Genomic DNA, 53,687 nt, shown 5'->3' on the forward strand with positions numbered 1-53,687 from the left:
CCGGAACCGCCGTCGCCGGTGGCGCGGTCCGGGCGGGCGGACTTGGCGGGGTGCCACAGCATCGACAGCGCGGCCTCCCGCACCTGGACGTCGAAGCCGTAGCGCTTGGCGCCGGTCTGCTTGTCCTCCCACTCCGACTGCTTCAACTCACCGACGACCATCAGCCGGTCACCCTTGCGGCAGTCGGCGACGTTCTCGGCCTGGCGGCGCCACACGGTGCAGCGCAGGAACGTCGCCCCGGCGTCGCGCCACTCCCCGGCGTCCTTGTCGAACCGGCGATCGTTGGCGACCAGGGTGAACGAACACACCCCCGCCCCGGAGGGGGTGAACCGCATCTCCGGGTCACCGGTCAGGGTCCCGGCCATCGTGATCTCGGGAAGTCCAGCCATCACAAATCACTCCATTCGTTGGGCAGGCACGAACGCGCCCCGGCCGGGTGGCCGGGGCGGGATGCGTTCGCACGGGTTGGTGTGCGCGGTCTGCGGTTGTGGTGGTGCGGCGGTGTCGGCCGGGGTCAGCAGTGGTTGAGCACGGCGGTGATGGCGGCGCGCTCGCGCTTGTCGACGGTCATGCGGTAGGTGTGCTTGACCGCGGTCCAGCGGGCGACGTAGCCGCACCGGTCGAGCGCAGGCAGCCAGCGGGCGGGGTCCTGGTCGCCCTTGGCGCGGTTGGACGTCGCCGTGACCGCGATCAGGACGGCCGGGTCGTTGGCGTAGCGCTCCCGCTCGGCCCGCGACCAGCTGCGGGTGCCGGAGCGGGCGGCCTCGGCCAGCGGCACCATATGGTCGATGTCCAGCGGGCCGGGAGTGGTGACCGTGACCCCGTCATACGGGGACACCCACGTGCCGCTGGTGATCCGGCAGCCCGCGCCGGTGGTCACGCCACGGCCTTGGGTGCGCAGCGCATTCTCCCGGGCGTCGCACTCCCCGGCCACGCGGTCCCAGTGCGGCCAGTCGTCGCGCCGGTAGTGGTTGCCGGTGTCCTCCGCTGCGACGGGCAGTGCGGCCAGCTGGCCGCGCACGGCCGCGACGTCGATCCGGGCGGTGGCCGGGGTGCCGCCGCCGTCGGCGGCAGGTCCCCCGCTGCCGATCCTCGGGTGTTGGCATCCGGCCGGGGTGGTCGCCACAGCGGCGGCCAGCGCGAGGGCGGTGAGCGTGCCGCGGTTCATCGGCGGCTCCGTTCGGCGCGGCGGTGGGCGACCCAGGCGTCGTTGACGGCTTCCTGTCCACGTTGGACGGCGTCGTGGGTGCCACCGGGCCGGGCCATGTCGGCGTTGTCGCGGTTGCGGCCCTGGGGCGGGTCGGCCGGGGTGCTCACGCGGCCACCCCCATCACGGCCAGGGCGCGGGCGGCGTCGCGGGTGGCGCGGGCGCGGGCCTGGTCGGCGGCCCGCCAGATCACCACCGGGAACGCGCCGTCCTCGCCCGGGGCGGCCGGGCGGAGCACGGGATCACCGGGCTGGCCGGGGTGGGTGTAGGCGAACCAGCGCAGCCGGAAAGTCTGCGCGTCGGCCCGGTCCGGGACCGGCAGCTCCAGCCCCGGCGCGGCGGCGCGGATCATCGACGCCGCGACCGCCGGGCGGGTCACGCCGACGGCGAAGATCGCACCGGTGGGATCGGTGAGCACGGTCGGGGTGTGCACGCGCAGGCACGCGTACACATCGGTGATGGACAGATCCGGGGCAGGCAGGAACATCGCGTCTCCTCGACATGGGGTGGGTGTCGCCGGACCGGCAGGGCATGACAAGGCCGGCCGCCGGTCCGGCGACGTCTGCGGGGGTGGGGGCGGGTGCCCGCCGGAAACCCGGGCGGGCGAAGAGGGCTAGCTGAAGTAGCTGGCGGGCAGCTCGCCGGTGCGCAGCAACTGGCGGGTGCAGCATGACTGTGTGTGATGACGGGTGGGCGTGACAGGGCTGCGGAGAGCCGGGAAACCGGGATTACGGAGCGGATTACGCCCCCGAGGGCGGATTACATCGGTAATTCGGGCCGATCCGGGGCCGTAATCCGGGCTGATCAGCGGAAATGACGGAAATTACGGGCTAGCCTGTGGCCGTGGCCGGGTCGCCGAACCCCGCGAATCCGGGGTTCGGCGACCCGGCGGCGGTCGTAATTCAGACCTGGTCGTAGCCCTGTTCCAGCAGGGCGGTGCGGCCCACGTGGAGTTGACGCACAGTGATCGGGTCGACGGGGTAGAGGTTGTCCGTCGACGGGATTTTCAGCCCGTACTCCTCGCGCAGCAGCGCCACCAGCTTCGTCTTGGTGAGCGCCTTGTACGGCTTGTAGCCCGGGGCGAGGTTGCGCAGCGCCCCGACCAGGTCCCCGGCGTTGACCGCGTCGTCACCGGTCATGACCGTGGCCAGGTCGGCGATGATGTCGCGTTCCACCGGCCCAGCCGGGGTGGCCGGCGTGGTGGCCCCACCGCGCATTTCGGCCCCACGCTGGGCAATCGCCCCGAGCTGGTCACCGTTGAGGTAGAACGACCGCACCACCCCGGGGCTGTCCATGAACCCCACGGTGACCAGGGTGCCCGCATCGTTGAGGGCGTCCTTCGTCTTGGGCTTCAACCCGAGGGCGGAGATGCCGTTCTCGTGGGCCTTGTCCCCGAGCACGACGTTGTTGCGGGTCTTGTCCCCGATCGCCCCGCAGGCTTTGTTGCTGGTCACCGACACCAAATCCCGCGGCAGCGACTTGTCCGACGGGACCGGGGTGGCGAACACCAGCACCACCCCGTACTTGCGGGCCGCGGAGTAGAACCGGACCACCCAGTCGATCAGGTCAGCCCGCTCCTTGGGCTCGCCCTGACGGAAGAAGCTCTGGCACTCGTCGATGACCACGATCCGCGGCCGGAGCCCCGGTTCCTTCGCCGCGACCTCCCGGTTGACCTCCTTCACCCCGTGCTTGACCAACAGGTCACCGCGTTTGGCCAGGTCAGCGTGCAGATTCTTGATGTGGTCCAGGCACGCTTCGACGTTCTCGGGGGTGTCGCCCTTGACGTAGGTGGACAGCACCGGCTCCAGCGGGGTGAAGTCGTTGTTGTCGGCGAAGACGAACACGTCGATGTCCACCAGCGGATCCAGCGCCGCGCCCGCGAGCAGGGCGAGGATCATCGTGGTCTTGCCCGATCCCATGGTTCCGGAGAACACGAAGTTCCGTTCGTTCACCGTGGTCTCCACCACCGACCCGCGCGGGGACATCCCGACCGGGAACCCGGCGAAGAAGTCCGTCGAACCGTCGGTGAGCAGCGGATACGCCTCCACCGGCTCGCGCAGGACCCCCGGTTCCAGCCGGAACAGGTCCATCACCGTCGGGTCGTCCGGGTCAGCGTCGATGAACAGCTCCTGAGGCAGGCACCCGAGGTTGTGGGCCAGCAGCTCGTTCGCCCGGCGGATGTCGGCCACCGATGCGCCCATCGGCAGGCGCAGCTTGGCCGAGTAGCCCCGGCCGCCCTCGGCCAGCATCGGCGGGCGCACCCACGGGTGGTCGGTGTCCCGGTTGGGCCAGCCGGCCTTGATGTGGCCGTTGAGCTTGGCGTTGCCCAGGTTGGCCAGGGCCGTGATCAGCGCGTTCTCCGTCAGCTCCAGGTAGGCGACCCGGGCGGAGGTGCTGGTGCGCAGGTTCTCCGGCAGCACGTGCTCCCCGAGGGCTTTGCCGTCCTTCCAGCGGCGGAACGCCCACACCCCCGCGGTGGCCAGCCCGAACAGCCAGATGTGCAGCACGCTCCAGGTCACGACCGCGGCGCCGGTGGTGAAGATGGTGCCGATGGTGCGCAGCACATCGGTGAGGTTCCAGTTCCCGAACCACCCACCGAAGCCGTTGACGATCCCGGCCACCATGCTGATGCCGAGCAGGATCACCAGAACCAGCGCGGTCTTCTGGGTGACTGCCCAGCCGAGTTCGAACCGCAGCTTCGCCGCCTCCGCGGCGATCTTGCGCTGCTCGGTGATCTGCTTGTTCAGCTCCGCCACCCGGTCGAGTTCGTTCTTCTCCAGGGCGGCCCGCCGGGCGGCGCGGGCGTCGGTCTGGCCCTTCTCGGCCTTGCGGCGCTGCCGCTCGGCCTCCGCGCCCTTGGCGATGATCGCCACGTGCCGGTGGGCGAACCGCACCGCGGGTCCGCCCTTGGACCTGGCCAGTCCGGTGCCGCCCTTGGCGACGGTCACCGTCTTGCGCGCCGCCGCGGTCAGGTCCGCCTTGTACCCGGCGTAGCGGGCGTCCCGGCGGGCCTTCTGGTCGGTCAGCAGCGCCCATTCCTCATCGGTGACGATCTCCCCCTCGATCACCTCGCGGGCGGACTCGACCGCGCTGCCGGGGCTGGACTGGTGCTGGTCGGAGCGGCCGGGCAGGTGGTGGACGGTGGCCAGGTCCCCCGCCGACCCGGCGGACTCGCAGACGGGTCCGGTCGTGGACTCGGTGACGGGTTGAGTGGTGGACTCGGGGTGGTCGTCGTGGTCGGTGGGGTTCATGGCGGTGGTGGGCCTTTCGTGCGTGGACTGGTGCACCACGCGGGGCAGGACCGAACCCACCGGTACCCCGGTCTCCGGGGCAGGGTGGGTCCGACCCTGCCCCGCGAGTGCGGTGGGTCTAGTCGCTCCCGCCCGTCGGGCGGTCGGCGATGAACTGGTTGCGCAACTTCGTGGCCGGGGCCTTGCCGCACTTGAGCGTCCGGCGGATGGACTCCGCGTTCGTCGGGTCGAACCCCGCGGGCGGAGCCTTGACCGCCGCGTCGAACTCGGCGGTCAGCTCCTCGAACGTCCGCCGCTTCGGCTCGGGAATCGTGGCGCGCGCCGACCGGCGGCCGGCGGACTTGCGCCGCGCCGGAACCGCCCGCCCAAACCCGGACTCGCCGGACCCGTCGGTGTCACCCTCATCGGCGATGGCCGTCGACCCGTCCGGCTGCGTAGGGTCGAGAGTGGCGACCCCGCCCGGCCCCTCCCCCTCGCCGGACGGGGTCGTCTGCTGCCCCGACCCGTCCGCGGCGCTGTCGGTGAGGCGACGGAAGTGCAGCCCCGCGAGGTAGGCGGCGGCCTCATCCGCCAGCGTGCTGCCGATCTCGCCATCCGGGGCGGGGGCGACCGGCAGGCCGGCCACCGCGGCCGGGTGCAGCTTCCCGCGCCGCAACCGGTAGCGGCCCGGTGCGAACACCAGCCGGGCGGTGCCGTCGGTGTCGATCTCGGCCACCGCGTGCGCGATCGCCGCGCGGCGGGCCTTGTCGACGCGGGCGGCGGCGACCTTGCGGGTGGCCAGCTCCGCGCGCTGCTCGGCCAGTTCCTGCCGCGCCAGCTTGCGCATGGCCTGCTCGGCCGGGCTCCGCCGGGGCGCCGCCGACACCAGCTGGTGCGCGGCAACCCCGGCGATCGAGACCAGGCCCATCACGAACCCGAGGTCCCAGCCGCCGCCCTCGGGCGTGGTGGCGCCGCGGAGGACGGCGATGACGAACCCGATGGCGGCGAACACCCACGTCCCGGTCTGCAACGCCCACACCGGACGCTCCGGTGTGCGGACCCGGGAGACGTGCACCGCGATCGAGAACGCGACCATGCCCCACTCGGACAGGATCGGCAGCAACGCGCCGGTCTCCCCGAGGTGAGCCGCGCCCCAGTGCGCCGCCGACGGAACCGCGATCGCGGCCGAGAACACCATCAGCGGGTAGATCAGCAGGTCCACGATGTGCGCGCCCGCCCACGTCCGCACGGCCTTGAACCGGGCGCCCCAGCGCTCCCGCGTTTCCTTCCTGTCCGCCTTGGCGTCGGCCTTGTCCTGGCGGGTGTTGTCCAGCTGGAGCCGGGCCAGCTCCAGTTGCTGTTCGAACCGCTGCTCCCGGTCCTCCCGCGCCCGGCGGGCCTCGCTTTCCTTGTCCAGTCGGGCGATCTCGGCTTTCTCGCTGCGGTAGCTCATCGGGTCACCTCCCGTCGGTTCCGCGCCACCGCCTCATCCGCGGGGGCGGGTTCGGTCCCGGCCGGGGCGGCCGGGGTCGTCGTGTCGGTGTCGGGTGTGCCGTCGGTGAGGCGGGCGACCGGGATGGTGCCCAGCACCGTGGCGCGCGCCTTGCGGGCGGCGGCAGTGCGGCGGTGCACCAGCACCTCGTGCCGCACCCACAGCGCCGCCACGACGGCGGAGAGCAGGTCCAGCCACGGCGTGAACACCACTCCGCCGATCAGCGGCACCCCCACCCCGGCCAGCTCGATCACGTGCGAGCCGCACCAGGCCACCGCCGTCTCCTGCCGGGTCCGGCAGGACCGGTCGCGCTGGGGCGTGTCTCGGGTCATCCTCACCACCCCTCCCGGGGATCGATGCTCGCGAGGAAGCGGGCCAGCGCGGCGGTTTCCTCGGCCTGCTCGACCGCCATGGCGAGTTCGTCGCGGAACCGCAGCGCCGCCCGGACCAGGAACACCACGTGCCACAGCCCCCGCAGGCCCAGCACGATCGCCAGCACCACCGCGAGCGTGTTCAGCCAGGCGACGGTGCCGGTGAACCAGGCCAGCACCGTGAACGCGCCGGTGCCCAGCAGAATCCCGGGCAGCACGCTGGCGCTCTCGTCGATCAGCGCGGCCAGCTCGGCCGGATGCACGAACGCCTCGGGCGTTGCGGCGGCGCCGTTGTGGTTGTCGTTGAGTTCACGCATGTGCTGCCTCCCAATGCATCCGCGCTCCCGGCGGGCCGTGGCCGGCCGCGGGGGCGGTGTGCTCGAAGTAGTGCGGGTCGTAGTCGGTGGCGTTGTGGCCGTCGAAGTAGTGGTTGACCCGCCCCGTCGGCGGGGTCAGCACCTGCGTGCTGGCGTAGCGGTCGGCGCGGGCCATCACCCCGGTCAGCAGCCGCACGATCAGCACCAGCACGGCGCGGGTCAGGTGCAGCCCCAGCCACACCACGACCGCGGCGAAAACCTTGCACAGCACCCACGTGCCGTTGCGCTCCACCAACCGGCGCAGCAGCAGCACCGTGGCCGCCGCGTCGTGGGCTGCGGCGGTGTCTGCCGTGGACATCACCGCGGCCCCCGCGAGACCTTGTGCCACGCCTCGAAGGCGACGTCGTTCATCTGCTCGGCGCCGGAGTCGGCGGTGGCCGCCGCCAGCGCCAGCGTGGCGTGCACCTGCGCCGCGGCGAGCTTGCCCGCGGTCTCGGGAAGGACGTAGCCGTTGCCGTACTTCGCCAGCAGACGCTCAGCTTCCATGTAGTGCTCGGGTCCAGTCATCGGCCGACCGCCTCCCGGGCGCACGGCGTGCACGACGATCCGCCGTTGGGCAGAACGGTCCCGCAGAAGATGCACTTGCTCTTGCCGTTGGGCACGATCACGACCGGCTGGCTACCGCTGCTGCGGCCCGCGTTGCTGCTGGCGGTGTGGTTCCTGCGACTCATGGTCAGCACTCCTCGGTGATCGGGTCGGTGTCGTCGTCGGGGTAGATGTGGGCGGTGATCCCGACCGGCCGGCCGAGCCGGTACCCGCGTTCGGGCACCTCCCCGAACGCGGTCAGGTGCATCCCGTCGCTGCTGGTGTGCTCGCGGCGGTTGGACAGGTCGAGGAAGTCGGCCCAGGCGGTGTAGATGTCGCGGACTTCCTGCCCGGTCAGGCCGGTCGTGGCGACCTCGCCGAGGAGCTGACCGGTGCCGACCCGCCACACCAGCGGCACCAGCCCGGCCCGGTTCGCGTTGTGCAGCACCGTGGCCAGGACCGCGTGAGCGCGGATCTGCCAGCGGCGGCGGTCGACATCGGTGATCGGGCCGAACAGGCCCGATCCGCTGTGGTCGGTCATGACAGTCTCCCGGCTTCTCGGGGCGGGCTACTTGTGACGGTTGCCGTTGGAGTTCCAGCAGCTGTCGTTGAAGCAGTTGCCGTTGGCGTTGGTCGGCCACCCGCAGCCGATGCACGGCGGGTTGCCCTTCGCGCACGGCCGGGCACCAGCAAGCGCGGCGGGGATGGTGTTTTCGGGCATGACGGATCACGCGTCCTTTCCGGACTCGAATTCAGGGCGTTGGCGCTTCTGTTGCGCGGCGGCCGTTTCCGCCGCCTGTGGTGTGATCAGCGGGCCGTACGAGGTGGCTCCGGAGGAGTCAGGCGGCGGGGTCGTCGGCGAGGCGTGCCCACTCGCGGTCCCAGTCGATGCCCTCGGCCTCACAGCCGGCCGGGACCAGGGCGTAGGAGGCTTCCAGCAGCGACCGCACGGTGTCGCGGGCCACCGGCAGCCGCGCCACCCCCGACGGCGACTCCAGCCACACCACCAGCAGCATCGGATTGCCGCCGGTGTCAGGCATGACCTGCACATCCCCGTCCCCGGCGGGTTCGGCGAGCCCGGCGCGCAGCAGCTCCCGGGCGAACATCCACCGTTGCCCGTCCAGGTGCAGCACGATCGCCCACGGGTCGGCGGTGTTGTACTCCCAGAAACCCTCGATCGTCGTCCGTCCGTAGAACCGGACGGAGAAGGGAAACCGAATCTGCGTCACGACTCCTCCCCCCGGCCCAGGTGCGTGCGCAGCGTCCGAGGCAGGTTGAACGCGGTGATCGCCGCGGCGAGGATGCGGTCGTGGTCGAACGCGAACCCGCCTGCCCGGGCCACCTTGACCGCCACCCGCACCGGCATCCATTCCGCCGCCATGGCGTCGTCGGCCGCGACCGGATCCGGTGCCTCATCCGGCAGCACCACGGCGTAGGCGACCGACACGTAGCGGCCCCGGGCGTCGCGGCCGGGAGCGTCGAACACTCCGACCTGGTGCACGAACGCGGACTCCGGCACCGTGACGCCGGTTTCCTCGGCCAGCTCCCGCACCGCCGCCTCCCGCGAGGTTTCTCCCGCATCGACGTGACCGCCGGGGAGGGCGAGCTTGCCCTTGTGCGGGTTCCAGCCCCGCTGGATCACCAGCACGTGCCAGACCCCGCCCCGCAGGGTGAACGTGACCATGTCCGCGGCGTAGAACACCGGGGCGCGGTCATCGAAGCGGGCGGCGACCTTCGCGGCGAGCGAACCAATCAACGACATATCCACTGTCCTTTCAGGAAAGAGAGCTGGCAGAGAGGCGATCAGGGGGTTGGGTGGATCAGGCGGCGCGCAGCTGGCGAACCGGCGAGCCAGCCAGCAGGCCGGTGACGTAGGAGACGAACGAGCGCTCCGCACACGGGTGCACCGCGTCGGTCTGCGGGTCCCGCAGCGTGGTGCGCAGCCACAGCGTCAGCCGCGCCACCGACCAGCCCTGACCGCGGCGCTTGGCGATCGCGGCCACCAAGGCCTCCAGGAACTCCGGCCGCACCCGCGGTGCCCGCACGGCAGCCTTCGCCGCGACCGGGCACGGCCCGGCGAGGTTGGACAGCGGCGGCCGGCTGGTGTGCGGCCGGGACGCCACCGCGACCTCCCGCTCGGCCTCGGCCAGCAACCGGACCTGCGCCGCGACGTCGCGGTAGACCCCGGCGCGGCGGTGCATCACCGCGTCACGGGTGCCGCGGGTCAGGACCCGAGCGTTGGCGGCCAGCAGCCCTGCCAGCCTCTCGAACCGGCGCGCCACCACAGCCGTGCCGTCCTCGCGAACCAGCACCAGCGGGTTCCCCTCGGCCGCCGCGGGCTCGGCCTCGGCCAGCAACCGCAGCTGCGCCGCGACATCGCCGTAGACCGTCGCCCGGACACCCGTCACGATCTCCGGCAGCCCGGCGGTGCTCAGCAGCGCGGCGTTGCGGGTCAGGGTGTCGGCCAGGTCGCGGAACCGGGCCGCAACCGGGGTGGTCAGCGTGCGAGACATGAGCGGTCCTTTCGTGCGGGACGGAGCCGGGAGCAGGCATGGCGGTGCCCCGGGACGAATGCGGAAATCAGGAATCGGTGCGCGGAAACTGCGCGGGAAACGCGGGTGGTGCTGGTCAGGCCGCGAGGGCCGGGGCGCTGTTCTTGATCTCTTCGCGGGTGGCGTCCAGCGCCGTCAGGAAAACCCGGGCCAGGCGCATCGCCTCCATGCCGTGCGGGCCGTCGAACTCGCTCCGCACGGTGCTGTACGCGACGTCCAGCCAGTGCTCCCGCTCCCACGGCGTCGCCGACGCAGGCGGCATCGTGGCCAGCACGTGCGCGAACACCGCCGGAACAAACAGGCGATCAGTCATGACTGCCTCCCGCAACGCAGTGCGATCCAGGTGGTGACCAGCGACGCGGCCACCCCGATGGCGCGGTGCGCGGCCTGGTCCAGCTCAGTCAGCGCGGTCCCCGGCCCGGCGACATCCACCACACCGTCGCGGCGCTGCACCGTCGCGTGCTCGACGTAGCCCTGCTTCCCCGCCAGCCGCGCCAGCGCCATCAGCGGCTCCCGGCGATCGATCACGTAGTGCGTGACCGCGTTGACCGCCGCACCCGCAGCCAGCGCCCGCAGCGGCACCCGGAACCCCAGCACCCGCGTCACCACCACCGCCGCACCCACCTGCCCCGCCGTGTAGCTCGCGACGTGCCGGGCGCAGTGCTTCGCACCCTCCCGTCCCGGCAGCCCCTTCCCGGCCGCGTCCTCGTTGGACTGCAACCACTGGTCACACAGCGGGTGGATGTCGGCGAACGTCGCCTGCAACGCCGCGAACAGCGCCAGCCCTCGAACCGTCGAGATCGCCATCTCAGGCCACCTCCCCCAGGTCCATCGCGCGGGTTCCAGCGATTTCGCTCAATCGGAGCTTGATCACCCGGGCCATCTCCTCGGCCCCCGACGCCTCACGCACCTCGTGCTCCAGCAGCTCCGCCTCGATCAGCTCCAGCTCGGCCACCACCGCGTCGATCTCCGCGATCTCCGCGAACAGCTCGGCCACCCCGCCGAAGTCCTCCCCCGCGAGCCCGTCACCAGCCAGGCCGGTCGTGTCGGCGAAGTAATCGAAGTCCAGGCCAACCGCGGCCATCTCGACCTGGCGGCGGCTCGGGTGTGCATTCCTCATCGGGTTGATCCCTTCGTCGTTGTGTGAATAGTCCACCATGTGCCGACCTAGGTCACCATCGGCCATTCGAGTGAACTAGGTCGGCATAGACCGACCGTGGCTAGACTTGAGTCATGAAGACTGACCCTGCGCAGATGGCTCCTTTTGAGTCCATCGCGGATCAACTTCGAAAGCGGATTGTCAATGGAGACCTCGCCAAGGGCGCGAAGTTGCCATCAAGTCGCGAGCTTGCGAGCACCTACAACGTTGCGATCATGACCGCACAAAAAGCTGTGCGCCTGCTCGTTGAACAGGGCTGGGCCGTGTCGCGCAGTTCACTGGGAACCTATGTCAGCAGTGCCTGGGACGAAGTCGAACGCACTCCCACATTGCGTGAGTTGGCAACACGCGTCCAAGAGCTTGAGGCCCAGGTCGCAGCACTACAGAAGTCCGTGGGGCGGTCGGAGGCCGGCCAGTCCTAGCCATGTCCCAGGCCGCGGAAGAACTCGACCACGCTGTCGATCACACCGTCTCCTTGATCTTTGGCCGTGTTCACCATGCCAGCCGCGTCGTGGGGATGCTTGATCACCAGGGCGAGAACCGCCAGGACGATCACCGCGCCGACCACCTTTTTCAGGATTCCGCCGCCGGTCTTCAGGTTGAACGGGTTCTTGGACATCGCGTCTCCTAAGCGCCTTGGCCGTCCGGCCTGGTTGATGTTGATGACTCCATGAAACAGCCCCCTGAGCTGCCCGAACAGGGCACACTAGGGGGCACACTCGTACAGTGGGGCACAGTCGAAGGTGGAGGTCAGCGGGTGGGCAACGACCGGCTAGAGGCTCTAATGCTGGAGGCTGGCTACCTTCGCGAGGACGGGAGTGTGGGCCTGAAGGTCTTCGCTCGCGCTGTCGGCGACCAGGCTGGCAAGACGTACACCCACACGTACGTTCGCCGGTGGCTCGACGGGATGGTGCCGCGCGATGCCAAGACCCGAACTGCCATAGCCAGCGCACTTGGACATCGACTTGGCCGCCGCATTGGCGTGGATGAGATCGGCTTTGGCAAGGCACAGAAACTCCGACCTGACATCGGACTCGACTATCCGGATCAGCTTGCAGATAGCGTCAGGTCTGTCGCGCGGTTATGGCAGGCCGATATCGACGGCATGTCGAATTTGCTTGATGCACCAGCGAATGCTGCCGCTTGGAACGAAGCAGCCTTGTCGTGGCTCGTTACTACGCGCGATGACGTCCTGAGCGATACAGGCAAGCGCAAAGTAGGTGAAGCTGACATCAGGGGCATCAAGAAAACGACCGAGATGTTCGACGCGCTCGACGGCGAACACGGCGGCGGTCACGCCAGGAGTGCCCTAATTGAATTCTTAAGAACTGACCTTGTCGGACTCCTCGCAGGCCATACGCAAAACGACTCTCTTCGAAATGAGTTGTTCAAAGCAGCAACGCAGGCCGCCCTCCTCGGAGCTTGGATGTCCTATGACGCCGGTATACACGGGCTGGCGCAACGATACTTCATTCAAGCATTGAGGATTTCAGAGAGCGCCAATGATCGCCTTTTGGGCGCCAGCGTACTTGACGCCATGAGCCATCAGGCCACTTTTCTCGGCCGCTACAAGGAAGCAGCCAATCTGGCAAGGACGGCCCGCATGGGAACTACTCTTTCGGGATCCGCCAGCGCCGCCGCCCATTTCCATGCAATGGAAGCGAGGGCACTCGCGAGACTCGGCGACTCGGCCGGGTGCGACCGGGCAATGGCAGCGGCTGTCAAGGAGTTCGAGAGGCGCGACCCTGAAAACGACCCAGCCGACTGGTTCTCATATTTCAACGAGGCAGAACTGGCCGCCGAGCTTGGACACTGCAACCGGGACCTCGGTCGCTCAAGCGACGGCGTCACTTATGCCGCACAATCCCTGGGGCCAACGCCAAGCGGCTACGTGCGAAGCGACTTTTTCGCCACAATGGTTCTTGCTGACTCCCACCTCGACGGGGGCGACGTGACGCAGGCTTGCGATGTCGCGCTAAAAGCCATCGAGATCGGCGAGTCGTTGAAGTCTGCTCGGTGCAGCGCGTACGTCAACGAATTCCGTACGCGCCTCACCAAAGTCGGCAAAAGTTCCGAGTCCAAGGAATTTCTAGAGAGGGTGACCTCAGCCCGACTGTGGACACCGCAGGACGCTAAAAGGGCGCCCAGTCGCGCCGGTCTCCACCTGTCCTGATCGCAGCAACACGTTTCCGGACCTCTTGCGCAGCCTTGCCTGTCGTCTTCCCAGCGAGCCAAAGAGTCATCGCGATCTCTCGATAGCTTGCTAACGTTTCGTAGCCACTCCAGTTCATGATGTCGAAACCGTACACGTCCACAAACTTTCGATACTCTTCGGCCGAATGCCATCCAAACCGTTCATAAAAAAGAGCGGTCTGCACTAAATCCCACTCACGTGGACCGACACAGAAGCTGTCCAGGTCTATCAGACAGGGTTTGCCATCTCTCGAAAGAATGACGTTGCCCACGTTCGCATCGCCATGGATTACACCCTGGGGCAATGAAAAAGCCAACTCGTCGTAGCTGTCCTTTAATTCCGCAAGTCGCCGCCGCAAGAATTCTGCGTCATCTCGACCAAGGCTGCGAGAACTGTCCAATCGATCTTCGATCTCGACGAACGGCTGTTTCAGCCTCAAGCCAAGACTCTCGGGAGCATGCAAGCGATGAAGATCGCGAATGAGTTCAGCCACCTGCACAATCGAGGCGTACTCTTCCTTTTCGGACACCGACTTCCAGAACGTGGCAGGATAGCCAGACGCGTCGACTGGCTGAGGAATGTCGACCGCCCGATTCGCGGGATAGTTTTCGGTTGCCAGCCAGCGCGCCACGTCGACCTGTTGACGGGCGTCCTCAAAGCCACGCTGTTCGCGTCCAATGCGAAGAATGATGTGACCCCGGAGCCGGAACACCGCGTTGGAGCCAATCCGGATCAGCTCGGCATCTCGCCCGTCAACACCAGCCTTTTTACAGGCAGCGTCGGCGACCTCGCGTGCCGACTCTTCGGTCAAACCCTCAGCCTGACTCATGTGTCGCCTCCTTGCGGTTCGAGAGCGGTCACAACACTATCGAGATTCAAGGTGCCTGCACGGCGGCTCCCGTCGATAGCCGCCGGCCACGTCGTCGGCAAGGGCGAGCCAGAAACCGCGCGAGTCCGACAAGTGCCCCCCAAGCGTGTGCCAGGACAGCCCAGGATGCTCTCTGCGCAACTCCTCAAGCGCTGCTCGCGCTAGCCCTCGTCGCTGGTACTCCGGGGTCGTGAAGGGTTGCTCAACCCAGCCCAGACCGCAGTCAGCACAGACGACGTAGTCGACGGCGAAGACAGGCTCCCCATGGATGGTGGCCGCCCTCTCCCGCCAACCGGATCGTTCAGACGAAGGGCCATCGCGCCACGAGGCACCGGAGCCTGTCGGGTCTGGCCGCCTGCGTACGCGCCCAGCAAGCACCGACCACCATGTCCGGCGTTCGCCTTCTCGCCGCACCTCAGCGGTAGTCGCCACGAGACGAGCCACTGTCTCCGCAGCGTTTTCTTGAGCCTCCTCGGATCCCATACGACGAGCATATGGCCCGTCAATCAACCCTCGCTTGGCGGGGAATCCAATTGAGATTGACCATTGTTCTTCCCAGCTTCAATTTCTTTCGGCTTCTCAACCTTTTTTAGAGATTCAAGGCCAATGCGAGCGGCCGCTCCTGAGGCTAATCCAGTTTCCAGACTCCGAGACGCAATGCCAGTCGCTACTCCCACAAAGGGAGGCACAGCAATAAGTTCAATCTTGCGGATAATCTCGTGAAGCGCCCCCAGCCATCCGAGCACACTTTTCGTTGCCGATCTCTCAGCAATTGTCCGCTCCGCGACGATCTCAACTTGAATCGCGGCATTCTGCACCACGCTGACCAATGACGAGAACCCTCGTAGGCGAACATAGGTAATTCTCTCAAGAATTACCATTAGCTGCTGGGTGATCCGAACGCGGGCAACCTCGGGAATATCTGGAGCATTCGCAACCTCTAATTTTAGGCGCCCTAACATATCATAGACCTCGTCGAGAGTCGCAACGATGTCTGCTTCCCTGCGCGGACCATGTTCCGGAACCGCAAGTTTAAGGATTGACGAGAGCGCTGACAGAGAGTCGAGCGCAGCCTCGGAAATGAACACTTCGGACGTGTACGGATGGGAATCGTTCACGCCAAACCCGAAGATCGGCTTTGCCCATTCATCACGCCTCCGCAGCAACGCCTGCTGATTGTGACGCTTATGTGACAGCGAGTAGACGTTGCGTTCAACATCGCCGAGTAATGCAGCCACTTCAGCACGCACCGACACTGCGTCCCCGCCGGTCGCAACATGCCCGGCGATGACCCCCCACCAGGAGCCAAGAGTATTTTGTCCATCCAAACCATGGAACAACGACAGCACTGCATACAGGCGCCCAGCTGGCTCATCAGCAACATCTTCAAGAGGCAGCAACATCAAGCTCAGCCCTCTCCCTCAGCCACGGCAATGCCGGGACCACCGTCGAACAGGTTGTCCCAGCGTAGCCGCATCGTTGACGTCAATCACTCGCCTTCAAGGCGCTGGTGCAGTTGTGACACCGATTTCCCATGCTGAAGTTCTCGAAGATCAGTTCGGCGAACGGGTGTAGACCCTCGATTGAGCGCCCGCAGGCGGTGCGGTTGGCTCCTTGCTCCGAGGCGTGCGAAACGCCAGCGGGCGCACGCCTGGGGAGATGTCCGCCCTTACTGCGGACGTCCTGGACAGCCTCTGCAACTACGATGTGATTCATGTCACGGAGCCTAGCCAGCAGCTCGGCGCACAGCAGCAGACGAGGAACTCCTCACCGACTACCTGCGGGTACTCGGCCCCGACCACCCCGACACCCTCGCCGCCCGCTTCAACATCGCCTACTGGCGAGCGAGGTTGGCTCTCAGGGCGCTCAGGCGTCTTCACCGCTCCCCAATCCACCGCTGTGCGCCCAATACGTTCCCAAACACCCAAACCAGTGCGTGCTACCGAACGCGTATTCGCAGGTCAGAGCATCTACAGGGACGCGATCGTATCTAGCCCTCCGGAGGCAGGTGTCGCAGGTTCGAATCCTGCCGAGGGCACACTTCCTGAACACGCAAAACCGGCCTCTACCAGCGAGAACGCGGTAGGGGCCGATTCGCGTCTTACCCGGCCAACCCCGGCGGACTACGGCCAAATCCGGGCGTCTGTGTGCGATGCGTGTGCGCTCACCGCGCCGGGGTGCCAAGCGCAGTCTCGACCTGCCGCCCCCGCCTGAACCGGAAAGCTCAATGCTCGCCTCGACCACCAACGTGCCGACGTTTAGTCCCTGGTCAGCCCCGTTCCCATCCTTTGGTAGCCCTGCCGAGGGCACACTTCCTGAACACGCAGAGCCAGCCCCTACCAGCGAGAACGCGGCAGGGGCCGATTCGCGTCCTCCCGGCGGGCCACGACCGGATCCACGGCGAGCGGCCGACGGCCGAATTCATTGTCGCTCGCCGAGCCACTCAGTCTGGCCGGCCGACTTGGTGGCATCGATCTCGAAGTCGTGAGTTCGCCCTTACGAGTGGCCGCCCGGCCTAAACCGCGGCCGTGTGCCAGGCGTGGGAGGGGTGTTCAGACGGCGGAGACGTCGATTCGACAGTAGGCAATGAGAGGGAAGCGGATGTCCGGAAAGAATGGCTCCAAAGTGCGCAAGGGGATTGTCAAAGTACTGGTGACAGTGGGGCTCGCGGCGACCGCCGCGCTCGTCGGAGCACCTGCTGCTTCCGCGGCTCCGACACCTCCGTGCCCCGCCGGTTACTACTGTTTCTACGAACACGCCCACTATGCCGGCTGGCACCTGAACTACAACTCGACCAGCGAAGGCGACTTCGGCGACCCGCCCTCTGCCAGCGGCAACCGACGGAACGAGCTTTCGTCGATCATCAACAACGGCAACCGGACGATCTGCGTTTACGACGACCATTTCTGGGGCGCGAACTTGATCGTGCACGTGCAGCCCTACCAGGACTACGTGGATCTCTCCCAATACAAAGGGGTGAACGACAAAGCGGACATTTGGGATGTACGTGGCGGCGACGCTGTGTGCCCTCTGGTCCTGCGGTAAACCGCACGCCCGCTTCCGGGACGGGCAAGAGCCGAAAGGTCCACCCCCTTGCGTCATCCGGCGTAATTACCGCGAAGTCGGTGACGCGGAACGGAACGCCGCCGATACGCCCGGCAGGGATCTTCGTCATGGGGGCGGAGGCAGTTTTCGAGGGGATCAATCCCGTGCTGTTTTCACTACGATCACGCGGCCGGATCGCCGTGGTCAGCGTGCTGACCGCGGCGCTGGCCACCGTGGTCCCGGGCGTGGCGCAAGCTGCGGCGCCTCCGGCCAACGACGACTTCGACAGTTCCGTGGCCATCACCTCCCTGCCGTTCACCGTGCACGAGGACACGGGCGCGGCCACCAAGGCACCCGACGACCCGATCTGGTGCCAGGGGTACGCCGCGGCCGGAACGGTCTGGTTCCAGTACACCGCGACCCAGGACGGGCTGCTGCGCGCCACCACGGCGGGCAGTGACCACCGGACGCTCCTGGCCGTGAACACCGGCCTGCGCGGCCGGCTGCAGGGCGTGGCCGACGCCTGCGACTACGGGACCGACTCGGTCGTCACGTTCCGCGCGACGGCGGGGACGACCTACTTCTTCCAGGTCTCCGGCATCGAGGCTCCCGGTGGCGCGCTGTCGTTCACACTCGACACGATCGCGCCGGCGGTCAACGACGGCTTCGCGGACGCCGAGCCGGCGACCGCCCTGCCGTTCACCCGCCGCCCGGACCTCTCGGTCGCGTCGACCGAAACCGGCGAACCGGAGTCGAGCTGCGTGGACGACGAAGGCGCTCCCTCGGTCTGGTACTCCTACCGGACGTCGGACGCGGCGCGCTCGGTCACCGCGCGGATCGAGGGCACCGACGCCGCCGTCACCGTCTATACCGGGAACTCGCTGCCGGAGCTGACCCAGGTCGCCTGCGCGGGAAGCAACTCCTTCCGCCCGGCCATGTTCCCCGCGAGTCCCGGCATCGGCTACGCCATCCGCGTCACCGGGGCGCACCACAGCTACGGGCCCTTCCAGTTTTCCCTGGAGGAGACGCCGCCGCTGGCTCCGGACGTGTCCGTGTACCCGTCGTCCCCGACGGTGTTCGACAACGTCAGTTTCTCCGCGTCGTCGTGGAACTCCATCGACCTGCCGTTGGGCGGCACGTGGGACTTCGGCGACGGCACGACGGCCCCGGTCGGCGCCGAGACCGTGCACCACCGCTACGCGGCCGACGGCGTCTACCCCGTCACGCTCCACGCGACGTCCCCGGACGGGCGCACCGCGACGGTGACCGAGCCGGTCACGGTGACCACGCACGACGTCGGGATCTCCAAGTTCACCGTCCCGTCGTCGGCGCGGCAGGGGGACAGCAAGCCGATCTCCGTGGACGTGACCAACACGCGGTACACCGAAACGGTGACCGTCGTGCTGTCCAAGCGGTCGACGGCCTACTGGAGCGAGGTCGGCAGGCTGACCCTGCAGGTGCCCGCGCGGGCCACCGGCAAGGTCCGGTTCCCCTTCTCCTACACCTTCAGCCCCGACGACGCGCTCTCCGGGAAGGTCGCGTTCCGCGCGGAGGTCCAGCTGCAGTACCCGTCGACCGACGCCCGCCCGGGCGACAACGAGGCGATCTCCCTCGCCACGACCGTCAAGCCGCCCGCCACGCGCATCGTCGCCGTCTGACCACCCCCAGGGGAACACCATGAAGCTGTCCATCCGCCCGTTGACAGCCGGCCTCGCGGTCATCACAGCCGCGTTGCTGGCACCTGGTGTCGCCCATGCGGCCGCACCGTCCAACGACGATTTCGGCTCCGCCACCGCCGTCACCGCATTGCCGTTCAAAGCGAACCAGGACGTCCAGGAGTCGACGAAGGCGTCCGACGACCCCACGCCGTGCGGCACCTACACCACGTGGAGCGTCTGGTACGACTACACCGCGCCCGCCGACGCGATCGTCCGCGTGGCGCCGTCCAGCACCGGCAGTTCCCGGCCGTTCGTCGCGGTCTACACCGGTGACCGCGGCGCCCTCACCCAGGTGCCGGGCGCCTGCACGACGTGGGGCTTCCCCGGCTACGCGACGTTCAACGCCACCGCCGGCACGACCTACCACGTCATGTTCGCCCAGCAGTACAACCAGTCCGACCTGGCGGTGGAGTTCACCACCATGCCGGCGGCGCAGAACGACGACTTCGCGGCGAGCGCGGCGGCCGCGGTGCCCGGGGAGTACTCCGGCGACCTGACCGTGGCCTCGGCCGAGCCCGGCGAGGTCAGGCCGGGCTGCGACCCGGACGCCGACCGGTCCGTGTGGTTCCGGTTCACGCCGGATCGCACCCGGTCGGTGAGCGTGCTGGCGATGTTCGACTGGGGCCCGGGAATCACCGTGTACCGGGGCACTACGCCGGACTCCCTGTCCGAGGTGGACTGCGTGGCCTCCGGCGACCGCCGGTACGCCGTGTTCACGGCGGTCGCCGGGCAGACGTACCAGATCCGCGTCGCCGACGACCCCGAAGCCGCGTCCCTGTTCGACATTCGGCTCGCCACGGCGCCGCCGCTGTCGCCGTGGGTCGGCGCGCAGCCCAACAACCCTTCGGTGTACACCGATGTCACCCTGGCCCCCTACGCGGGCGACAGCCTCGGCCGGGACTTCGTCAGTGGCGAGGTGCGCTTCGGTGACGGCGGGTCGGCCCCCATCACCGGCGCTCCCATCCAGCACCGGTACGCCGCGGACGGGAACTACCGGGTCGAGGTGACCGGGGCGACCGCCGACGGACGGACCGGCACCGGCTTCAGCACGCTGAAGGTCGACACGCACGACGTGTCGCTTTCGGACTTCGTCGTGCCGGCCACGGCACGGGCCGGCGAGACCAAGCCGATCAAGGTGTCGGTCGCGAACACCCGCCACGACGAGACGGTCACGGTCACGCTGTACCGGCTGGGCGAACAGGGCTACTACCAGGAGATCGGGCGGCTCAAGCAGTGGGTTCCCGCGGCCGCGGGCCGCAAGGTGGTGTTCCCCTTCGCCTTCACCTACACGGCGGCGGACGTCGCGGCGGGCAAGACGTCGTTCAAGGCGGTCGCGAACATCGAGGACTTCTACCCCGGCGACTCCCGCTCCGAGGACAACGAACTCCTGGCCTCGACCGCGGTCCGCGCGAAGACCGCGATCAGCATGAGCTGACCCGGGCAACACTTCTCCTCCGGCCGGCCCCGGCGGAGCTTTGTCCAGGATTTCCAGCACATCGGAGGCATCTTCTTCGGCGAGCGGCCCTCCGGCCTCTGCTGCGCCAGGTCAGGACCAAGGTCGAGGCGTGGCGGCTCAGCAGCGCTGACGCGGCGAAGGTACTGGCCACGGCCCGGCGGGCGAACTACGTCCGCTGGACCCGCCGGGCTCAGCGAGCCCGTGACAGCACCGCGAACGCGTTGTCCACCGAGGGTTCCAGCGCCGCCGGGTCGTCGCCCGCGACGGCCCGGCCCGCGCGGAAGCACGCCAGCCCCACGTGCGCCACCAGCGCGGCCTCGGCCGCCGGCATGCCCTGCGCGGTCAGCCGGTTCGCCATCGCTTCGGTCAGGTTCAGCAGCTTCCGCTCGCTGCGGTCGTGGAGTTCTTCGTTCTCCGCCACCAGCTTTTCGTGCAGCCGGTAGCGCTCCCGGTCCGCCGTCACCATCCGGCACATCGCGCCGACCGCCGCCCGGCCCAGCTCCAGTGCCTCGCGGAACGTCGGCGCCTTCGCCACCGGCGTCGCATCGGCGAGCAGCGCGTCGAGGAGGTTCTGCTCCTCGACGAAGAGGACTTCCCGCTTGTCGCCGAAGTAGCGGAAGAACGTCGTGCGGCCGACCTCCGCCCGCTCGGCGATCTCCGTGACCGTCACGTCCGCGAAGCCGCGCTCGGCGAACAGGGCATAGGCCGCGTCGACGATCGCCTCCTGGGCCCGGCGCTTCTTGCGTTCGCGCAGTGTCATCGCCCCATCCTAGCGAGACCGCACCGGATTCCGTATGGTACCGAGTACCAGTTGGTATCAAGTTCGAGGAGGCGGCGATGGAGACCCTGCTGATGACGGGCGCGAGCCGGGGACTGGGGCGGGCCGCGGCCGAGAAGATCCTCCGGGAGCGGCCGGACGTCCGGCTCGTCGTGACCACCCGCGGCGGCGAGCTCGCCGCCGAGCTGGCCGAGAGCACCGGAAACCCGAATGTGACGGCGTTGCCGTGCGACCTCGCCTCGACGCGGTCCATCCGGGCCGCCGCCGCCATGCTGAGCGGACACCGCCTGAGCGGCTTCATCGGCAACGCCGGAGTGCAGCTGACCAGCCGCGCCCACGCCACCGAAGACGGCATCGAGCCGACGTTCGCGGTGAACGTCCTGGCCAACCACCTGTTCGTGCGGCTGCTGTGGAACCGGTTCACCGCGCCGGCCCGGATCGTGCTCGTCGGCAGCGACACCCACTTCGGCGACCTGCGGCACAACCTCGGCATGGTGCCCGCGCCGCGCTGGGAGCCCGTCGCCGATCTCACGCGCCCCCGCCCGGAAGCGCCGACGGCCGCCGGCGGCCGCACCGCCTACTCGACCAGCAAGCTCGCCGTCGTCTACTTGGCGCACGCGCTGGCCCGGCGGCTGCCGGACGGCGTCGACGTCTACACCTTCAACCCCGGTTACGTCCCCGGCACCGGCCTCGTCCGCGACGCCGGTCCGGTGGTGCGGTTCCTCTCGCGCACACTGCTTCGCGCCCTCGTCGCGACCCCGCTCGCGCTGTCCCCCGCCGGCGCCGGGGCGCTGCTCGCCGACGCGGCGATCGGGCCGCGTCCCGGCGAGAGCGGCGCCTACGTCGACCGGTGGGCGGCGGCCGGGTCCTCACCGGAGTCCTACGACCACGACCGCGAGGAAGAACTCTGGCGGGCGCTGTGCGCGCTCGAACCTGTTGAAATGCTGTGAACCGGACGGACCCGGCACTATCCCCGCCGGCCCGCGCGTTCTCCGGGTAGTGAGATCGGGAGGGACCATGGGAACGCTAGGGACACTGCTCGGGTTCGCGCTGACCCTGTACATGCTCGTGCTCGTCGCGCGGATGGTGCTGGACTGGGTCGGGATGGTGACCGTCAGCCCGCCGTGGGCGCGGCGGGCCCGTGGGCTCGCCTACGCGGCCACCGAGCCGGTGATCGGACCCGTGCGGCGGGTGGTGCGGCCCGTGCGGCTCGGCGGGATTTCGCTCGATCTCGCGTTCACGCTGGTGTTCGTCGCGGTGCTCGTGCTGCGCTCCATCGCCTTCAGCCTTTAGGGCCTTCAGGGCTCGAGGGTGCCGCGGAAGCCGACAGCCAGGCGGTCGATGCCGCGCTCCAGCTCCGCGCGGACGCCACCCAGGTCCACGCCGTCGGGGTCGACGAGTGCCTGGATCGAGAGGCCCCGCAGCTGCGCGAGCAGCACCGACGCGTACGAGTCGGCGTCGCGGACACCGGTGATGGAGCCGTCCGCGACGCCGCTGGCCACGGTCTGGGCGATGGCGAACCGGAACCGCCGGTCGGCCTCCGTCAGCGCGCCGCGCAGGGCCGAGTTCTCCGCCGCCGCGTCGCCCCAGAGCGCCAGGAACGCCTGGTTGAGCGTCGGCATCGTGCGGATCAGCTCGAAGATGATGTCCAGCAACGCGCGCAGCATGTCGATCGGCGTCGCGGTGGCCGCTCCGGTCCGGGCCGCGACCGCCTCGCTGTAGGCGTTCGTGAACTCCTCGACGGCGTACTCGACGAGCCGCTGCCCGAGGCCGTCCTTGTCGCCGAAGTGCTGGAAGATCACCGCCCGCGCGTAGCCGGACCGGGCGCAGACGCCGCCGATCTTCATCCGGCCGAACCCCTCTTCGGCGATGACTTGTGCGGCCGCGTTCAGGATGCGCACCTCGACGATCTCTTCGCCATCCTGCTGGATCCGGCCTGCGGCGGAGCGGTCCACCGCGCCATGTTAGCGACTGCAACTGCGCCTCACCGGTCCAGCCGTCAGCGAATCGTGCGGAGACGGTCAGCGGTTCCCCGCACTCTCGGTGTCAGCACCACCGACCGAGAGGAACTCTCCGATGACCGCCAAGACCGTGCTCGTGTCCGGGGCCAGCATCGCCGGCCCGTCCGCGGCCCACTGGCTGCACCGCAGCGGCTACCGCGTGACCGTCGTCGAGACCGCGCCCGCCCTGCGGCCCGGCGGCCAGGCCGTCGACTTCCGCGGCGAGCAGGTGAAACTGCTGGCTGCCATGGGCATCCTCGACGACGTCCGCCGGCACGAAACGGCGATGGGCGACCAGACCGTGCTCGGCCTCGACGGCCGTCCCGCGCTGACCGTGCCCGGCGCCGCCTGGAGCGGGGAGGTCGAGATCCTGCGGGGCGACCTCGCGCGGATCCTGTACGAGCGGACCAAGGACCACACCGAGTACGTCTTCGGCGACCGCGTCACGAGTCTCACCGAGACGGCGGACGGCGTCGAGGTCACCTTCCGGCACGGGGCGCCGCGAACGTTCGACCTGGTCGTCGGGGCCGACGGCGTGCACTCGGGCGTGCGGGCCGCCGCGTTCGGGCCGGAGCGGGACTTCCGGCGCGACCTCGGCTTCGGCATCGCCGGGTTCACCGCGCCCAACCACCTCGGGCTCGACCACACCAGCGTGCTGTACAACGAGCCCGGCCGCGGCCTGATGGTGGGCAGCCACCGGCTGCCGGACCGGCTGCACGTCGGCCTGGTCTTCGCCGCCGACGGCGTCGAGTTCCGCCGCCGCGACCCCGGCGAGCAGCGCGCTCTCGTCGCGCAGTTGTTCGCGGACACCGGCTGGGAGACGCCGAGGTTGCTCGAGGCGCTGCCCGGCGCCGACGACCTGTACGTCGACTCGATCAGCCAGATCCACCTCGACCGCTGGTCGAAGGGCCGGGTCGTGCTGCTCGGCGATGCCGCCTGGTGCGCCGGGCCGGGCGGCTCCGGCACCGGGATCGCGATGATGGGCGCCCAGGTACTGGCCGGAGAGCTCGCCGCGGCCGGTGGCGACCACGTGACGGCGTTCGCGAAGTACGAGGAACGGCTCCGCAAGCCGGCCACGGTCGGGCAGAAGAACGGCAAGGGATCCGGCAACTTCCTCGCGCCGCGCACGGCCGCGAAGATCCGCAACCGCAACCGCGCCTACCGGATGCTGAACACGCGGTTGTTCGGCGCCATGTTCCTCCGGATGACCGACCGGGCGGCCAACGCGCTCGAGTACCGCGAGTACCCCGCGCTCACCGCCGCCTGAGGCGACGATCTTCGTCTCATCGGGGGACTCGGCTGGCGGCCCGGCGTGACGTGCGTCACTCTTTACGCCATGTCAATACGTCGGGCCGCCGACGCCCCGGTCAGGACGGCCCTCGCCGGGCTGGCCGTGCTGATCCTGGGCCTGATCACCGCGCTCAACGCCCGGTCCCTGCCGGTGATCGGCGACGGCACCACCTACTCCGCCGAATTCAGCGAGGCGGCGGGGGTGGTCAAGGGCAACGACGTCCGCATCGCCGGGGTGAAGGTCGGCCGCGTCTCGGACATCCGGTTGCGCGGCGACCACGTGCTGGTTTCGGTCCAGGTCAAGGGTGCGTGGCTGGGCGACGCGACGGGCGCGGCGATCCGGCTGAAGACCGTGCTGGGCCAGAAATACGTCGCCCTCGACCCGCAGGGCGAAGGGACGCTCGACCCGGGTGAGCCGATCCCGCGCTCCCGCACCAGCGTTCCCTACGACGTCCTCGCGGCCTTCGGAAGGCTTTCGTCCACTGTGGACCGGATCGACACGGCGCGGCTGGCGAAGAGCTTCGACACGCTGTCGGCGACGCTGGCGAACACCCCGCAGAGCGTCCGCGCCGCGCTCGCCGGGCTGTCCCGGCTGTCGGATTCGCTGTCTTCCCGCGACAACCAGCTCGCCGCCCTGCTGGCCAACGCCCGGACGGTTTCGCGGACGCTCGTCGACCGCGACGCCGCCGTGCGGCAGCTCCTGGCCGACGGCAACCAGCTGCTCGCCGAGGTGAGCGACCGGGAAACCGCGATCAGGACCCTGCTCGACGGCGCGCGGGAGCTCGCGAGCGAGCTGTCCGGGCTGATCGACGACAACGAGGCACAGGTCGGCCCGCTGCTCACCCAGCTCGACCAGCTGACGTCGATGCTGCAGCGCAACCAGGACGCGCTCGCCGCCGGCATCAGGAGCTTCGCGCCGCTGGTCCGGCTCGGCACCAACATCGCCGGGAACGGCCGCTTCCTCGACGGCTACCTCTGCGGGCTCGTCCTGCCGTCGCTCGGCCCGCTGAACGAGGAAGGCTGCCACGGCTGAGTCGCGCGTGGGATGCTGGCGTCGTGCGATATCTGCTCCTGCTCCGCGGTGACGACCGCGCCGCCGAGGCCGCCGGCCCGGAAATGGCGCGGCGCTGCCACGAGTGGGCCGCCGAAGCCGCCCGCCGCGGCGTCCGGCAGGCCGGCACGGGGCTGCGTCCGCCGGCCGAGGCGAAGACGATCCGGGTGCGGGACGGCGCGGCGCTGCTGACCGACGGCCCCTTCGCCGAAACCAAGGAGCAGATCGGCGGCTACAACATCCTCGAGTGCCCGGACCGCGAGACGGCCGTCGAGGTCGCTTCCCGGCACCCGTGGGCCGAGGCCGGCACGCTGGAGCTGCGCGAAATCGTCGACGGGCCGCCTACGGCTTCGTGATCTTCACCGTCACCTGGTTGTCGTTGTAGGTGTAGGCGACGTACTCGAACTCGACGCCGGTCCGCTCGACGTACTCCGTCCAGGCGCGGTACTCGTGCCGCTTCCAGCCGGGGAAGTTGAAGAACTCGTCGAAGTGCACGATGCTGCCGGCGCGCAGCCGCGGCCCGCACAGGTCGAGCACGGTCTTGGCGGAGCTGTAGAGATCGCCGTCGACGTGCAGGAAGTCGACGAGCCCCTCGTGCTGTTCGAGGAAGCCGGGGAGGGTGGCCGAGAACAGCCCGACGACCAGCTCCGCGCCGGGGACGTCCGGCAGGTCGTCCCGGGCGAAGGCGCCGGCGGGCATGCCGTTGAGCCACGCCTCGGGCAGCCCGTCGAAGGAGTCGAAGCCGTAGACCTCCTCACCGCCGCGGGCGCGGGCGATGGTCCGTAGCGTGTTCCCGGACGCGACACCGAACTCCAGTGCCATTCCGCCTTGCGGCGCAAGGGAAAGCGCATGTTCGAGCGTCTCGCGCGGACTGCCGAAGTGCTTGGCCCCGACCAGGTGCTCGCGGGCGAAGACATTGCTTTCCAAGGCGGCTTCCTGGTCACCGGCGTAGACGATGTCGCGGCGGCTGCGGATCTCGAACTCCACCACCCGATCGAGGATCCGGTCACCCTGACGGACGATCTCCTCGCGGAGTTCACTGGCCATCCGGTTCAGCTGATCGGTGTACGGGTCGTGCACTTTCGAGGCAGCCCGATGCAGCACCCTACCCAGGGCTCGCCTCAGGCTTTTCGTTACGGGAGAACGGTTTTCCACGCGGTTCATCCCGGGACGGTACCTGACCCACGGCCGTCCGGCGCAGCGGCGGGTCGTGCGTGGGTGACGTCATGAACGGCTACGCCACGATGAGCCGGAAGCCCGCGTCCCACTCCGGGAGGTCCAGCAGCTCCGGGTGCTCCGCCCGCCAGCGACCGGACTCCAGGTCCGCCCGCAACCGGGCCATGCCCCGCGCGACGGCGTCGGGTGACGTCTGCGCGAGGGCCGAGCACGACCGCCGCACCGCCGGGTCGAGGTAGGCCTCCGGACGCCGCCAGTACGCCGGGAAGACGCCGTCCGTGAAGTCCCACGGCACCGGCAGCTCGACCACCGAAGCCGCGCCGAGGAAAGCCGCGATCTCCGGTGCCGACGGACGGGAAGACTCCAGCGAAGCGACCTCCGGCACGTACTCGCGCACGAGCCAGAAGTCGTTGTGCAGCGCGGTGTCGTAGGCCAAGACGACTTGACGGCGCGCGACCCGGCGCAGCTCGGCGAGACCGCGTCGCCAGTCCCCCCAGTGGTGCACCGTCAGCACCGCGAGCGCGGCGTCGAACGTCCCGGCCGGGAACGGCAGCGCTTCGGCGACCGCGCGGACCACCGGCGCGGCGCCGGGACGGCGTTGCCGGATCATCTCCACCGACGGCTCGACCGCGACGACACTCCGGGAAGGTGGCTCGTACGAGCCCGTCCCGGAGCCGACGTCGAGCACCGTGCCCGCGTCGCCCAGCGCGTCGAGCACCGGCGCCAGCCACCGCGGGTCGGTCCGCCTCCCCAGCGCGTAGCCTGCCCCGATCTCGTCGTAGCGCGTCATCAGCGCTCCGGGCCGTCGCCACCGTTCTGCTCGGCGAGGAACCGCTCGAACTGCGAGCCGAGCTCCTCCGCGGTCGGCATGTGCTCCACCGACTCCGCCAGGAGACTGCCCCGCTCGGAGGCCTCGATGAACGTGTCGTACTGCCGCTCCAGCGCGCGGACGACGTCCGCGATCTCTGCGGACTCCGCGACCTGGCGGTTGATCTCGGCGTCGGCGAGCTCCGCCGCCGCGCGCAGCTCACCCTCGGGCAGGCTGAGCCCGGTCGAGCGGCTCAGCGCGTCGAGCACGATCAGCGACGCCGCCGGGTACGTCGACTGCGCTAGGTAGTGCGGCACGTGCGCGGCGAAGCCGACGGCGTCGTGCCCCCACTCGCCGAGCCGGTACTCCAGCAGCGCGGCGAGACTGCCCGGCACCTGCAGCCGGTTCGGCAGCGGCTGGTGCTCGCCGACCAGGTCCTTGCGGGTGGCGTGCGCGGTGACGCCGAGCGGGCGCGTGTGCGGGGTCCCCATCGGGATGCCGTGGAACCCGGCGGTCAGCCGGACGCCCCAGCGCTCGACCAGGTTCCGGACCGCGGCGCAGAACCGCTCCCAGTCGTGATCCGGCTCCGGGCCGGACAGCAGCAGGAACGGCGTGTCGTCGGCGTCGTGCAGCAGGTGCACCACCAGCTCCGGCGCGTCGTAGTCCTCCCAGTGGTCCACCGCGTAGGTCATCGTCGGCCGCCGCGAGCGGTAGTCGATGAGGCGGTCGACGTCGAAGCGGGCGACCACGCGGTGCCCACCGCCGCCCAGCAGGTGCTCCGCCAGCAGCCGGCCCGCCGAACCGGCGTCCATGAAACCCTCGAAGTGGTGCATCAGCACCGCCCCCGTCAGGTCGGGGACGTCCGAGTCCACCTCATACAGGTCGTCGGGATCGAGTCCCACCGGATCCTCCAGCTCGCTGACGCTTCAGTCCCTCAAGCACAACACAACTCGACGGGGATTCCATTCCGCCGACGGTGTCGCCGATCGTACTGTGCCGTTCGTCAGCAATCCGACCACAGCGACTCCCGCGCGATCGACGCCGGACCGGATCGGCATCGTGACACACGTCGTGGGCACGCGAGTCGCCGATCGGGCAGTCTTGAGCCGTGAGCGAACACACCACGAACACGGCGGTGCGGCTGCGGTCGCCGGCGAACCGGGTCAGCCGCCGGGCCATCGGCTACTGGACGGCGACCGCCGCGATCTTCTGGATCCTGCTGATCGGGCTGCAGACCGTCATCGTGGTGACCAGCGACGATGTGCCGTCCTTCCTCCGCGTGACGCTGGTGCTCTCGTGCGTCGTCGGGCCGCTCCACCTGGTCGTGATGCCCCAGTGGCGCTACCGGGTGCACCGCTGGGAGGTCACCGACGAGGCCGTCTACACGCAGGCGGGGTGGCTGAAGCAGCAGTGGCGGATCGCGCCGGTCTCGCGGATCCAGACCGTCGACATCGAGCGCGACCCGTTCGAGCAGCTGTTCGGGCTGGCGAAGATCACCGTGACGACGGCGTCCGCGGCGGGCCCGCTGCGCATCGCCGGCCTGACCCACGACCACGCGATGGCGCTCGCCGACGAGCTGACGAAGACGACGCAAGCGGTCCGGGGGGACGCGACGTGAGCCCCGCCGACGCACTCTTCCCCGCGGAGGCGGCAAAAGACACCACCGAGGCCGTGGTGACCCCGCCCGCCGAGGGAACGCGGGACGCGCCGTGGCACCACCTGGACCGGCGCATGCTGCTCATCCGGCCGGTGCTGGACGTGGTGAAGTCGCTGCCGGTGCTGCTGGGCGCGCTGCTGTTCGGCCACGGCGAGCCGTGGCAGTGGTTCGGCCTGGTGTTCACCGCGATCGCCGTGTTCACCGGCGTCTCGCACGTGCTGACCTCGCGCTACCGGATCACCGAAGCCCAGGTGGAATGGCACACCGGGCTACTGTTGCGCAAGCAGCGAGCCATCCCCCGCGACCGGATCCGCACGGTCGACGTCACCTCCGAGCCGAAGCACCGGCTGTTCTCCCTGGCCGCGGCGCGGATCGGCACCGGGCGGCACTCGCACGGCAAGGGACCGGGCAAGGACGAACTCGTCCTCGACGCCGTCACCGTCGCCGAGGCCCAGCGGCTGCGGACGCTCCTGCTGCACCGCAAGGCCGAGCCAGTGGCTTCGGGTTCTTCCGGCGCCGAGGAAACCGTCGCACCGCCGGAGCAGCTGATCGCCGCGGTCGACAAGCGGTGGCTGCGGTACGCGCCGTTCACGCTGTCCGGGCTCGCGGTGGTCGGCGCCGCCGTCGGCACCGTCTACCACTTCGCGCACGAACTGAACTTCGACCCGATCCAGTTCTCCCTGGTCCAGGCGGTCGTCGGGCACTTCGCCGACACTCCGACGTGGCTGAGCCTGGTGCTCGCCGCGGCCGGGCTGCTGGTGCTCGTGTCGGTGCTGTCGGTCGGTGGGTACGTGCTGTCGTTCTGGAACTTCCGGCTCACCCGCGAGCCCGCCGGCACCCTGCACATCCGGCGCGGCCTGATCACGACGCGGTCGGTGTCGATCGAGGAAGACCGCCTGCGGGGCGTCGAAATCCGCGAGCCGCTGCCGCTGCGGCTGGCCGGCGGCGCGCGCTGCGTCGCCATCGCCGGCGGCCTGCGCGAGGGCAAGGGCGCGGATAAGGGCGGCGGCCTGCTGCTGCCGCCCGCCCCGCTCGGGCGCGCGCACGAAGTCGTCGCGGAGGTGCTCGGCGAGGACCCGGCCGCGACACCGCTGGTGCGCCACCCGCGCCGGGCGCTGTACCGGCGGCTTTCCCGCGCCGTCGGCGGCGTGCTGCTGCTCGCCGCGGCGCTCTACGGCCTGGCGTGGCTCGGCGCCCTGCCGGACTGGCCGTGGCAGGTCGCGCTCGCGCTGCTGCCGTTCGCCGCGCTGGTCGGCTGGGACCGCTACCGCGGCCTCGGGCACGCGTTCACCGGCCGCTACCTGGTGACGCGCTCGGGTTCGCTGGACCGCGGCACGGCGGCGGTCCGCTGCGACGGGATGACCGGGATCGTCGTCGAGCGCTCGTACTTCCAGCGCCGGGCCGGGCTGGTGACGGTGATCGCGCCGGTCGCCGCGGGCAAGGGGCACTACCGCGTGCTCGACGTCGCCGAGGCCGACGGGCTGGCGCTCGCCGACCGGGCCGTCCCGGGCCTGCTGACGCCGTTCCTAACCGGTGAGCGGGACTGCGGTTGACGCCTGACCGACGTCACTCGTAGCGTGAAATCCGCCGTCCGAACGAAAGCCGATCGCGCGTTCACGAGAGGACGGCAAGGTGTTTCTTGGCATGCTTCGAAAAACTCTCCTCGCACTGGCCGTGGTGGTCACCGCGGGGACGGCCGTGGCACCGGCCGCGGCGGCCGCCGCGGAAAATCCTTACGGCGACCCGAACCTGGTTTCGATGTTCGACGGCACCGATTTGAGTGCCTGGACGTCGTCGAAACCCGGCCTGTGGACGGCGAAGAACGGCGCGATCCACGGCAATGGCACCGCCCGCGGCTGGTTGTACTACAACAAACAGCAGGTCGGCACGTTTCGGTGGATATTCAACGTCCGGCAGGTCAAGGGCAACCACAAACCGACGGTACTGATCTGGGGCAGCACCGAGCCGATCCGCGACGCGCTGGGCGCCATCCAGTTCCAGCCGCCCAACGGCGGGCACTGGGACTACCGGCCGGGCCACAACAACGGCGGCGGGAAACTGTTCAAGCAACTGCCGCACACCACGATCGACATCAAGAAGTGGGCGCAGTGCGAGCTGATCGGGAACATGACCACGGGCATGGCCCGGATGGCGTGCTGCCCGCTGCCGGACAATACCCTGACCTGCAAGGGAGTCGAGGTACTGCGGTTCACCGACCCGGCCGCCGGGCGCGTCGGCCCGCTCGCGCTGCAGGTGCACAACTCCGGGATCCAGGACGAGTACCGCGGGCTCTACGTCGAGTCACCGGTCGTGACGAAACCCGGCGAGTTCCTCACGATGTGAGCACGCGGTCCGGCGGCGGTTCCCCGAATGGCGGCGCCGCCACCGGAATACTGGCCTTCGATTCACGCACCGTGCTAATTTATTCACCCCGCGTGATAGCGAAGGTTGTTTTTGTCCCACCGAGAGGTCACGATGACGCCTGCCGTCAGCACCGTCGACGGTTCCCCCCGCCGTACCCCCGGTGCCAGCAGTTCCCGCAAGGTCCTGCAGCTGCTGCTCGCCTTTTCGGAGTGCCGGTGGGAGGCCAGCGTCGCCGAGCTCGCCGCGACGATCGGGACGCCGGTGGCGACGACCTACCGCTACGTGGCCCTGCTGAAGGAACTGCAGCTGCTCGAAGAGGGCCGGGCCGGGCACTACCACCTGACCAGCCAGGTGATGCCGCTCGCGCGGGCCGCGCAGCTGGCGAACGACCTCGTCCGGCTGGCGAAGCCGGCCATGGAAGCGGCCGCCCGGGAGCTCGGCGAGACGGTGATGCTGTTCCAGCAGTTCGGCGATGCCGCCGTGTGCGCGGACCGCGTCGAGTGCGACCGCGCCATGCGGTTCACGTTCGAACCCGGGCATTCGATGCCGCTCGGCCTCGGCGCGTCCGGCAAGATGCTGCTCGCCCTGCTGCCCGAGATGGAACGCGACCGGCGGCTGCCGTCGATCATCGAGCAGCGGGGCACCGCTCTGCGCGACGAGCTCAAACACGCGCTGGAGAACCGGTATTCGGTCAGCTCAGGGGAAATCGACGAAGGCGTCTGGGCCTGTTCGGTGCCGGTGGAGGTGATCGGCAGGCGGCCCACCGTGCTGAGCATGGCCGGCCCGGCGGCGCGGATCACCGGCGAAGCCCGGCACACCGCGATCACCACCCTGCAGGAGTACGCGAGGCGCATCCAGCGGACGATTTCGTCTTATTCGCTGTGAAAACCCGACGCCGCCGGGTAGGAATGCCCGGGTGATCCGGCTCGCGCGCCCCGACGACCTCCCCGCGTTGATCGACATCGAACGCGAGGCCGGTGGGCTCTTCCGCGACGTCGGCATGACCGCGATCGCCGACGACGACCCGGGCTCGGTGGCGGAGCTGGCGAAGTACCAGGCGGACGGCCGCGCCTGGGTGAGCGTCGACGACGGTGACCGGCCGGTGGCGTACCTCGTCGCGGAGGTCGTCGACGGGCACGCGCACGTCGAGCAGGTTTCGGTCCGGCCGAGCCACGCGCGACGCGGGCTGGGCAGCGCGCTGATCGAGACGCTCGCGGCGTGGGCCGTTTCCCGCGGGCTGCCGGCGCTGACGCTGACGACGTTCGCGGCCGTGCCGTGGAACGCGCCCTACTACGAACGGCTGCGGTTCCGGGTCCTCGAGGACGCGGAAATCGGCGACGGGCTGCGGGAGATCCGCCGCGCCGAGGTGGCCCGCGGCCTGGACGCCTGGCCGCGCGTGGCGATGATCAGACCACTCTGACCTGGGATTTTGTGGTTTCCTCACCTTCTCGGGGGAGGCACTGGCGCGCGCGGTCGAACATGTGTTCTACTGTGCGAGCCGGTCCCGGAGGGGGAAGCTCCGTGGGCCGGCCCACAGACTTCGGGAGGTTTTTGTGGCGGTCAAGATCACCCATCTGACGAACGGCCAGCAGGTGCGGTTCGCCAACGCCGACGGTGCGCGCCGGTACGCCGAAATCATGGGCGGCGGAGTGGACAAGTGGCGCTTCACGGTCGTTCCCGAGGACCCGATGCTGCGAAAAATGTCGGACTCGGTCGTTAACGTGCCGGTATGGCGCATGACTTCCAGGTAGTGGTGGATTCGGCCGACCCGCACGTGCTCGCCGACTGGTGGGCCGAGACGCTCGGCTGGTCCGTGGAACCGACCGATGCCGACTTCGTTCGCGAGATGATCGCGAAGGGGTACGCGAAGGAGGAGGAGACCCGGACTTACCGCGGTGGGCTGGTCTGGCGGACGGGCGCGGCGATCCGCCACCCGGACTCCCCACCCGACGGCCCGCCACGCCGGATCCTCTTCCAGGAGGTTCCGGAGGCGAAGACGGTGAAGAACCGGGTCCACGTCGACGTGTGGGTCGGCGCGGACAAGGTCGAGGCGAAGCTGGAGGAGCTGACCTCACGCGGCGCGAAGTTCCTGCACCGGGGGCGGCAGGGACCGCACAGCTGGGTGACGATGGCCGACCCGGAGGGCAACGAGTTCTGCATTTCGTGAGGTACCCCGGCGGCGGGTGGGTGGATCCCGCCGCCGGCTCACCGCCCACCCGAGTCCCGCCTCCAATCACGCGAGATCCGGCCTCAATCACACGAGATCCGGCTCTGCGCACGCGAGATCCGGCTCCGGTCGCGCGAGTCGCCCCCTCAATCACACGAACCGACCCTCCAGGCACGCGAACCGACCCTCCAAGCACACGAGATGCCCCACCAGACACGCGCGATACCCCGCCGATCACGGGCGATGCCCCACCAGACACGCGCAATGCCGCCGAGCTCGAACGTGGTGAACGACCCTTTCATGTCGTCCGGCGACATGAACGAGTCGTTCACCCAAGGCCGGGTAGTTAAGGATTCCTCTGCCGCGCAAGCGGTCAACGGACGGCCGTGAATGGCTCATCGAGGGACTCTATGTCCCTCAATGCGACATTCACGGCCGTGGGCGAGCACTTGAAACCGGGCCAATCGGGCAGCTTGACAGCTCGCTGCCGCAGCTAACTGCCTGGCTGCCAGAGCGCGTGCTGTGCTGCCATCGGTCCTCCTCAGTCCAGGAACTCCTCGATCTCCTCCGCCGAGTACCCCAGCTCGGCGAGGACTTCCGAAGTGTGCTGGCCCAGCGTCGGCGGCGCCGACGTCGGACGCGCCGGCGTGTCCGATGCCTTCACCGGGAAGCCCGTGCCGAGGTACGTCCCCACCGTCGGGTGCGGCAGCCGGACCACCTGGTCGCGCGAAGCCGTCCACGGGTCCGCGTAGACGTCGTCGATCTCGTTGATCGGGGCCGCCGGGATGCCCGCCGCCTCGAAGGATTCCAGCCACTCGGCCGCCGTGCGGGTCAGGAGCACCGGCGCCAGCAGGGCGTTCAGCTCGTCGCGGTGCGCGGCGCGCTGAGCGTTCGTCGAAAACCGCGGGTCGGCGGCGATGCCGAGACCGAGCACGCCGCAGAACGCGTGCCACAGCTTTTCGCTGCCGACCGCGATGACCAGCCAGCCGTCGGCGACGTGGTACGCCTGGTACGGCACGATGCTCGGGTGCGCCGAGCCCATCCGGCGCGGCCGCGGCGCGTCGTAGAAGTGCGCGCCCGCGGCGTAGACGTGCCAGGCCAGCTGACTGTCCAAAAGGGACACGTCGAGGTACTGGCCGCGGCCGGTGGTGTGCCGGGCCTGCAGCGCCATCAGCACCGCGATGATCGCCCACGTCCCGGCGTTCAGGTCCGCCACCGGCAGCCCGACCTTGGCCGGCGCGCCGTCGGGCTCGCCGGTCAGCGACATCACGCCGCCGAGGGCCTGCGCGACCAGGTCGTACCCCGCGCGGTCGCGGTACGGCCCGGTCTGCCCGAACCCGGTGATCGACACGTGGATCAGCCTCGGATTCACCGAGGACAACGCGGGGTAGCCGATCCCCCATTTCTCCAGCGTCCCCGGCCGGAAGTTCTCGACGAGCACGTCGGCGCCCGCGACCAGCCGCCGGAGCGCGTCGCGCCCGCGGTCGCTCTTGAGGTCGAGGACGATCCCGCGCTTGTTCCGGTTGGCGGCCAGGTAGTAGACGGCCTCGTCGCCGACGAACGGCGGTCCCCAGCCGCGGGTGTCGTCGCCGTGGCCCGGCGGCTCGACCTTCACCACGTCCGCGCCCATCTCGCCGAGGTACTGGGTGCAGTACGGCCCGGCGAGGATGCGGGAGAGGTCGACGACCTTGATCCCGTCCAGCGGGCGGAATCCGTCAGGGGCAGGGGTCATCAACGGCTCCTCGTCGGGCTCGGCGTCCGGCCCCCCTTTCTACCCGGCCGCTCATGCTCTCTACGTCGCGGGCGTACTGAGGTCGAGCAACCGGGCTTCGGAGTCGCGCAGGTAGCGGTCCAGGGCCACCTCCGCGGCGCCGAACCGGCCGCGACGCAGGTCGTGCAGGATCTTCTCGTGGCAGTCCAGGTACGGCTCGTAGAACTCGCGCGTGTTCTCGTTGAGGACGAAGAAGAGCCGCGTTTCGGCGAGCACCTGGCGCATCGTCGCGGAGATCCGCTTACTGCCCGCCAGGTCGGCGAGGGCCTGGTGGAAGTGGATGCTCGCGGTGCCGACCGAGGGCCAGTCCTCGGCCGCCGCCGCCGTCCGGCCGTCGCGCAGCGCCTGTTCCACCACCGAGAGGTCCACAGTGGACAGCTCGGCGGCGCGGCGCAGGGCGCCGCATTCGGTGGCGCGGCGTACGACGTAGAGGTCTTCGATGTCCTCCGTGGTCAGTTCCCGCACGAACACGCCGCGGTTCAGCTCGTGCACGGCCAGCCGCTCGTGGGCCAGCAGCTGGAACGACTCGCGCAGGGTGTTGCGCGAAACGCCGAGCGCCGAGCTGATCACCGGCTCGGACAGCCGTTCACCGGGGGCGAAGACGCCGTCGGTGATGTACTGGCGCAGGATCGCCGCGACCCGCTCGGCGGTGCCGCTGCGCTCGAGCAGGTGCCGCTCGCTCTCCAGCCTCGAGGCATCGACGGTCACGGCGCTACCTGACGCCGAGCTCGAAATCGAGGCTGTAGCGGTGGCCCGGCAGCGCACCCGCGGCCTTGGCGCCATCGATCGGCAGTACGGCGCCGTTGATGAACCGCGACTCGTCGCTCGCCAGGAACACCACCGCTTTGGCGACTTCCCACGCCTCGCCGACGCGGGCCGCGGGCGTGCTCGCGACCAGCTGGTGCTGCTTGGTTTCGAACTCCTCCGGGGACGCGAGCGTGCCGCGCAGCATGTCGGTGTCGATCGCGCCGGGGTTCACCGTGTTGGCGCGGATGCCCTGGTGCGCGTGGGCGACGGCGATCGACTTCGTCAGCCCGACCAGCGCGTGCTTGGTGGCGTTGTACACCGGGTCGCCGGGGCGGCCCATGACGCCGCCGTTCGACGACGTCGTGATGATGCTGCCGGCCTTCCGTTCGATCATGTGCGGCAGCACGGCGCGGGTGCCGAGGAACGCGGTCCGCACGTTCAGCGCGAAGATGTGGTCGAATTCGGCCAGCGTCGTGTCCGCGAGCGGCTTGCCGAGGTGGATGCCGACGTTGTTGAACAGCACGTCGACGCGGCCGGCTTCGGCGATGACGCCGTCGACGAACGCCGCTACGGCGGCTTCGTCGGTGGCGTCCACAACGGAGTGCCGGTAACCGGGTATTTCCTCGGCGGGCTCACGGATGTCGGAGGCGAACACCGTCGCGCCCTCGGCGAGGAACTCCTTCACCGTGGCGAGGCCGATGCCCCGCGCGCCACCGAAGACGACAGCCACCTTGCCGGCCAACCGACCCATGTCACTTCCCTGCCCTCAGTCGTGTTGTCTGCTCTTCGTCCACCGCGTAGTCCCCGGGCAGCCGGACGAGCGCGTCCGGGTCGCCGAGGTACCGCACTTCGACGCCGTACACCTCGCGCGCCGCTTCCACCGAGACGTAGCCGTCGACGACGTCGGCGAGCACCGCCGCCACCGGCCGTTCGAACGGCGGCCCGTACCCGCCACCACCGGGCAGCGTGACGTCCACAACGGACTCCGCGGCCAGCGTCACCCGGCTCTTCGCGGGCAGGTCCGCCCCTCCCCACAGCCCGAAGCGACCGGGTGCGCCAGGCGAACCACCGTCCACACCGGACGCGGCGGCGCGCACCCGGTCGACGTTCCCGTTGACGCTCCACGAACCCGAGCCCCGCAGAGCCATCGACGTCACCTGGCCGAGGCCACCCCGCCACCGGCCGGCACCGCCGGAGTCCACGCGCAGTTCGCGTGCGCGCTGGACGAGGGGCGCCATGGTCTCGATGACCTCGGTCGGCGTCGACCGCAGCCCGCTCGGGAAGCCCGTCGTGCTGAGCCCGTCCTTGTCCGCCCGCGCGCCCATGCCACCGGTCTGGAAGACGTTGAGCATGAAGCCGGACCCGCGCCAGATCGTCATCCACAGCGCGTCCGCGCTCGGCGCGATCGCCGCGCGAGGAAGCGCGCCGATCAGCAGCGACGGCAGGAAGTGCCCGATCAGGTGCCGGGACGCGACCGGCGCGGGCGGCAGGCAGTTCAGCACCGAGCCCTCGGGCGCGGTGACACGCACCGGGCGGAACGACCCCGCGTTGTGCGGCACCTCGGGCGAAATCGCCGCCTTGACCGCGAACGACGCGTACGCCCGCGTGTAGTTCAGCACGACGTTGATCCCGCGACGGCTCTGCGGCGACGAGCCCGCGAAGTCGAGGTGGATCTCGTCACCGTCCACAGTGGCCGTCACGCGCAGCACTATTTCTTCGTCGTCGAAGCCGTCGGTGACGATCTCGTTGGAGTAGGTCCCGTCCGGCAGCTCCCGCAGCGCGTCGCGCAGGGCCTTTTCGGAGCGGTTCATGATCTCGGCGGCGACGTCGTCGAGGGTGTCGAGGCCGAACTCGTCCAGCAGCCGCAGCAGGCTCGCCGCGCCGACCTCGTTGCCGGTGACCTGCGCGTACAGGTCGCCGATGGTCTCCTCCGGCGTCCGCACGTTGGCCCGGACCAGCCGTTCCAGGTCGGCGTTGACCACGCCCGCGCGCAGGAACTTGAGGATCGGCAGCCGCAGGCCCTCTTCGAAGACCTCGTGGGCCTCGGCCGACACCAGCCGGCCGCCGATGTCCGGTGCGTGGCAGCACGACGCGAACCACGCGACCAGCCGGTCGCGCCGGAACACCGGCGTCGCCACCGTGATGTCGTTGATCTGCCCGGCGGTCTGCCACGGGTCGTTGGTGAGCAGCACGTCCCCGGGTGCCAGGGTCTCCGGCGGGTGCGCCGCGACGAAGTGGTGCATGCCGGTCGCCATCGCGTTGATGTGGCCGGGCGTGCCGCCGACGGACTGGCCGATCATCTCGCCGCGCGAGTCGAACACCGCGCAGGCCAGGTCGAGCGATTCGCGGACCACCGCGGAGAAGGCCGTGTTGACCAGCGCGTTCTGCTGCTCGGCGAGGATCGAGTGCAACCGGTTGCCGAACAGCCCGACGAGGATGGGATCGACGGTCACACCGTCACCTCCAGCGCCGCGTCCTCCCGGACGACGCAGTGCGCGCCGGGCGGGACGACCACAGTGGACTCGCGTTCCTCCACAATGGCCGGGCCGTCGATCCGCACCCCGGGCCGGAGCTGGTACCGGTCGAAAACCGCCGTGTCGACAAATCCACCTGCCGAGGGAAAGTAGGCCTTGCGGGTGCCCTTCCGCGCGTCTCCGGGGGACGCCGACGCGGCCAGCCGCAGCGTGACGTCCGGCGCGGGGCCGCTCGAGACGACCCGCCAGTTCAGCACCTCGACGCCGACGTCGGGCCCGGTACGCCGGTAGAGCGCGCGGTAGGTCCGAGTGAACTCGCCGACCAGGGTTTCCGGCCAGCTGCCGCCGTGGACCGGGACACGGATCTCGTAACCCTGCCCGGCGTAGCGCATCTCGGCGATGCGCCGGTGGGTGACCTCGGAAGCACCGGACTTCGCCAGCAGCGCCGCGCCCTCCGCCTCCATCTCGGCGAAGAGCGCGTCGACCTGCTCCCACGCCAGGTCGTCCACGGCCGTGCGGGCCGACCGGACGAAGTCGAACGCCAGCGGCGCGGTGAGGAACCCCGCCGCGCTGAGCACACCGGCGGCCGGCGGCGCGACGACCGACGGCGCTCCGAGCGCGCGGGCGACGCCGACGCCGTGCACCGGTCCCGCCCCGCCGAAGGTGTACATCGGCAGCTTCGCCGGGTCCTGGCCCCGCTCGACGGCGTGCACGCGCGCGGCGTTCGCCATGTCCTCGTTGACGCTCGTGTGGATGCCCCACGCGGCCTCTTCGACGCTCACGCCGAGCCGGTTGGCGATGCGCGTCCGGATCGCGTCACCGGCGGCCGCCGCGTCGAGCCGCATCCCGCCGCCCAGGAAGTAGGCCGGGTCGAGGTAGCCGAGCACCAGGTCGGCGTCGGTCACCGTGGGCTCGGTGCCGCCGCGGCCGTAGCAGGCCGGGCCGGGTTCGGACCCGGCCGAATCGGGGCCGGCGGTGAGCAGGCCGAGCGCGTCGATCCGGGCGATCGAGCCGCCGCCGACGCCGATCTCGATCATGTCGGTGACCGGCACCCGCACCGGCAGGCCGGACCCGGGCAGCAGCCGGTACTTGCGGTCCACCTCGAACTGGTGGGTCACCAGCGGCGCGCCCCCGGCGATCAGGCACAGCTTCGCCGTGGTGCCGCCCATGTCGAACGCCAGCAGGTCCGGCGGCCCCAATGATACAGCGGCTCTCGCCCCGCCCGCCGGGCCGGACTCGAGGATCCGGATCGGGTGCCGGGCCGCGGTGTCCACCGTGGCCAGCCCGCCGTTGGACAGCATGATGTGCGGCGCGCCGGTGACGCCGAGCCGCGCCAGCCGGCGTTCGAGGTCGCGCAGGTAGCGCTCGGTGAGGTCCTGGACGTAGACGTTCGCGACCGTGGTCGACGCGCGCTCGAACTCGCGGATCTCGGGAACGACGTCCGAGGACAGCGCCACCCTGAGCGAGGGCGCCACCTCCGCCAGCACCTCGGCCGCGCGCCGCTCGTGAGCCGGGTTGGTGAACGCGTGCAGGAAGCAGATCGCGACGGCGTCGATCCCCCGGGCGGCCAGCTCGCGGCCGAGCCGGGCGACATACGCCTCGTCGAGTCCGATGTGGACGGAACCGTCGGCCAGGATCCGTTCGGGGACGTCGAACCGCAGGTGCCGCGGGACGAGCGGCTCCGGCAGCTCGATGCGCAGGTCGTAGAGCTCGTAGCGGTGTTCGCGCCGCATTTCGAGGACGTCGCGGAACCCGGCGGTCGCGAGCAGCGCCGTCCGCGAGCCCGTGCGCTCGATCAGCGCGTTCGTCACGAGGGTGGTGCCGTGCACGACCTGCTCGACGTCCCCGGCGGCGATCCCGGCGTCCGCGAAGAGCGCCGCCAGGCCTTCCTCGACCGCGCGGGCCGGCTCGTCGTGGGTGGTCAGGACCTTGCCGACGGCGACGATCCCGGTGCTGTCCACGGCGCAGAGGTCGGTGAACGTGCCGCCGATGTCGACCCCGATCCTCATTTCCGGTACCACCGCGGCGAAGTGTTGAGCGGCGGCTTCAGCTTGGCCTTCACGACCAGCACGTTCGGCTCGTCCGATTCGACGAACTCGCCGAGCAGCCGCCGGAACGCCCGGCCGAAGCCGGAGACCCGGTCGGCGTGCACCCCGAAGGACCGGGCCAGGCCGACGAAGTCCGGGCTGTCCCAGTCGACCCCGCGCCGCGGGAGACCTTCGCGCTCCTGGTCGTAGCGCAGCATGCCGTAGCCGCCGTCGTCGACCAGGACCACCGTGACCGGCAGCTGCTCCTGCGCGAGCGTCGCGAGATCACCGCAGGCGTAGAGGAACCCGCCGTCGCCGGTGATGCAGATCGCGCGCCCGGCACCGGCCGCGGCGGCGCCGAGCGACGCCGGGAAGCCGTAGCCGAGGGTGCCCCAGCCCATCGGGTAGGCGAGCTTGCGCGGCGCCCGCACCCGGTGGAAGCCGCCGACCCAGTACCCGGCGACGCACATGTCGGACACGAGCACCGCGTCGGTCGGCAGCACCTCCTCCAGAGTGGACAGGAAGTCGTAGGCCTGCGGCTCCTCGTCGCGGATCCGCTGGCGCACCCGGCGGCCGATCCCCGCCAGCCGCAACGTGATGTCGTCCAGGCCCGGCCGCTCCTTCGGCAGCAGCCGCTCGACGATGGCGCGCGCGTCGCCGACCAGCGTCAGGTCCGGCGGGTAGTTCTTGGCGGCGTCGTCGGCGTCGACGTTCACCGCGATCAGCGTCGGCGGCTTCGGCATCAGCCAGTTCTGCGTCATCAGGCCGTCGAAGTCGGTGCCGATGGCGAGCACGACGTCGGCCTCGTCCCACAGTTCGCCGACCTCCGGCGTGTGCACCGGGTTCGGCGCGAGGCACGGGTGGTCGAGCGGGAGCAGGCCGCGAGCGCCGAACGTGGTGATGACCGGCGCGGCGATCTTCTCGGCGAGCGCGCCGATCGCGTCGCCCGCCCCCGACCGCAGCGCGCCGCCACCGGCCCAGATCAGCGGGTGGTTCGCGTCGGACAGCAGCGCCTCGGCCCGCGCGAGGTCGGGGACGTCGCCGTCGGGCTTGCGGTGCGGCGCGGGCGGACGGCGGTGCGGCACGGTCTCGCGCAGGTAGTCGGTGGGCACGCCGAGGTAGACCGGCCCGCTCTGCGGCTGCAGCGCGAGCCGGGCCGCGCGGTGCACGGTGGTGCCGATCTGGTCCGCGGCCCGCACGGTGAAGCCGCCCTTGGTCACCGGCGCGAACATCGCCTGCTGGTCGGACGTCTCGTGCAGCACGCCGCGGACGACGCCGGGGCGCCGCAAGGTCGAGGGGATGTCGGTGGCGATGACCAGCACCGGAGCCGCGGACGCCATGGCTTCGCCGACCGCGCCGAGGGTGTTCGCCGCGCCGGGGCCGGTGGTGACCAGCGCGACCCCGAGCTTGCCGGTGGCGCGGGCGTAGCCGTCGGCGGCGTACCCGGCGGTCTGCTCGTGGCGGACCCCGACGACCTTGATGCCGGTCTCGGCCAGTGCCTCCCACAACGGCAGGTTGTGCACGCCCGGGAGGCCGAACACGATCTCGGTCCCCAGCGATTCAAGGGCGTCCACCAGTTCCCGAGCACCACTCACAGCCACGGACCGAATACTGCCAGATCGTTGAACGATCTGGCAATCAGCCCTCGTGGCAGCGACGTTTCCCCGGCGCCGCGGACGGCAACCCTCACCAGTGGAGCACGTGATCCACCGGCGGCCACCGAGCGCGTACAGTCGGCGTGCCGAGTGCGGAAGGTGATGTCCCATGGCGATGATGCCCGTGACCGATTCGATGTTCCTCCTGGTCGAAACGCGCGAGCATCCAATGCACGTGGGTGGCCTGCAGCTGTTCAAGAAACCCGAGGGCGCCGGCCCGGACTACCTGCGCGACGTCCGCACGAGCCTGCTGGAATCGGACAACATCCGCTCGGTCTTCCGGCGCCGCCCGGCCCGGCCGGTCAACACGCTCGGCCACGTCGTCTGGGCGAACGACACGGAGCTCGAACTCGACTACCACTTCCGGCACTCCGCGCTGCCTCAGCCGGGCCGCGTCCGCGAGCTGCTGGAACTGACGTCACGCTGGCACAGCACCCTGCTCGACCGGCACCGGCCGCTCTGGGAGACCCACCTCATCGAGGGCCTCGCCGACGGCCGCTTCGCCGTCTACACCAAAGTCCACCACGCGCTGATGGACGGCGTCTCGGCGTTGCGCCAGCTGCAGGGCACGCTGTCGGACGACCCCGCGGACCTGGACTGCCCGCCGTGGTGGGGCAGCCGCCGCAAGCCCGGCGAAGAGCGCGTCAAGCGTCCCCGGTCGCTCCTGCGGACCGCGGGCAAGACCGTCAACCAGCTCGCCGGGCTGGCGCCCGCCGCGATGAAGGTGGCACGCGAGGCCTTCGGCGAGCACACGGTGACCCTGCCAGGGCAGGCGCCGAGGACGATGTTCAACGTGCCGATCGGCGGCGCGCGGCGGTTCGCGGCGCAGTCGTGGTCACTGGACCGCGTCCGGCAGGTGGCCACGGCCGCCGGGGTCTCGCGCAACGACGTCGTGCTCGCGATGTGCTCCGGCGCGCTGCGGGACTACCTCATCGAGCAGCGCGCGCTCCCGGACGCGCCGCTGATCGCGATGGTGCCGGTGTCACTGCGCCGCCAGACCGACCCCGGCGAGGCCGCGGGCAACAACATCGGCGCGCTGCTGTGCAATCTGGCCACCGACCTGCCGGACGCGGGCAAGCGGCTCGTCACGATCCACCAGTCCATGCGCAACGGCAAGCGGCTGTTCTCGGAGCTCACGCCGTTGCAGACGCTGCTGCTGTCGGCGGTCAACGTCGCGCAGCTCGGCGTCTCGCCGATCCCGGGCGTCGTCAACAACACGCGGCCGCCGTTCAACCTGGTGATCTCGAACGTGCCCGGCCCGCGCAAGCAGATGTATTGGAACGGCGCGCAGCTCGACGGCATCTACCCGGCGTCGGTGCTGCTCGACGGCCAGGCCGTCAACATCACGCTGACCAGCAACGGCGACAACCTCGACTTCGGCGTCACCGGCTGCCGCCGCAGCGTGCCGCACCTGCAGCGGATTCTCAGCCACCTCGACACGGCGCTGGTGGAGCTGGAAGCCGCGGTCAGGTAGCGCCGCTGAGTGGCAACCACACTCGGCCATAGGAAGGAAAGTTCCGAACTCCTCGGCGAAAGAACTGGTCACCCGCCCCCGGCGCTTTTACGGTGGCGATGATCAGTCTCGGAAAGGAGCAGGAAATGACCGAACCCACCGAGGTGTGGACGACCCCCGACTTCGTCGAGTACGAAACTCCCATGGAGGTCACCGCGTACGCGGCCCGCATGGCGGACTGAAGAGTGCCGGTCGAGCCACTTTCGGAAAGCGCGTTCGTCGCCGAGCTGCGCGGGCTTTCCGGCCGGTACTGGGGAACGCACCCGTTCCACCACCGGCTGCACGCGGGCGAACTCGACGAACGCGGGCTACGGATCTGGGCGGCGAACCGCTGGTACTACCAGTGCTCGCTGCCGCAGAAGGACGCGGCGATCATCAGCAACTGCCCGCTGCCGGAGATCCGGCGTCAGTGGCTCGACCGGATCGTCTACCACGACGGGGTGAGCGCCGGCACCGGCGGGATCGAGCGCTGGCTGCGGCTCTGCACGGCGGTCGGCCTCGACCGCGAAGAGGTTCTCGACGAGCGGCACGTCGCCCCCGGCGTCCGGTTCGCCGTCGACGCGTACGTGACCTTCGCGCGGACGAAACCGTGGTGGGAGGCCGTTGCCTCCGGGCTGACCGAGATGTTCGCCGGGCACCTGATGCGGAAACGCGTCGCGGACATGCTCGCGAACTACTCGTGGATCGCCGGCGAGGACCTCGCCTACTTCACCAACCGGATCGACAAGGTCTCCGGCGAAGGCAAGGACACCCTCGACATCGTGGTCCGCCACTGCGTCACGCGTGAGCAGCAGGACCGCGCCATCGCCGCGTTGTCGTTCAAGTGCGACGTGCTGTGGTCGATGCTCGACGCGATCGAACGGGCGGCGGGGTGATCACCGTGGACTCCGTCCCGCAGCTGCGGCGGGGCGTGCGGCTGTCCTACGACCACGTCCGGGAGACGCACGTGCTGCTGTTCCCCGAAGGCGTCCTGGTGCCGAACGCCACCGCGGCGGCGGTCCTCGAACTCTGCGACGGCACCAGGTCCGTCTCCGAAATCGCCGCGGCGCTGTCGCGGCGCTACTCCGGCGTGCGGGAGGACGACGTGGTGGACGTGCTGAACAGGCTGGGCGAACGGCGGGTCGTCGCGTGGACGTGAACCCGCCGCTGGGCCTGCTGGCCGAGCTGACCCACCGCTGCCCGCTCCACTGTCCTTACTGCTCCAACCCGGTCGAGCTGGCCACCCGGGACGCCGAACTGTCCACAGCGGACTGGCTGTCGGTGCTTTCGCAGGCCCGCGAACTGGGCGTGCTGCAGGTGCACATGTCCGGCGGCGAGCCACTGGCCAGGCCCGACCTGCCCGAACTGGTGGCGCACGCGAGCGGGCTCGGCTGCTACGTCAACCTGGTCACCTCCGGGCTCGGCCTGACTTCGCCCCGGCTCGACGACCTCGTCGCGCGCGGGCTGGCGCACGTCCAGCTGTCGGCACAGGGCGCGACGCGGGAGCGGGCGGACCTGCTGGCCGGCGCGAAGGCGCACGACCGGAAGCTGGCCGCGGCTGCGTTGGTGAAGGCGTCCGGGCTGCCGCTGTCGCTCAACGTGGTGCTGCACCGGCGCAACCACGACCAGCTGGCCGGCATCATCGAGCTGGCCGAGCGGATGGGCGCGGACCGGCTGGAGCTGGCCAACACGCAGTACTACGGCTGGGCGCTGCGCAACCGCGACGCGCTGATGCCGACCCGTGCGCAGCTCGACGCCGCCGAGCCGGTCGTGCGCGCGGCGATGGAACGGCTGCGCGGCACGATGGAGATCGTCTACGTCGTCGCCGACTACTACGAGCCCTACCCCAAGCCGTGCATGTACGGCTGGGGTGCGCGGCAGCTGACCGTGGCGCCGGACGGGACCGTGCTGCCGTGCCCGGCGGCTTCGGCGATTTCGACGCTCGCGCTGGACAACGTGCGGGACACGCCGCTCGCCGAGATCTGGTACCGCTCCGAGTCGTTCAACGCCTACCGCGGCGAGGACTGGATGGCCGAGCCGTGCCGCACGTGCGACCGCCGCGGGCTCGACTTCGGCGGTTGCCGCTGCCAGGCGTTCCTGCTGACCGGCGACGCCGCGGCCACCGACCCGGTGTGCTCACGGTCGCCGCGGCGCGACGTCGTCGACCTGGTGCTGGCGAGGCCGGGCACCTCCGACCTGATCATGCGCCGGTGAAGGTCATCCTGCTCGGCACCGCCGCGGGCGGCGGATGTCCACAGTGGAACTGCGCGTGCCCCCTGTGCACGGCCGGGCTCGAGCCGCGAACGCAGGACTGTGTCGCGGTGAGCGCGGACGGCGCCGGCTGGTACCTGCTCAACTGCTCCCCGGACATCCGGTCCCAGCTCCTCGGGACGCCGGCGCTGCGGCCCGGCCCCGGGCCGCGCGAGATCCCGCTGCGCGGGGTGCTGCTGACCGACGCCGAACTCGACCACGCGCTGGGCCTGGTGCTGCTGCGCGAGGCCGGCGGACTCCCCGTGCGGGCGCCGGAAGCGGTGTCGCGGGCGCTTCTCCCGGTCCGCGAAATCATCGACGGCTACGGCGGCTGGGACTGGCTCCCGGTGTCCGATCTCCCCGGGTTGCGTGTGACGTGCCTTCCGGTGAGCGACAAGCGGCCGAAGTACGCGCGCGCGTCCGACCAGGGCGGGCCTTGGGTGGTCGCCTACCGGATCGAAGACGTCTCGACCGGCGGAGTCCTGGTGTACGCACCGTGCCTGAAGAGCTGGCCCGCCGGGTTCGATTCCTTTGTGGAGGGCGCGGACGTCGTGCTGCTGGACGGAACGTTCTACGCACCGGACGAGATGGCCGGCGTCGGCGGGCCGGACCAGCTCGCGATGGGGCACCTGCCGATCACCGCGAGCCTCGCCCGGATCGCCGAGCGGCCCGGGCCGCGCTGGGCGTTCACGCACCTCAACAACACGAACCCGGTGCTCGACCCGGCGTCGGCCGAGCACGCCGCGGTGCTGGCCGCGGGCGCGCTGCTGCCCCCGGACGGCACGGAGTTCTCGCTCTAGCGACCCCCAAATAACTCTTTGACAGTGGTGGCAGGCTAAGGTCATGCCTCACGACCAGCTGCGGGTACTGGCCCACCCGCTCCGCATGCGGATCCTGTCGCTGCTGACCGGCACGGCGATGAGCGCGGCCGAGGCGGCGCGCGAACTCGGCGACACGCAGGCGAACACCAGCTACCACATCCGCCGCCTCCACGACGCGGGCCTGCTCGAGGTCACCGAGGAGGTCCGCATCCGTGGCGGCCGGGCGAAGCGCTACCGCCACCGCCCGGACTCCGGCAAGCGGCTCACCGCCCGCAATCCGGACGAGCGGCGCCTGGTGACGAAGGCGGTCGCGGACGAACTGGTCCGCCGGGCGGACCTGCGCGCACCGGACCGTCCGGCTTCGCTGACCGACGCCGAACTTTGGGTGTCCCCGGAGGTGTGGGCACGAACGCTGAAGCAGGCGAGGACACTGAGCCGGGAACTGCACGACGCGGCCCAGCCGCCGAGAACTCCGGGAACGGTGCGGATCAGTGTGAGTCTGGCGCTGTTCGAGCTGGGAGAATCCGCCGGAACGGCGGCGGCTCCCGAGAAACTCGGATGAGCACATTGCTCGCCCCGCTGCGCGAACCCCGCTTCCGCGCCCTGGTCACCGGCCGGACGTTCGCCGACTTCGCCAACGCCGTCGCCCCCTTCGCACTCGCCTTCGCCGTCATCGACCTCACCGGCTCGGCCGTGGACCTCGGGATCGTCGTCGGAGCCCGGTCCGTCGCCAACATCCTGCTGGTGCTGTTCGGCGGGATGCTCGCCGACCGGTTACCGCGGTCGGTGATCCTGCAGGGCACCGAGACCGCCGCGGCAATCACGCAGGCCGCCATCGCCGTGAGTGTCCTCTGTGGATTCGCGTCGGTGCCGCTGCTGGTCGGGCTCAGCCTGGTCAACGGCGCCGTCTCGGCCATCTCGCTCCCCGCGGCCGCGGCGCTCACGCCGTTGACCGTGCCCATCACGCTCCTCGCCCAGGCGAACGCGCTGGTCCGGCTGCTGTCGAACACCGGCCGGATCGCCGGGGCCGGTCTCGCCGGGATCCTCGTCGCCTTCGCCGGTTCCGGGTGGGCGCTCGCCGGGAACGCGCTGCTGTTCGTCGCCGCCACGCTGTCCTACCGCCGGATCCGGCTGCCGGACGGGGACCGCATCCCCGGCAGCCGGCCGCTCGCCGAGCTCGCCGAAGGCTGGCGGGAGTTCCGCTCCCGGTCCTGGGTGTGGTTGGTGGTTCTACAGTTCATGCTGGTCAACGCGATCAACTCGGGCGCGATCACGGTGCTCGGCCCGCTGGTCGCCGACGACACGTTCGGCCGCACCAGCTGGGGACTGGCCCTCGCCGTCCGGACCGCCGGCGCCCTGCTCGGCGGCGTCATCGCGGCCCACTGGCGGCCCCGGCGGATGTTGTTCTTCGGCGTCGCCCTGGTCATGGTGAACGCGCTCCCGATCGTGGCACTGGGCGTGACGCCGTACCTGGCGCCCCTGCTGCTCGCCATGTTCCTCGGCGGCATCGCGATCGAGCAGTTTTCCGTCGCGTGGGACGTGTCGCTGCAGGAGAACGTGCCGCCGGACAAGCTCGCCCGCGTGTACTCCTACGACATGCTCGGCTCGTTCCTCGCGCTCCCGCTCGGCCAGATCAGCGCGGGTCCCCTGGCCGAGCACGCCGGCCGCGAATCAACCCTGCTCGGCGGGGCGGTCCTGGTGGTGGCCACGACCGCGCTCGTGCTGTGCAGCTCGCAGATCCGCGGCTTGGTCCGCCGCACGCCGGTCAGCGCCGGCACCGGCCCGCACTGACCACGAGGTCGCCGCCCGTCGCCCGCGCTCAACGGCCCGGGCGGGGTCCCGGGGCCAGGTCGCGGTGGCCGTCGAGACGCCACCAGTTCTCCAGGGTTTCGCGCAGGGCCTTCAGAAGCTCACCGCCGGTCTCCAGCGGGACCAGCACCGCCTTGCCGTCGTCCACCCGCAGCGCGGCCGCGATCCGGTCGCCCTGCTCGACCAGGCCGACGAACACGCGGGCCGGCTCGCCGGCGACGTCGACGGTGGGAATGGTTCGTTCGTACCGCCAGCCTTGTTGAGCGTTCACCCGGCCGACAGTGGCACAGCTTCCCCCGCTGCGGCCCTGGTTTCACCCTTAAGTGGGTCAGGCGGGCGCCCAGGGCCGGACTTCCTCCAGCAGCTTCGCCACGGCCAGCACGAGGTCGTCCGAGTGCCGCGGCCCGACGATCTGCAGGCCGACCGGCAGCCCCGCCGACGTGTGCCCGGCCGGCACGCTGATCGCCGGCTGCTGGGTCATGTTGAACGGGTACGTGAACGGCGTCCACTCCGGCCACTCGCTCAGCCCGCTGCCGGGCGGCACGTCGTGCCCGGCCTCGAACGCGGCGATCGGGACGGTCGGGGTGATCAGCACGTCGTAGCGGGTGTGGAACTCGCCCATCAGGATGCCCAGCGCGGCCCGCTCGGCGGTCGCGTCGAGGTAGTCGCTCGCCGACCACGTCCTGCCCAGCTCCCAGACCTTGCGCAGACCGGGGTCGGTCCGCTCCGCCGACCCCGGCGGGAACGAGTCGAGCAGCTTCGCCGCACCGGACGACCACAGGATGTCGAACGCCGGCTTCGGGTCGGCGAACCCGGGGTCGGTCTCCTCGATGCGCAGACCCGCGTCGCCCAGCGCGCGCACCGCCGCCGCGACGATCGCGGCCACCTCCGGGTCGACGTCGACGTAGCCGAGCGCCGGCGAGAACGCGGCGATCAGGCCACGCACGTCCCGCCGGACCGCCTCGCGGAACGACGCCACCGGCGGCGCCAGCGCGGCCGGGTCGCGGTGGTCGGGCATCGACAGCACGTCCAGCAGCAGCGCGGTGTCGTCCACCGACCGCGCCATCGGGCCGGCGTGCGAGAGCGGGCCGAACGGGCTCGCCGGGTAGAGCGGGATCCGGCCGTGAGTCGGCTTGAGCCCGACGACGCCGCAGAACGACGCCGGGATCCGCACCGAACCACCGCCGTCGGTGCCGACGGACAGCTCGCCCATCCCGGCCGCGACGGCCGCCGCGCTGCCACCGCTCGAGCCGCCCGCCGTCTTCGACGGATCGGCCGGGTTGCGCGTGATGCCGCGGAGCGGGCTGTCGGTGACGCCCTTCCACGCGATCTCGGGCGTGGTCGTCTTGCCCAGCAGCACCAGGCCTGCCTCGCGCATCCGCGCGGCGACCGGGCTGTCGACGTCCCACGGCTGGTCCGGGCTGATGCTCTTCGAGCCACGGACGGTCGGCCAGCCCTGGGTGAGGAACATGTCCTTGATCGACGCGGGCACGCCGTCGAGCCAGCCGATCGGGTTGCCGTCCCGCCAGCGGACCTCGGACGCCTTGGCCTGCTCCAACGCCCGATCGGCGTCGACGAGGCAGAAGGCGTTGCACTCGCCGTCGCGGGCTTCGATGGCCTGCAGCGCGCTCTGCGTCGCCTCGATCGGTGAAAGCTCGCCTGTCGCATAGGCGGCCACGAGCTCGCTGGCGGTCAGCATCCTGTCGTTCATCCGGCTCCCTGGTTCCCCGACGGCACGTAGCCGAGCGTCTTGTCGACGACATTGCGCAGCGGCTCCCCAGCGCGCCAGCGGCGGAAGTTTTCGGTGAACACCTCGACGAGAGTGTTCCGCCAGCCGACGAAGTCGCCGGACATGTGCGGCGAGACCAGCACGCCCGGCATGCTCCACAGCGGACTTCCGGCCGGCAGCGGCTCGGTGTCGAACACGTCGAGCGCGGCCCCGGCGATGGACCGGTTCCCGAGGGCTTCGACCAGGTCCGACGTCACCACCAGCTCGCCTCGGCCCACGTTCACGAACCGCGCCGACGGCTTCATCGCGGCGAACGCGCGCGCGTCGAACATGCCCTTGGTGTGCTCGGTCAGCGGCGCGACGGCGACGACGTAGTCGGCCTCCGGCAGGACCTCGGTGAGCCGCGCGGACTCGTGCACGACGCCGAAGTCCGGATCGCCGGTGCGCGCCCGGCGTCCGGCGCCGCTCACCCGCATCCCGGCCGCGCGCAGCAGCCGCGCGATGGCCCGGCCGATCGGCCCGGTGCCGACGACCACCACCTCGCGCCCGGCGATCCGCTCGCTCTCGCGGTGCAGCCAGCGGCCCTCCCGTTGCAGGTCGTGCGACCGCGCGAAGTCCTTCGCGAAGGCCAGCACGACGCCCAGCACGTACTCCGCAATGGCGTCGTCGAAGACCCCTCGCGAGTTCGTCAGGACCACGTCGCTCTCGCGCAGCCCGGGGAACAGCACGGGGTCGACGCCCGCGCTGGCGATGTGCAGCCAGCGCAGCCGGTCGGCCGCGTGCCACGCGCCGGGCACCGCCGTCGAGAGGAAGTCGTAGACGAAGAGGGCGTCCGCTCCGGACAACGCTTCGGCAAGGCCCGCCGCGTCGGTGTAACGCACGACCGCCCCGGATTCGACAGCACGCATGTCCGGTGGGCGGGACTCGCCGCAGAGCACTGCCAGGACGGGAGTTTCCCGGTCTTCCGAGGCGATCACGTTGACACGGTAAAAGTCACTCGTATGATTGTCAACAATCCGAGGAACGACCCCCGGAGCACCGGACGTGTCAAGTTTCAGACGTATTCCGGAGGCTGAGCCTTGGATTTCGACTTCCTGGCGTTCGACGGCCCGCTGGCCCAGCGGGGCATCGGCGTCATCGCGCCCTTCGACCTCGCGCTGGAGCGCGAGCTCTGGCGCTGGGTGCCGATGGAGGTGTCCCTCCACCTCGCCCGCACGCCGTACGAGCCGGTGCCGGTCAGCATGGAGATGGCCCGTCTGGTCAGCGACAGCCACCACCTGGCCAGCGCCACCCGCGACGTGCTGCACGTCGAGCCCGAGGTCGTCGCCTACCTCTGCACGTCGGGCAGCTTCGTCAACGGCGTCGGCTACGAGCGCTCGCTGACCAAGGCGATCTGCGACGCCGGCGCGCCGGACGCCGTCACCACCTCGGGCGCGCTGGCCGAAGTGCTGACCCAGCTCGACCTGCACCGCGTCTCGGTGCTCACGCCGTACGACGCCGACCTCACCCGCGCCCTGCACGACTTCCTCGCCGAGCTGGGCGTCGAGACGGTGGCCAGCGACCACCTCGGCCTGGGCGGCGGGATCTGGAAGGTCAGCTACCGGACCATCGCCGAACGCATCCTCGCCGCCGACCACGGCGACGCCGAAGCGATCTTCGTCAGCTGCACCAACCTCCCCACCTACGACCTGATCGAGCCGCTGGAAGCCGCGCTCGGCAAGCCGGTGCTCACCGCCAACCAGCTGACCATGTGGGCGTGCCTGCGCCGCATGAACCTCCCCATCGTCGGACCCGGGAAGTGGCTCCGTGACGTGTCGTGAAAGGTTTTTCTTGACCTCCCCTCTAGGATTGTCGACAATTTGCGTCCCCTCCGGAGGTTCCGTGACCACCATCGGCTTCATCTACCCCGACCACGCGGCCGAAGACGACTACCCGCTGGCCGAACAGCTGCTCGGCGGCATGGCCGTCGACGAGGGCGACATCCGGCTGGCGGTCGAGCACATCTACGGCACCGACAAGCACGCGGTCGCCGAACTGCTGGACCTCGGCAGCGAGGCCCGCCTCGCCGACGGCGCCGCCCTCCTCGAGAAGCACGAGCCCGCCGCGGTCATCTGGGCCTGCACCAGCGGCAGCTTCGTCTACGGCTGGGACGGCGCGCGCGACCAGGCCGACCGCCTCGCCGCCGTCGCCGGGGTCCCGGCCTCCAGCACCTCCTTCGCGTTCGTGCACGCCGCGCGTGCCCTGGACGTCAAGCGGGTCGCCGTCGCCGCCAGCTACCCGGACGACATCGCCCAGCTGTTCGTGGACTTCCTCAAGGCCGGCGGCATCGAGGTGGTCTCGATGGCCAGCGCCGACATCGTCACGGCCGCCGAGGTCGGCGCGATGACCCCGGAGGCCGTCGTCGACCTCGCCGTCAGCCACGACCACCCGGACGCCGAAGCGGTCCTCGTGCCGGACACCGCCATGCGCACCCTCGGCGAGATCAACGCCGTCGAGGCCGCGCTCCGCAAGCCCGTGCTGACCGCCAACCAGGTCACGGTCTGGGAGGGCCTGCGCCTGACCGGACAGCACCGGCTCGTCCGCTCGCTCGGCGCGTTGTTCCGGCACCTACCGGACGGGAGCGCCTGAGATGGCTCCGCCACCGGGCATGCTGCCCGAGATCGAACCGGTCAGCCGCGAGTCGACAGCCGCCGTCATCGCGCGCCAGCTGCGTGACGCGATCATGACCGGCGCCCTCCCGCCCGGCACCCAGCTCGGCGAGACCGAGCTGGCGTCGCGCTTCCAGGTGTCACGGGGGCCGCTCCGGGAAGCCATGCAGCACCTGGTGTCCGAAGGGCTCCTGCGCAGCGAACGGCACCGCGGGCTGTTCGTGATCGACCTCGAGCCGGGCGACGTCTACGACATCTACGCCGCCCGCTCCGCGATCGAGCGCGCCGCCATGCTCCGTGCGCTGCGCGGCGGCGACCGCGACCGGATCGCGGACGTGCTCGAACGGACCGTCGCCGAGATGGCGACCGCCGCGAGCGAAGACGACCCGGGCGCGCTCTCCACCGCGGACCTCAAGTTCCACGAGGCCCTCATCAACGCCTCCGGCAGCAAGCGGCTCGTGCGGATGGCGCGGACCCTGCTCATCGAGACGCGGATGTGCCTGACCGCGCTGCAGAGCACGTACCAGCGGGTCGAAGAACGCGTGGAGGAGCACACGAAGCTGATCCAAGCCCTGCGCGACGGCGACGAAGAGACCGCGCTGACGCTGCTCGACGCCCACATGGAGGACGCCGTGCAGCGGCTCGCGCCGGGCACCAGTCTCCAGGAGGGACACGCCCCGCCGGTGCCCGGAAACGCGTGATCGGAGGGTCGGCTCGCGCACCTGGACGGTCGGCTCATGTGACCGAAGCCCGAAATCGGGTGACTGGAACCGGAACTC

64 protein-coding genes are annotated in these 53,687 nt (G+C 70.2%); 28 read left to right on the forward strand and 36 right to left on the reverse strand.

Annotation, left to right across the window (positions count from 1 at the left end; genetic code table 11):
- The 19 genes from ssb to AB0M82_RS28360 form a co-directional block, all read right to left on the reverse strand.
- The coding region (gene ssb / locus AB0M82_RS28270; protein WP_364727903.1) for a single-stranded DNA-binding protein at positions 1-389 on the reverse strand (389 nt) is incomplete at its 3' end.
- A gap of 125 nt (positions 390-514) precedes the next feature.
- Entirely contained in the window at positions 515-1,168 is a 654-nt protein-coding gene (locus tag AB0M82_RS28275) for an HNH endonuclease family protein (RefSeq protein ID WP_364727906.1), read from the reverse strand.
- Entirely contained in the window at positions 1,165-1,317 is a 153-nt protein-coding gene (locus AB0M82_RS28280; protein ID WP_364727909.1) for a hypothetical protein, read from the reverse strand. The genes AB0M82_RS28275 and AB0M82_RS28280 overlap by 4 nt, the downstream gene beginning before the upstream one ends.
- Positions 1,314-1,694, reverse strand: coding sequence for a hypothetical protein (locus AB0M82_RS28285; protein WP_364727911.1), 381 nt, complete (start codon positions 1,692-1,694; stop codon positions 1,314-1,316). The genes AB0M82_RS28280 and AB0M82_RS28285 overlap by 4 nt, the downstream gene beginning before the upstream one ends.
- Before the next feature lie 415 nt (positions 1,695-2,109).
- On the reverse strand, positions 2,110-4,458 hold the full coding sequence (locus tag AB0M82_RS28290; RefSeq protein ID WP_364727914.1) for an ATP-binding protein: 2,349 nt from the start codon (positions 4,456-4,458) through the stop codon (positions 2,110-2,112).
- A gap of 118 nt (positions 4,459-4,576) precedes the next feature.
- Positions 4,577-5,890, reverse strand: a complete 1,314-nt coding sequence (locus tag AB0M82_RS28295) for a hypothetical protein (protein ID WP_364727916.1) — start codon at positions 5,888-5,890, stop codon at positions 4,577-4,579.
- The gene (locus AB0M82_RS28300) at positions 5,887-6,261 is read right to left on the reverse strand and encodes a conjugal transfer protein TraH (protein ID WP_364727918.1); all 375 of its coding nucleotides are present in this window, start codon (positions 6,259-6,261) and stop codon (positions 5,887-5,889) included. The genes AB0M82_RS28295 and AB0M82_RS28300 overlap by 4 nt, the downstream gene beginning before the upstream one ends.
- A gap of 2 nt (positions 6,262-6,263) precedes the next feature.
- Positions 6,264-6,617, reverse strand: coding sequence for a hypothetical protein (locus AB0M82_RS28305; RefSeq protein ID WP_364727920.1), 354 nt, complete (start codon positions 6,615-6,617; stop codon positions 6,264-6,266).
- The gene (locus tag AB0M82_RS28310; protein WP_364727923.1) at positions 6,610-6,975 is read right to left on the reverse strand and encodes a hypothetical protein; all 366 of its coding nucleotides are present in this window, start codon (positions 6,973-6,975) and stop codon (positions 6,610-6,612) included. The genes AB0M82_RS28305 and AB0M82_RS28310 overlap by 8 nt, the downstream gene beginning before the upstream one ends.
- Entirely contained in the window at positions 6,975-7,184 is a 210-nt protein-coding gene (locus tag AB0M82_RS28315; protein ID WP_364727925.1) for a hypothetical protein, read from the reverse strand. Before AB0M82_RS28315 ends, AB0M82_RS28310 begins: the two co-directional genes overlap by 1 nt.
- Complete coding sequence (locus AB0M82_RS28320; protein WP_364727927.1) at positions 7,181-7,348, reverse strand: hypothetical protein; 168 nt, start codon at positions 7,346-7,348, stop codon at positions 7,181-7,183. Before AB0M82_RS28320 ends, AB0M82_RS28315 begins: the two co-directional genes overlap by 4 nt.
- Positions 7,349-7,350: 2 nt before the next feature.
- Entirely contained in the window at positions 7,351-7,743 is a 393-nt protein-coding gene (locus AB0M82_RS28325) for a hypothetical protein (protein WP_364727930.1), read from the reverse strand.
- Positions 7,744-7,770: 27 nt separating this feature from the next.
- Positions 7,771-7,923 (reverse strand): hypothetical protein, encoded by a 153-nt coding sequence (locus AB0M82_RS28330; RefSeq protein ID WP_364727933.1) that lies wholly within the window; start codon positions 7,921-7,923, stop codon positions 7,771-7,773.
- A gap of 118 nt (positions 7,924-8,041) precedes the next feature.
- Complete coding sequence (locus tag AB0M82_RS28335; protein ID WP_364727936.1) at positions 8,042-8,431, reverse strand: SsgA family sporulation/cell division regulator; 390 nt, start codon at positions 8,429-8,431, stop codon at positions 8,042-8,044.
- Positions 8,428-8,964, reverse strand: coding sequence for an NUDIX hydrolase (locus tag AB0M82_RS28340; RefSeq protein WP_364727938.1), 537 nt, complete (start codon positions 8,962-8,964; stop codon positions 8,428-8,430). The genes AB0M82_RS28335 and AB0M82_RS28340 overlap by 4 nt, the downstream gene beginning before the upstream one ends.
- 58 nt (positions 8,965-9,022) lie before the next feature.
- Positions 9,023-9,715 carry a hypothetical protein gene (locus AB0M82_RS28345; protein WP_364727940.1) on the reverse strand — a complete coding sequence of 231 codons (693 nt, stop codon included), beginning with the start codon at positions 9,713-9,715 and terminating at the stop codon, positions 9,023-9,025.
- A gap of 115 nt (positions 9,716-9,830) precedes the next feature.
- Positions 9,831-10,067: a hypothetical protein gene (locus AB0M82_RS28350; RefSeq protein WP_364727942.1), complete on the reverse strand. Its 237-nt coding sequence runs from the start codon at positions 10,065-10,067 to the stop codon at positions 9,831-9,833.
- Entirely contained in the window at positions 10,064-10,561 is a 498-nt protein-coding gene (locus tag AB0M82_RS28355; protein ID WP_364727944.1) for a hypothetical protein, read from the reverse strand. The genes AB0M82_RS28350 and AB0M82_RS28355 overlap by 4 nt, the downstream gene beginning before the upstream one ends.
- 1 nt (position 10,562) lies before the next feature.
- Positions 10,563-10,874, reverse strand: a complete 312-nt coding sequence (locus AB0M82_RS28360; protein WP_364727947.1) for a hypothetical protein — start codon at positions 10,872-10,874, stop codon at positions 10,563-10,565.
- A gap of 113 nt (positions 10,875-10,987) precedes the next feature.
- Here AB0M82_RS28360 and AB0M82_RS28365 point away from each other — a divergent pair, with 113 nt between their 5' ends.
- Positions 10,988-11,335: a GntR family transcriptional regulator gene (locus AB0M82_RS28365; RefSeq protein ID WP_364727950.1), complete on the forward strand. Its 348-nt coding sequence runs from the start codon at positions 10,988-10,990 to the stop codon at positions 11,333-11,335.
- On the opposite strand, the gene AB0M82_RS28370 is transcribed toward AB0M82_RS28365, so the two are convergent.
- On the reverse strand, positions 11,332-11,532 hold the full coding sequence (locus tag AB0M82_RS28370; protein ID WP_364727952.1) for a hypothetical protein: 201 nt from the start codon (positions 11,530-11,532) through the stop codon (positions 11,332-11,334). The genes AB0M82_RS28365 and AB0M82_RS28370 overlap by 4 nt on opposite strands.
- 138 nt (positions 11,533-11,670) lie before the next feature.
- Between AB0M82_RS28370 and AB0M82_RS28375 the strand changes: the two genes are divergently transcribed.
- A complete protein-coding gene (locus AB0M82_RS28375) occupies positions 11,671-13,086 on the forward strand; it encodes an XRE family transcriptional regulator (RefSeq protein ID WP_364727954.1) in 1,416 nt (471 codons plus the stop codon).
- Here the strand turns inward: AB0M82_RS28375 and AB0M82_RS28380 are convergent.
- Positions 13,046-13,936, reverse strand: coding sequence for an aminoglycoside phosphotransferase family protein (locus AB0M82_RS28380; protein ID WP_364727957.1), 891 nt, complete (start codon positions 13,934-13,936; stop codon positions 13,046-13,048). The two genes, AB0M82_RS28375 and AB0M82_RS28380, sit on opposite strands and share 41 nt — an antisense overlap.
- 545 nt (positions 13,937-14,481) lie before the next feature.
- The gene (locus tag AB0M82_RS28385) at positions 14,482-15,378 is read right to left on the reverse strand and encodes a hypothetical protein (protein WP_364727959.1); all 897 of its coding nucleotides are present in this window, start codon (positions 15,376-15,378) and stop codon (positions 14,482-14,484) included.
- 1,198 nt (positions 15,379-16,576) lie between these two features.
- Here AB0M82_RS28385 and AB0M82_RS28390 point away from each other — a divergent pair.
- The 3 genes from AB0M82_RS28390 to AB0M82_RS28400 all read left to right on the forward strand — a co-directional run bounded on the left by AB0M82_RS28390 (position 16,577) and on the right by AB0M82_RS28400 (position 20,173).
- Complete coding sequence (locus AB0M82_RS28390; protein ID WP_364727962.1) at positions 16,577-17,020, forward strand: peptidase inhibitor family I36 protein; 444 nt, start codon at positions 16,577-16,579, stop codon at positions 17,018-17,020.
- Between the two features lie 164 nt (positions 17,021-17,184).
- Positions 17,185-18,678 (forward strand): PKD domain-containing protein, encoded by a 1,494-nt coding sequence (locus AB0M82_RS28395; protein ID WP_364727963.1) that lies wholly within the window; start codon positions 17,185-17,187, stop codon positions 18,676-18,678.
- A 19-nt stretch (positions 18,679-18,697) separates the two neighbouring features.
- A complete protein-coding gene (locus tag AB0M82_RS28400; RefSeq protein WP_364727965.1) occupies positions 18,698-20,173 on the forward strand; it encodes a hypothetical protein in 1,476 nt (491 codons plus the stop codon).
- A gap of 211 nt (positions 20,174-20,384) precedes the next feature.
- Here the strand turns inward: AB0M82_RS28400 and AB0M82_RS28405 are convergent, their stop codons facing one another.
- The gene (locus tag AB0M82_RS28405; RefSeq protein WP_364727966.1) at positions 20,385-20,954 is read right to left on the reverse strand and encodes a helix-turn-helix domain-containing protein; all 570 of its coding nucleotides are present in this window, start codon (positions 20,952-20,954) and stop codon (positions 20,385-20,387) included.
- A 77-nt stretch (positions 20,955-21,031) separates the two neighbouring features.
- On the opposite strand from AB0M82_RS28405, the gene AB0M82_RS28410 reads away from it, so the two are divergent.
- Positions 21,032-21,922, forward strand: a complete 891-nt coding sequence (locus AB0M82_RS28410; protein ID WP_364727968.1) for an SDR family NAD(P)-dependent oxidoreductase — start codon at positions 21,032-21,034, stop codon at positions 21,920-21,922.
- Between the two features lie 67 nt (positions 21,923-21,989).
- On the forward strand, positions 21,990-22,265 hold the full coding sequence (locus AB0M82_RS28415; RefSeq protein WP_364727970.1) for a YggT family protein: 276 nt from the start codon (positions 21,990-21,992) through the stop codon (positions 22,263-22,265).
- Between the two features lie 5 nt (positions 22,266-22,270).
- On the opposite strand, the gene AB0M82_RS28420 is transcribed toward AB0M82_RS28415, so the two are convergent.
- Entirely contained in the window at positions 22,271-22,927 is a 657-nt protein-coding gene (locus tag AB0M82_RS28420) for a TetR/AcrR family transcriptional regulator (RefSeq protein WP_364727973.1), read from the reverse strand.
- 121 nt (positions 22,928-23,048) lie between these two features.
- Between AB0M82_RS28420 and AB0M82_RS28425 the strand changes: the two genes are divergently transcribed.
- The 3 genes from AB0M82_RS28425 to AB0M82_RS28435 all read left to right on the forward strand — a co-directional run bounded on the left by AB0M82_RS28425 (position 23,049) and on the right by AB0M82_RS28435 (position 25,669).
- The gene (locus tag AB0M82_RS28425) at positions 23,049-24,239 is read left to right on the forward strand and encodes an FAD-dependent monooxygenase (RefSeq protein ID WP_364727976.1); all 1,191 of its coding nucleotides are present in this window, start codon (positions 23,049-23,051) and stop codon (positions 24,237-24,239) included.
- A gap of 69 nt (positions 24,240-24,308) precedes the next feature.
- Entirely contained in the window at positions 24,309-25,295 is a 987-nt protein-coding gene (locus tag AB0M82_RS28430) for an MlaD family protein (protein WP_364727977.1), read from the forward strand.
- A gap of 23 nt (positions 25,296-25,318) precedes the next feature.
- A complete protein-coding gene (locus AB0M82_RS28435; protein ID WP_364727979.1) occupies positions 25,319-25,669 on the forward strand; it encodes a YciI family protein in 351 nt (116 codons plus the stop codon).
- Here AB0M82_RS28435 and AB0M82_RS28440 read toward each other — a convergent pair.
- The 3 genes from AB0M82_RS28440 to AB0M82_RS28450 form a co-directional block, all read right to left on the reverse strand.
- Entirely contained in the window at positions 25,656-26,360 is a 705-nt protein-coding gene (locus tag AB0M82_RS28440; RefSeq protein ID WP_364727982.1) for a class I SAM-dependent methyltransferase, read from the reverse strand. The two genes, AB0M82_RS28435 and AB0M82_RS28440, sit on opposite strands and share 14 nt — an antisense overlap.
- 187 nt (positions 26,361-26,547) lie before the next feature.
- Positions 26,548-27,279 carry a class I SAM-dependent methyltransferase gene (locus AB0M82_RS28445; RefSeq protein WP_364727985.1) on the reverse strand — a complete coding sequence of 244 codons (732 nt, stop codon included), beginning with the start codon at positions 27,277-27,279 and terminating at the stop codon, positions 26,548-26,550.
- Positions 27,279-28,199, reverse strand: a complete 921-nt coding sequence (locus AB0M82_RS28450) for a PAC2 family protein (RefSeq protein WP_364727987.1) — start codon at positions 28,197-28,199, stop codon at positions 27,279-27,281. Before AB0M82_RS28450 ends, AB0M82_RS28445 begins: the two co-directional genes overlap by 1 nt.
- A 206-nt stretch (positions 28,200-28,405) precedes the next feature.
- On the opposite strand from AB0M82_RS28450, the gene AB0M82_RS28455 reads away from it, so the two are divergent.
- The 7 genes from AB0M82_RS28455 to AB0M82_RS28485 all read left to right on the forward strand — a co-directional run bounded on the left by AB0M82_RS28455 (position 28,406) and on the right by AB0M82_RS28485 (position 33,485).
- Positions 28,406-28,915 (forward strand): PH domain-containing protein, encoded by a 510-nt coding sequence (locus AB0M82_RS28455; RefSeq protein WP_364727989.1) that lies wholly within the window; start codon positions 28,406-28,408, stop codon positions 28,913-28,915.
- Positions 28,916-29,028: 113 nt separating this feature from the next.
- A complete protein-coding gene (locus AB0M82_RS28460) occupies positions 29,029-30,507 on the forward strand; it encodes a PH domain-containing protein (RefSeq protein WP_364728177.1) in 1,479 nt (492 codons plus the stop codon).
- Positions 30,508-30,598: 91 nt separating this feature from the next.
- Positions 30,599-31,297 (forward strand): family 16 glycoside hydrolase, encoded by a 699-nt coding sequence (locus AB0M82_RS28465; RefSeq protein ID WP_364727992.1) that lies wholly within the window; start codon positions 30,599-30,601, stop codon positions 31,295-31,297.
- Positions 31,298-31,429: 132 nt separating this feature from the next.
- Positions 31,430-32,203 (forward strand): IclR family transcriptional regulator, encoded by a 774-nt coding sequence (locus AB0M82_RS28470; protein ID WP_364727994.1) that lies wholly within the window; start codon positions 31,430-31,432, stop codon positions 32,201-32,203.
- 31 nt (positions 32,204-32,234) lie between these two features.
- On the forward strand, positions 32,235-32,738 hold the full coding sequence (locus AB0M82_RS28475; protein ID WP_364727997.1) for a GNAT family N-acetyltransferase: 504 nt from the start codon (positions 32,235-32,237) through the stop codon (positions 32,736-32,738).
- A 133-nt stretch (positions 32,739-32,871) separates the two neighbouring features.
- Positions 32,872-33,069, forward strand: coding sequence for a hypothetical protein (locus AB0M82_RS28480; RefSeq protein ID WP_004561810.1), 198 nt, complete (start codon positions 32,872-32,874; stop codon positions 33,067-33,069).
- The gene (locus AB0M82_RS28485) at positions 33,048-33,485 is read left to right on the forward strand and encodes a VOC family protein (RefSeq protein ID WP_364728000.1); all 438 of its coding nucleotides are present in this window, start codon (positions 33,048-33,050) and stop codon (positions 33,483-33,485) included. The genes AB0M82_RS28480 and AB0M82_RS28485 overlap by 22 nt, the downstream gene beginning before the upstream one ends.
- A gap of 541 nt (positions 33,486-34,026) precedes the next feature.
- On the opposite strand, the gene AB0M82_RS28490 is transcribed toward AB0M82_RS28485, so the two are convergent.
- From AB0M82_RS28490 to AB0M82_RS28515, 6 genes are read right to left on the reverse strand one after another with little or no spacing between them, the layout of a single operon-like run.
- Positions 34,027-35,217 carry a CoA transferase gene (locus AB0M82_RS28490; protein WP_364728002.1) on the reverse strand — a complete coding sequence of 397 codons (1,191 nt, stop codon included), beginning with the start codon at positions 35,215-35,217 and terminating at the stop codon, positions 34,027-34,029.
- Between the two features lie 60 nt (positions 35,218-35,277).
- Positions 35,278-35,964 carry a GntR family transcriptional regulator gene (locus AB0M82_RS28495; protein WP_364728005.1) on the reverse strand — a complete coding sequence of 229 codons (687 nt, stop codon included), beginning with the start codon at positions 35,962-35,964 and terminating at the stop codon, positions 35,278-35,280.
- A 4-nt stretch (positions 35,965-35,968) separates the two neighbouring features.
- Entirely contained in the window at positions 35,969-36,754 is a 786-nt protein-coding gene (locus AB0M82_RS28500; RefSeq protein ID WP_364728008.1) for an SDR family oxidoreductase, read from the reverse strand.
- Between the two features lies 1 nt (position 36,755).
- The gene (locus AB0M82_RS28505; protein ID WP_364728011.1) at positions 36,756-38,456 is read right to left on the reverse strand and encodes a hydantoinase B/oxoprolinase family protein; all 1,701 of its coding nucleotides are present in this window, start codon (positions 38,454-38,456) and stop codon (positions 36,756-36,758) included.
- Positions 38,453-40,486, reverse strand: coding sequence for a hydantoinase/oxoprolinase family protein (locus AB0M82_RS28510; protein WP_364728014.1), 2,034 nt, complete (start codon positions 40,484-40,486; stop codon positions 38,453-38,455). Before AB0M82_RS28510 ends, AB0M82_RS28505 begins: the two co-directional genes overlap by 4 nt.
- Positions 40,483-42,105, reverse strand: a complete 1,623-nt coding sequence (locus AB0M82_RS28515) for a thiamine pyrophosphate-binding protein (protein WP_364728017.1) — start codon at positions 42,103-42,105, stop codon at positions 40,483-40,485. The genes AB0M82_RS28510 and AB0M82_RS28515 overlap by 4 nt, the downstream gene beginning before the upstream one ends.
- A gap of 163 nt (positions 42,106-42,268) precedes the next feature.
- Between AB0M82_RS28515 and AB0M82_RS28520 the strand changes: the two genes are divergently transcribed.
- The 8 genes from AB0M82_RS28520 to AB0M82_RS28555 all read left to right on the forward strand — a co-directional run bounded on the left by AB0M82_RS28520 (position 42,269) and on the right by AB0M82_RS28555 (position 48,513).
- A complete protein-coding gene (locus AB0M82_RS28520; protein ID WP_364728020.1) occupies positions 42,269-43,633 on the forward strand; it encodes a wax ester/triacylglycerol synthase family O-acyltransferase in 1,365 nt (454 codons plus the stop codon).
- Positions 43,634-43,758: 125 nt separating this feature from the next.
- Positions 43,759-43,854: a pyrroloquinoline quinone precursor peptide PqqA gene (gene pqqA, locus AB0M82_RS28525; protein WP_364728023.1), complete on the forward strand. Its 96-nt coding sequence runs from the start codon at positions 43,759-43,761 to the stop codon at positions 43,852-43,854.
- A 3-nt stretch (positions 43,855-43,857) separates the two neighbouring features.
- Positions 43,858-44,547 carry a pyrroloquinoline-quinone synthase PqqC gene (gene pqqC, locus AB0M82_RS28530; protein ID WP_364728026.1) on the forward strand — a complete coding sequence of 230 codons (690 nt, stop codon included), beginning with the start codon at positions 43,858-43,860 and terminating at the stop codon, positions 44,545-44,547.
- Positions 44,544-44,810 (forward strand): pyrroloquinoline quinone biosynthesis peptide chaperone PqqD, encoded by a 267-nt coding sequence (gene pqqD / locus AB0M82_RS28535; RefSeq protein WP_364728029.1) that lies wholly within the window; start codon positions 44,544-44,546, stop codon positions 44,808-44,810. Before pqqC ends, pqqD begins: the two co-directional genes overlap by 4 nt.
- On the forward strand, positions 44,801-45,865 hold the full coding sequence (pqqE, locus tag AB0M82_RS28540; RefSeq protein WP_364728032.1) for a pyrroloquinoline quinone biosynthesis protein PqqE: 1,065 nt from the start codon (positions 44,801-44,803) through the stop codon (positions 45,863-45,865). Before pqqD ends, pqqE begins: the two co-directional genes overlap by 10 nt.
- Entirely contained in the window at positions 45,862-46,701 is an 840-nt protein-coding gene (gene pqqB / locus AB0M82_RS28545; RefSeq protein ID WP_364728035.1) for a pyrroloquinoline quinone biosynthesis protein PqqB, read from the forward strand. The genes pqqE and pqqB overlap by 4 nt, the downstream gene beginning before the upstream one ends.
- Positions 46,702-46,744: 43 nt before the next feature.
- On the forward strand, positions 46,745-47,284 hold the full coding sequence (locus AB0M82_RS28550; protein WP_364728038.1) for a helix-turn-helix domain-containing protein: 540 nt from the start codon (positions 46,745-46,747) through the stop codon (positions 47,282-47,284).
- Complete coding sequence (locus AB0M82_RS28555; protein WP_364728040.1) at positions 47,281-48,513, forward strand: MFS transporter; 1,233 nt, start codon at positions 47,281-47,283, stop codon at positions 48,511-48,513. The genes AB0M82_RS28550 and AB0M82_RS28555 overlap by 4 nt, the downstream gene beginning before the upstream one ends.
- A gap of 28 nt (positions 48,514-48,541) precedes the next feature.
- On the opposite strand, the gene AB0M82_RS28560 is transcribed toward AB0M82_RS28555, so the two are convergent.
- Genes AB0M82_RS28560 through AB0M82_RS28570 form a run of 3 tightly spaced genes read right to left on the reverse strand, consistent with a single transcriptional unit; the run spans position 48,542 to position 51,237 of the window.
- The gene (locus tag AB0M82_RS28560) at positions 48,542-48,802 is read right to left on the reverse strand and encodes a hypothetical protein (RefSeq protein WP_364728043.1); all 261 of its coding nucleotides are present in this window, start codon (positions 48,800-48,802) and stop codon (positions 48,542-48,544) included.
- Positions 48,803-48,859: 57 nt separating this feature from the next.
- Positions 48,860-50,242: an amidase gene (locus AB0M82_RS28565; protein ID WP_364728046.1), complete on the reverse strand. Its 1,383-nt coding sequence runs from the start codon at positions 50,240-50,242 to the stop codon at positions 48,860-48,862.
- Positions 50,239-51,237: a D-2-hydroxyacid dehydrogenase gene (locus tag AB0M82_RS28570; RefSeq protein ID WP_364728048.1), complete on the reverse strand. Its 999-nt coding sequence runs from the start codon at positions 51,235-51,237 to the stop codon at positions 50,239-50,241. Before AB0M82_RS28570 ends, AB0M82_RS28565 begins: the two co-directional genes overlap by 4 nt.
- Positions 51,238-51,339: 102 nt before the next feature.
- On the opposite strand from AB0M82_RS28570, the gene AB0M82_RS28575 reads away from it, so the two are divergent.
- From AB0M82_RS28575 to AB0M82_RS28585, 3 genes are all read left to right on the forward strand, one after another.
- The gene (locus AB0M82_RS28575; RefSeq protein ID WP_364728050.1) at positions 51,340-52,080 is read left to right on the forward strand and encodes an Asp/Glu/hydantoin racemase; all 741 of its coding nucleotides are present in this window, start codon (positions 51,340-51,342) and stop codon (positions 52,078-52,080) included.
- A gap of 61 nt (positions 52,081-52,141) precedes the next feature.
- Positions 52,142-52,888, forward strand: coding sequence for a maleate cis-trans isomerase (locus AB0M82_RS28580; RefSeq protein ID WP_364728052.1), 747 nt, complete (start codon positions 52,142-52,144; stop codon positions 52,886-52,888).
- A gap of 1 nt (position 52,889) precedes the next feature.
- A complete protein-coding gene (locus AB0M82_RS28585) occupies positions 52,890-53,609 on the forward strand; it encodes a GntR family transcriptional regulator (protein ID WP_364728055.1) in 720 nt (239 codons plus the stop codon).
- Positions 53,610-53,687: the final 78 nt, after the last annotated feature.

Source organism: Amycolatopsis sp. NPDC051128, assembly GCF_040682715.1.
GTDB lineage: Bacteria > Actinomycetota > Actinomycetes > Mycobacteriales > Pseudonocardiaceae > Amycolatopsis.

What these genes read in the sequence shown, in the direction of transcription:
- AB0M82_RS28410 (WP_364727968.1), top strand. Translation starts at nt 21,032, where the DNA reads ATGGAGACCCTGCTGATGACGGGCGCGAGCCGGGGACTGGGGCGGGCC.
- AB0M82_RS28425 (WP_364727976.1), top strand. Translation starts at nt 23,049, where the DNA reads ATGACCGCCAAGACCGTGCTCGTGTCCGGGGCCAGCATCGCCGGCCCG.
- AB0M82_RS28415 (WP_364727970.1), top strand. Translation starts at nt 21,990, where the DNA reads ATGGGAACGCTAGGGACACTGCTCGGGTTCGCGCTGACCCTGTACATG.
- AB0M82_RS28490 (WP_364728002.1), bottom strand. Translation starts at nt 35,217, where the DNA reads ATGACCCCTGCCCCTGACGGATTCCGCCCGCTGGACGGGATCAAGGTC.
- AB0M82_RS28385 (WP_364727959.1), bottom strand. Translation starts at nt 15,378, where the DNA reads ATGTTGCTGCCTCTTGAAGATGTTGCTGATGAGCCAGCTGGGCGCCTG.
- AB0M82_RS28400 (WP_364727965.1), top strand. Translation starts at nt 18,698, where the DNA reads ATGAAGCTGTCCATCCGCCCGTTGACAGCCGGCCTCGCGGTCATCACA.
- AB0M82_RS28295 (WP_364727916.1), bottom strand. Translation starts at nt 5,890, where the DNA reads ATGAGCTACCGCAGCGAGAAAGCCGAGATCGCCCGACTGGACAAGGAA.
- AB0M82_RS28380 (WP_364727957.1), bottom strand. Translation starts at nt 13,936, where the DNA reads ATGAGTCAGGCTGAGGGTTTGACCGAAGAGTCGGCACGCGAGGTCGCC.
- AB0M82_RS28585 (WP_364728055.1), top strand. Translation starts at nt 52,890, where the DNA reads ATGGCTCCGCCACCGGGCATGCTGCCCGAGATCGAACCGGTCAGCCGC.
- AB0M82_RS28340 (WP_364727938.1), bottom strand. Translation starts at nt 8,964, where the DNA reads ATGTCGTTGATTGGTTCGCTCGCCGCGAAGGTCGCCGCCCGCTTCGAT.
- AB0M82_RS28360 (WP_364727947.1), bottom strand. Translation starts at nt 10,874, where the DNA reads ATGAGGAATGCACACCCGAGCCGCCGCCAGGTCGAGATGGCCGCGGTT.
- AB0M82_RS28460 (WP_364728177.1), top strand. Translation starts at nt 29,029, where the DNA reads ATGCTGCTCATCCGGCCGGTGCTGGACGTGGTGAAGTCGCTGCCGGTG.
- AB0M82_RS28405 (WP_364727966.1), bottom strand. Translation starts at nt 20,954, where the DNA reads ATGACACTGCGCGAACGCAAGAAGCGCCGGGCCCAGGAGGCGATCGTC.
- AB0M82_RS28370 (WP_364727952.1), bottom strand. Translation starts at nt 11,532, where the DNA reads ATGTCCAAGAACCCGTTCAACCTGAAGACCGGCGGCGGAATCCTGAAA.
- AB0M82_RS28315 (WP_364727925.1), bottom strand. Translation starts at nt 7,184, where the DNA reads ATGACTGGACCCGAGCACTACATGGAAGCTGAGCGTCTGCTGGCGAAG.
- AB0M82_RS28290 (WP_364727914.1), bottom strand. Translation starts at nt 4,458, where the DNA reads ATGAACCCCACCGACCACGACGACCACCCCGAGTCCACCACTCAACCC.
- AB0M82_RS28350 (WP_364727942.1), bottom strand. Translation starts at nt 10,067, where the DNA reads ATGACTGATCGCCTGTTTGTTCCGGCGGTGTTCGCGCACGTGCTGGCC.
- pqqA (WP_364728023.1), top strand. Translation starts at nt 43,759, where the DNA reads ATGACCGAACCCACCGAGGTGTGGACGACCCCCGACTTCGTCGAGTAC.
- AB0M82_RS28500 (WP_364728008.1), bottom strand. Translation starts at nt 36,754, where the DNA reads ATGGGTCGGTTGGCCGGCAAGGTGGCTGTCGTCTTCGGTGGCGCGCGG.
- AB0M82_RS28330 (WP_364727933.1), bottom strand. Translation starts at nt 7,923, where the DNA reads ATGCCCGAAAACACCATCCCCGCCGCGCTTGCTGGTGCCCGGCCGTGC.
- AB0M82_RS28310 (WP_364727923.1), bottom strand. Translation starts at nt 6,975, where the DNA reads ATGTCCACGGCAGACACCGCCGCAGCCCACGACGCGGCGGCCACGGTG.
- AB0M82_RS28550 (WP_364728038.1), top strand. Translation starts at nt 46,745, where the DNA reads ATGCCTCACGACCAGCTGCGGGTACTGGCCCACCCGCTCCGCATGCGG.
- AB0M82_RS28470 (WP_364727994.1), top strand. Translation starts at nt 31,430, where the DNA reads ATGACGCCTGCCGTCAGCACCGTCGACGGTTCCCCCCGCCGTACCCCC.
- AB0M82_RS28440 (WP_364727982.1), bottom strand. Translation starts at nt 26,360, where the DNA reads ATGGCCAGTGAACTCCGCGAGGAGATCGTCCGTCAGGGTGACCGGATC.
- AB0M82_RS28275 (WP_364727906.1), bottom strand. Translation starts at nt 1,168, where the DNA reads ATGAACCGCGGCACGCTCACCGCCCTCGCGCTGGCCGCCGCTGTGGCG.
- AB0M82_RS28320 (WP_364727927.1), bottom strand. Translation starts at nt 7,348, where the DNA reads ATGAGTCGCAGGAACCACACCGCCAGCAGCAACGCGGGCCGCAGCAGC.
- AB0M82_RS28355 (WP_364727944.1), bottom strand. Translation starts at nt 10,561, where the DNA reads ATGGCGATCTCGACGGTTCGAGGGCTGGCGCTGTTCGCGGCGTTGCAG.
- AB0M82_RS28555 (WP_364728040.1), top strand. Translation starts at nt 47,281, where the DNA reads ATGAGCACATTGCTCGCCCCGCTGCGCGAACCCCGCTTCCGCGCCCTG.
- AB0M82_RS28300 (WP_364727918.1), bottom strand. Translation starts at nt 6,261, where the DNA reads ATGACCCGAGACACGCCCCAGCGCGACCGGTCCTGCCGGACCCGGCAG.
- AB0M82_RS28345 (WP_364727940.1), bottom strand. Translation starts at nt 9,715, where the DNA reads ATGTCTCGCACGCTGACCACCCCGGTTGCGGCCCGGTTCCGCGACCTG.
- AB0M82_RS28485 (WP_364728000.1), top strand. Translation starts at nt 33,048, where the DNA reads ATGGCGCATGACTTCCAGGTAGTGGTGGATTCGGCCGACCCGCACGTG.
- AB0M82_RS28510 (WP_364728014.1), bottom strand. Translation starts at nt 40,486, where the DNA reads ATGAGGATCGGGGTCGACATCGGCGGCACGTTCACCGACCTCTGCGCC.
- AB0M82_RS28365 (WP_364727950.1), top strand. Translation starts at nt 10,988, where the DNA reads ATGAAGACTGACCCTGCGCAGATGGCTCCTTTTGAGTCCATCGCGGAT.
- AB0M82_RS28520 (WP_364728020.1), top strand. Translation starts at nt 42,269, where the DNA reads ATGGCGATGATGCCCGTGACCGATTCGATGTTCCTCCTGGTCGAAACG.
- AB0M82_RS28285 (WP_364727911.1), bottom strand. Translation starts at nt 1,694, where the DNA reads ATGTTCCTGCCTGCCCCGGATCTGTCCATCACCGATGTGTACGCGTGC.
- AB0M82_RS28465 (WP_364727992.1), top strand. Translation starts at nt 30,599, where the DNA reads ATGCTTCGAAAAACTCTCCTCGCACTGGCCGTGGTGGTCACCGCGGGG.
- AB0M82_RS28390 (WP_364727962.1), top strand. Translation starts at nt 16,577, where the DNA reads ATGTCCGGAAAGAATGGCTCCAAAGTGCGCAAGGGGATTGTCAAAGTA.
- AB0M82_RS28305 (WP_364727920.1), bottom strand. Translation starts at nt 6,617, where the DNA reads ATGCGTGAACTCAACGACAACCACAACGGCGCCGCCGCAACGCCCGAG.
- AB0M82_RS28565 (WP_364728046.1), bottom strand. Translation starts at nt 50,242, where the DNA reads ATGAACGACAGGATGCTGACCGCCAGCGAGCTCGTGGCCGCCTATGCG.
- AB0M82_RS28445 (WP_364727985.1), bottom strand. Translation starts at nt 27,279, where the DNA reads ATGACGCGCTACGACGAGATCGGGGCAGGCTACGCGCTGGGGAGGCGG.
- AB0M82_RS28430 (WP_364727977.1), top strand. Translation starts at nt 24,309, where the DNA reads ATGTCAATACGTCGGGCCGCCGACGCCCCGGTCAGGACGGCCCTCGCC.
- AB0M82_RS28325 (WP_364727930.1), bottom strand. Translation starts at nt 7,743, where the DNA reads ATGACCGACCACAGCGGATCGGGCCTGTTCGGCCCGATCACCGATGTC.